The 52007-nt window shown below is 48.6% G+C and carries 34 protein-coding genes, 1 pseudogene and 1 riboswitch; of the genes and pseudogenes, 26 read left to right on the top strand and 9 right to left on the bottom strand.

The features are described from left to right. Window positions 1-6: 6 nt before the first annotated feature. Entirely contained in the window at window positions 7-384 is a 378-nt protein-coding gene (locus CF651_RS30360) for an S-layer homology domain-containing protein (protein ID WP_245856217.1), read from the top strand. A gap of 547 nt (window positions 385-931) precedes the next feature. Here the strand turns inward: CF651_RS30360 and CF651_RS30355 are convergent. Then, window positions 932-1987: a Vps62-related protein gene (locus tag CF651_RS30355; RefSeq protein ID WP_179233073.1), complete on the bottom strand. Its 1056-nt coding sequence runs from the start codon at window positions 1985-1987 to the stop codon at window positions 932-934. Between the two features lie 242 nt (window positions 1988-2229). Between CF651_RS30355 and CF651_RS30350 the strand changes: the two genes are divergently transcribed. The 6 genes from CF651_RS30350 to CF651_RS30325 all read left to right on the top strand — a co-directional run bounded on the left by CF651_RS30350 (window position 2230) and on the right by CF651_RS30325 (window position 7875). Then, entirely contained in the window at window positions 2230-2958 is a 729-nt protein-coding gene (locus CF651_RS30350) for a GntR family transcriptional regulator (protein WP_094018607.1), read from the top strand. 123 nt (window positions 2959-3081) lie between these two features. Beyond that, entirely contained in the window at window positions 3082-4284 is a 1203-nt protein-coding gene (locus tag CF651_RS30345) for an extracellular solute-binding protein (protein ID WP_179233072.1), read from the top strand. Further along, window positions 4271-5113, top strand: a complete 843-nt coding sequence (locus CF651_RS30340; protein ID WP_094018605.1) for an ABC transporter permease — start codon at window positions 4271-4273, stop codon at window positions 5111-5113. Before CF651_RS30345 ends, CF651_RS30340 begins: the two co-directional genes overlap by 14 nt. Beyond that, window positions 5110-5970 carry an ABC transporter permease gene (locus tag CF651_RS30335; protein WP_094018604.1) on the top strand — a complete coding sequence of 287 codons (861 nt, stop codon included), beginning with the start codon at window positions 5110-5112 and terminating at the stop codon, window positions 5968-5970. Before CF651_RS30340 ends, CF651_RS30335 begins: the two co-directional genes overlap by 4 nt. A gap of 1 nt (window position 5971) precedes the next feature. After that, entirely contained in the window at window positions 5972-7018 is a 1047-nt protein-coding gene (locus tag CF651_RS30330) for an ABC transporter ATP-binding protein (RefSeq protein ID WP_094018603.1), read from the top strand. Window positions 7019-7053: 35 nt separating this feature from the next. Next, window positions 7054-7875 carry a metallophosphoesterase family protein gene (locus CF651_RS30325; protein WP_094018602.1) on the top strand — a complete coding sequence of 274 codons (822 nt, stop codon included), beginning with the start codon at window positions 7054-7056 and terminating at the stop codon, window positions 7873-7875. 4 nt (window positions 7876-7879) lie between these two features. Here the strand turns inward: CF651_RS30325 and CF651_RS30320 are convergent, their stop codons facing one another. Next, window positions 7880-8212: a hypothetical protein gene (locus CF651_RS30320; RefSeq protein ID WP_094018601.1), complete on the bottom strand. Its 333-nt coding sequence runs from the start codon at window positions 8210-8212 to the stop codon at window positions 7880-7882. A gap of 207 nt (window positions 8213-8419) precedes the next feature. Here CF651_RS30320 and CF651_RS30315 point away from each other — a divergent pair, with 207 nt between their 5' ends. The 5 genes from CF651_RS30315 (at window position 8420) to CF651_RS30295 (ending at window position 15734) form a co-directional block, all read left to right on the top strand. After that, the gene (locus tag CF651_RS30315) at window positions 8420-9652 is read left to right on the top strand and encodes a sensor histidine kinase (RefSeq protein WP_144029134.1); all 1233 of its coding nucleotides are present in this window, start codon (window positions 8420-8422) and stop codon (window positions 9650-9652) included. Window positions 9653-9655: 3 nt separating this feature from the next. Further along, the gene (locus tag CF651_RS30310) at window positions 9656-10282 is read left to right on the top strand and encodes a response regulator transcription factor (RefSeq protein ID WP_094018599.1); all 627 of its coding nucleotides are present in this window, start codon (window positions 9656-9658) and stop codon (window positions 10280-10282) included. A gap of 242 nt (window positions 10283-10524) precedes the next feature. Beyond that, window positions 10525-13143 carry an Ig-like domain-containing domain gene (locus CF651_RS30305; RefSeq protein ID WP_094018598.1) on the top strand — a complete coding sequence of 873 codons (2619 nt, stop codon included), beginning with the start codon at window positions 10525-10527 and terminating at the stop codon, window positions 13141-13143. Window positions 13144-13174: 31 nt separating this feature from the next. After that, window positions 13175-15079 (top strand): S-layer homology domain-containing protein, encoded by a 1905-nt coding sequence (locus CF651_RS30300; RefSeq protein ID WP_179233071.1) that lies wholly within the window; start codon window positions 13175-13177, stop codon window positions 15077-15079. Window positions 15080-15152: 73 nt separating this feature from the next. After that, entirely contained in the window at window positions 15153-15734 is a 582-nt protein-coding gene (locus CF651_RS30295; protein WP_245856216.1) for an S-layer homology domain-containing protein, read from the top strand. 96 nt (window positions 15735-15830) lie between these two features. On the opposite strand, the gene CF651_RS30290 is transcribed toward CF651_RS30295, so the two are convergent. The 5 genes from CF651_RS30290 to CF651_RS30270 all read right to left on the bottom strand — a co-directional run bounded on the left by CF651_RS30290 (window position 15831) and on the right by CF651_RS30270 (window position 21045). Continuing rightward, window positions 15831-16679: a sugar phosphate isomerase/epimerase family protein gene (locus CF651_RS30290; RefSeq protein ID WP_094018596.1), complete on the bottom strand. Its 849-nt coding sequence runs from the start codon at window positions 16677-16679 to the stop codon at window positions 15831-15833. A 36-nt stretch (window positions 16680-16715) separates the two neighbouring features. Then, on the bottom strand, window positions 16716-17816 hold the full coding sequence (locus tag CF651_RS30285; RefSeq protein WP_094018595.1) for a Gfo/Idh/MocA family protein: 1101 nt from the start codon (window positions 17814-17816) through the stop codon (window positions 16716-16718). 69 nt (window positions 17817-17885) lie between these two features. Then, window positions 17886-19187, bottom strand: a complete 1302-nt coding sequence (locus CF651_RS30280; RefSeq protein ID WP_094018594.1) for an ABC transporter substrate-binding protein — start codon at window positions 19185-19187, stop codon at window positions 17886-17888. 143 nt (window positions 19188-19330) lie between these two features. Continuing rightward, a complete protein-coding gene (locus tag CF651_RS30275) occupies window positions 19331-20167 on the bottom strand; it encodes a carbohydrate ABC transporter permease (RefSeq protein ID WP_425436371.1) in 837 nt (278 codons plus the stop codon). Further along, window positions 20164-21045 (bottom strand): carbohydrate ABC transporter permease, encoded by an 882-nt coding sequence (locus CF651_RS30270; protein ID WP_094018593.1) that lies wholly within the window; start codon window positions 21043-21045, stop codon window positions 20164-20166. The genes CF651_RS30275 and CF651_RS30270 overlap by 4 nt, the downstream gene beginning before the upstream one ends. A 175-nt stretch (window positions 21046-21220) precedes the next feature. Between CF651_RS30270 and CF651_RS30265 the strand changes: the two genes are divergently transcribed. The 3 genes from CF651_RS30265 (at window position 21221) to CF651_RS32580 (ending at window position 25243) form a co-directional block, all read left to right on the top strand. Beyond that, window positions 21221-23032, top strand: coding sequence for a sensor histidine kinase (locus tag CF651_RS30265; protein ID WP_094018592.1), 1812 nt, complete (start codon window positions 21221-21223; stop codon window positions 23030-23032). Next, on the top strand, window positions 23013-24656 hold the full coding sequence (locus tag CF651_RS30260; RefSeq protein WP_094018591.1) for a response regulator: 1644 nt from the start codon (window positions 23013-23015) through the stop codon (window positions 24654-24656). The genes CF651_RS30265 and CF651_RS30260 overlap by 20 nt, the downstream gene beginning before the upstream one ends. A 133-nt stretch (window positions 24657-24789) precedes the next feature. Further along, window positions 24790-24971: riboswitch (cyclic di-AMP (ydaO/yuaA leader) on the top strand. A 119-nt stretch (window positions 24972-25090) separates the two neighbouring features. Next, complete coding sequence (locus tag CF651_RS32580) at window positions 25091-25243, top strand: hypothetical protein (RefSeq protein ID WP_179233070.1); 153 nt, start codon at window positions 25091-25093, stop codon at window positions 25241-25243. Window positions 25244-25414: 171 nt separating this feature from the next. Here the strand turns inward: CF651_RS32580 and CF651_RS30255 are convergent, their stop codons facing one another. Then, window positions 25415-25762 (bottom strand): winged helix-turn-helix transcriptional regulator, encoded by a 348-nt coding sequence (locus tag CF651_RS30255; protein ID WP_094018590.1) that lies wholly within the window; start codon window positions 25760-25762, stop codon window positions 25415-25417. 175 nt (window positions 25763-25937) lie between these two features. Between CF651_RS30255 and CF651_RS30250 the strand changes: the two genes are divergently transcribed. Beyond that, entirely contained in the window at window positions 25938-26666 is a 729-nt protein-coding gene (locus CF651_RS30250) for an SDR family oxidoreductase (RefSeq protein WP_094018589.1), read from the top strand. A 78-nt stretch (window positions 26667-26744) separates the two neighbouring features. Further along, window positions 26745-27053, top strand: a pseudogene (locus tag CF651_RS33485) (transposase); the annotation flags it as partial. Window positions 27054-27122: 69 nt separating this feature from the next. Here CF651_RS33485 and CF651_RS30240 read toward each other — a convergent pair. Then, a complete protein-coding gene (locus CF651_RS30240) occupies window positions 27123-29036 on the bottom strand; it encodes a DUF2334 domain-containing protein (protein WP_094018588.1) in 1914 nt (637 codons plus the stop codon). 153 nt (window positions 29037-29189) lie between these two features. Between CF651_RS30240 and CF651_RS30235 the strand changes: the two genes are divergently transcribed. From CF651_RS30235 to pelA, 9 genes are all read left to right on the top strand, one after another. After that, entirely contained in the window at window positions 29190-31631 is a 2442-nt protein-coding gene (locus CF651_RS30235) for an ABC transporter permease (protein WP_094018587.1), read from the top strand. A gap of 36 nt (window positions 31632-31667) precedes the next feature. Then, complete coding sequence (locus tag CF651_RS30230) at window positions 31668-32903, top strand: glycosyltransferase family 2 protein (RefSeq protein WP_245856215.1); 1236 nt, start codon at window positions 31668-31670, stop codon at window positions 32901-32903. Window positions 32904-32913: 10 nt separating this feature from the next. Then, window positions 32914-33990: an ABC transporter ATP-binding protein gene (locus CF651_RS30225; protein ID WP_218827892.1), complete on the top strand. Its 1077-nt coding sequence runs from the start codon at window positions 32914-32916 to the stop codon at window positions 33988-33990. Between the two features lie 58 nt (window positions 33991-34048). Continuing rightward, window positions 34049-35281: an efflux RND transporter periplasmic adaptor subunit gene (locus tag CF651_RS30220; RefSeq protein ID WP_094018584.1), complete on the top strand. Its 1233-nt coding sequence runs from the start codon at window positions 34049-34051 to the stop codon at window positions 35279-35281. 592 nt (window positions 35282-35873) lie between these two features. Further along, window positions 35874-40124, top strand: coding sequence for a helix-turn-helix transcriptional regulator (locus CF651_RS30215; RefSeq protein WP_179233069.1), 4251 nt, complete (start codon window positions 35874-35876; stop codon window positions 40122-40124). 204 nt (window positions 40125-40328) lie between these two features. Beyond that, a complete protein-coding gene (locus tag CF651_RS30210) occupies window positions 40329-40604 on the top strand; it encodes a response regulator transcription factor (RefSeq protein WP_094018582.1) in 276 nt (91 codons plus the stop codon). A gap of 139 nt (window positions 40605-40743) precedes the next feature. Next, entirely contained in the window at window positions 40744-44304 is a 3561-nt protein-coding gene (locus tag CF651_RS33075) for an S-layer homology domain-containing protein (RefSeq protein ID WP_245856214.1), read from the top strand. Between the two features lie 912 nt (window positions 44305-45216). Further along, a complete protein-coding gene (locus tag CF651_RS30195) occupies window positions 45217-49626 on the top strand; it encodes a cadherin-like beta sandwich domain-containing protein (protein ID WP_094018580.1) in 4410 nt (1469 codons plus the stop codon). Window positions 49627-49854: 228 nt separating this feature from the next. Then, window positions 49855-51741, top strand: coding sequence for a pectate lyase (gene pelA, locus CF651_RS30190; RefSeq protein ID WP_094018579.1), 1887 nt, complete (start codon window positions 49855-49857; stop codon window positions 51739-51741). The last annotated feature ends 266 nt before the right edge of the window (window positions 51742-52007 follow it).

The following is a 52007-nucleotide window of genomic DNA, read 5'->3' as shown; positions in this document are numbered from 1 at the left end:
TTTTGATTGAAGGACATTGGTGACAACTGGGCTAAAGGAGCTATTGAGAACCTTGTAGCGGCAGGGGTAATCAAAGGCTACGATGACAGTACCTTCAAGCCGGATAAAACGATTACGCGTGAAGAAATGGTTGTCATGCTGTCCCGCATAGTAAACCTTAACGACTTGGCGAAGGACACTACAAAGGGCAATTTCAATGATCTGAATGGTTCTTATGCAGCTGGTGATATCAAAGCAGTAGCGCAGGCAGGTATCGTTAGCGGTAAAGGGGATGGAAGATTCGAACCCAAGAGCAATGCCACACGTGCAGAAGCATTGCAGATCATCTTGAATGTGCTGGAGCTTAATCCACAGTTGAAGACGTTGTTGGATTCACTTAGCTAGTATATGTGAAGGACGCCCGATCGGGGCGTCCTTCATTTCGTTATAAACGCCCCCGCCCAGTTCGACTGGGAGTTCAAAAACCAATGATTCGTAATAGGTAGATCGAACGCACCTTGTCGGGGGCCTTACGCTGAGCGGTACCATATTGGTGGTTGGGGTCGGGGTAACAGAAGCAAATGCAGGGGCCCTTCCATATATCAATGCTGCTTTTGCAGTTGGCCTGATTGAAGGAATAGGTGACCATGTATTTGACCCGCAGAATCTGATGACGCTTCTAAAAGACCTAACAGAACGGAATGCAACGCCGAGAGGGGGTTACCCCCTAGGTTATGGTTAAAGAGTAACCTACCCAACTAAATATTGCGTATTTTTCCGGCACCTTTTATCTGAATTTTACTGACAGGGTTTTTAACAGTGTAAGCTCGTCTCCACATGCTAAATCCACAAAAGCGAAAAGGAGCTTTGCCACTGAAGTACGGTGGCAGGCTCCTTTTCAATTTGAGTAGTGCTCAAAATCAAATAGGGAATAATTTAAAATTTATAATGGCTATTTGGTATTCCAGGCACTTTGAAATGCAGGACCTACAGGGCCTGTGGAAATATCCGTTTCTCCAATCTCTCCCCACAAGCCTGCGTAATTAATAAACGATTGACTGTTTAGGGGATATGATAATTCCCCCATATTGACTACATGGTAGTACGTATTGGAGCTGCTTCCGGCACCTGTATAATCACTTGGAAGCAGGCCGCGGGATTGTTGACCAGCGCTCGGATAGCTTGCATGAGTACCTAAAGCCGAGTATACAACGGGATGTGTGTAATCATTGGTTAATTTCTGGCTATCGCTTGCTAGTGTGCCATCCTTAGTGGCAAACTGCAGCTGAGCAGCTGAATAATCCTTGCCTTCGCCATTATGGGCTGCGAAATATGCGGAAACGAATTGCTGACTGCTGTTCAAGGTCACTGTGATATGCTCCCAGTCACCCTCATGGTTAAAATCCACGCCGGCAACAGACGGGGAATCGTTATAAGGATAGAAGAACCAATATTGCAGATCGTAGCCTCCGGACTGCACACTGCTGGATTTTACATGTGCGTATGCTTTCCATTCAGCACTGTCCGTTGATCCCAAATGTACGGTATTATCCATTCCGTTGTCGTTAGGCGGCTGCAGGAAAAAACCTTCGTCAGCCCGGGTGTTGCGTGATTGGCTGGAAAGGATGTTGCTGCCTGAATGTGAGCAAAGCCAATTTTTCGTTTGGTGAGCTTGTTCCGATAGATTGACTTGCGTCACGGAGCCGAGAGCCAGGATTTGATCGTCACTGCAGCCACCGTCATGATGAAACCGCATCGCTACACGCTGCAAATACCAATCAACGCTTGAAGGTTTGTTGTCCTCATCCGGATGAAGGTAGAGCTTGGGGGCGTATTTCGTAAGAAGTGTCTGCTCCACACTATCGTCGATTCCGTCTTGATCAGCGTCTGTAATGGCATAGGATGTGGCGGAGCCAAAAAGCGATCCGATAACGACAGCAGCGAGGGCAGCAGTCACCATGACATGGTGGCGCCATTTCTTTGTCCATTTCGACGTTGCAGTTTTCATTTGATTATTAACCTCCATAGAGTTTTCGTAGAAAACTTGCTTTATAAACATTTGCTAAAATTAAGATGTCTAGACAGCATCTTATTACATAATAGGGTTTATATGTATACTCGGTGTTATCCTCATATTAAGATTTTGTAAGAGGGTCATTCAATATGCTGCTCTTTTACACTTCTCGAGGAGTCTGATAGGATATAAGCAAGAATAGGTCTAATCCATAGCAAAGATAGGATGAAGCAGTTATGGCAAAACAGATGAAAGTCAGTCAATATGTAATAATCAAGGAAAGCATCGATGGGATGATGAAGAGCGGAGAGCTTAAGGTAGGCGATCGTCTGCCAGCTGAAATAGAGTTGGCCCACCATTTTCAAGTAAGCCGGGAAACGGTGCGTGCTGCGATGAAACAGCTGGAGCAGGAAGGAAAGCTGGACGTGAGAAAGGGGGTAGGGCGCTTTGTTAGGCTGCCTTTAAGCTCCATTCCAAGCAGTATCAACCAGTTAACTTCGACCGAAGATATTATCCGATCAGCGGGATTGGTGGAAGGCCAGCTGGAGCAATTTATTCGGACAGAGCCTTGCAAAGAGGAATGGGCTCAACATTTGAAAATTCCACTACATAGCCCCGTGATCATTAATGAGCGGACTCGAACTGCCAATGAGGAGCCGGTCGCCCATAATATTAATATTATGCCCCTCGCGTTAATCGAGCAGGCTTTTCAAAAAACACCTCTTACGGGCTCCTTGGCCCGATTCCTTGAAGTCGAATGCGGTATTAGGCTGACGGGTGCCAATACCGAGCTGATCGTTCCTCATCATACCGACCCTATATGCAGAAAGCTTCAAGTAAAGCAGAACACAACGGTGCTCATGATGAAGCAAATCCATTTTGACCAGCAGCATATGCCCGTTTTATTTTCGTATGACTATTATCGCAATGACGTGTTTCAGTTCTGGGTGAATCGTCGGAGATAGTCGATTCTTCGGCGGACTTCATAATCTCTTTATATATAGTTGACAGACCGTTAACAAAGCTCCTCCATAATGGGATTGAAGGTGTCTAGACAGCACTTCAATAATTCGCAAAGGGTGGAGAATATGAAGAAAATGATGAACGTGCTGTGCGCGATGACGCTTACGATGGTCGTATCCGCCGGTTGCGGTACGAATAATGCTGCGACAGAAGCCCCAGCTGTCACTAGCGGGACGAAGGCAGCAGCTCCTGCGGCCGCACCCAAGAAATATGAGTTGAATTTGGCAACAGCCGGAGATACGAACATGACCGATCTGCAGGAGAAAAATGTAGTTGGTGAGTTCCAAAAGCAGTATCCAGGGTCTCAAGTTCGCGTCGTCAATTCAGGCGCGGGAGATGGTGGGACGCAGAAAATATTCGAGAAATTAAAGGCGCAGAAGGATGCCGGCAAGACGGAATGGGATATCGATCTCGCGATTGTGCATCAAAGCGGTATGCAGCAGCTGATTGATAATAATCTTTTGGACAAATGGGTGCCGCAATCAGCCAACAAGCAGTACGTCGTTTCCCCCGACAGCAAAAACAGCTTGGGGACCAATGTGGAAGGCTATGTCATTCCGCTGTTCCACAGTCAGGTCGCCTTGGCGTATAACCCCGATAAAGTAAAGAAATTTCCTGCTAATTTTGAAGAGCTAACGGCTTGGATCAAAGCGAATCCCAATCGTTTTGGATATAATGGCATCAAAAATGGTGCAAGTGGAGTAGCTTTTGCCACCGCCTATACATATTGGAAATCAGGCGATTACAAAACGTTGAGTGAAGGCCCATTTGATGCGGCAACGGAGCAAAAATGGCCGGCAATTATGAAAGAGCTCAAAGCACTGCCTGTTACTTACACGAATGGAAATAATGGTACGTTGGATATGCTGAACCGCGGCGAAATCGACATGGGACCTGTATGGGTTGACATGTTTAATTTATGGGTAGATGAAGGTCGCATGAATCCTAACTATGGTCTGAAAGTCATCGATCCCGGCTTGCCTGGTCAACCTATGTACGTGGTCATTCCCAAAAATGCAAAAAATAAAGAAGCTGCTCTACAATATGCTGATCTGCTGACCTCTCCAGAAATTCAAGCTAAAGTGATCGTGGAGAAAAACAGCTGGTACCCGGGTATAGATGCAACTGTCGTTCTTCCAAAGGTTAGTGAAGCAGGCAAGAAAAAATTGTTCAAGGATATTACAGCAGACGATCTGAACAAGCGGGGCCAGTCATTCCCGATCAACACCTATTTTGATCATCTGAAAACGGCATATGAGAAAAATTAACTCACCTTCCATCCTCTTCTGGAACAAAGCAGCAGGAGTGGGACCTGCCACTCCTGCTATTGCCGTTGTCGGGCTGCTGTTTGTGTATCCGTTTGTTCTCTCCTTCATTTCCAGCCTTCGTTCACAGGAGGGGGTCTGGACGTTTGCCAATTATGCTGAAGCCTTCTCTTTATATGGCGGCGATTTGGTTTTTACACTGTGGGTTTGTTTAGCCAGTCTTGCCCTGCTTGTCGTATTCACTGTGATGATCGGCGGCTTTCTTCGTCTTGGCGCTTATCCAGTGCTGGAATTTATATTTAAAATCCCGTTGTTTGTCCCGTTCGTCGTTGTTGGACATGCCATGCGGGTATTTCTTGCGCCACATGGCACGCTCAATTCGGCTATTGCTATAACAGGCTTTTTCGATCCGGATCTGATGCCTTCCTTTGCATTCACCACGTTCGGTCTCATTGCCGCATTGGTTTGGAAAAATCTCGGTTTGGCACTGCTTTTGGTGCTCGGCGGCTTTCGGTCAGTAAATGAAGGCATGCTGGAAGCAGCGCGAGGGATGGGGGCGGGGAAGCTAAGGCTGATCTGGCATTTTCTCGTTCCTATGAACAAAAGCAGCATTGGTGTTATGGCGGTACTGACCTTCACTTCTATGCTGGGTTGCTTTTCCATACCTTCCATGCTGGGCAATGCAAGCGGTCCACAAATGCTGATGATGGATTTGTACCATCAAAGCGTCTATCAGCATAATTACGGATTAGCCAATACGATTGGTGTCATAACCTATATAGCTTCTATGGGAGCTGCCATCTATTACTTGAAGGGGTTGGCGAAGAAATGAACAAATCCATTTCGGTAGCTGCTGCTAACCGTCCGCTGGATCTGACAAATAGAAAGGCACCCTTCGCTCGCATGACGCGCCGTCTGCTGATTTATGCGGTATCCATATTTTTTATTTTTGGCCCGCTTTCCAGCCTTGTCTTATGGTCAGTAGCAGAAAAATGGTTCTGGCCTAGCCCGTTTCCAAGCGACTGGGGATTCAAATATTGGCATCTCGTATTCGAAGGCAAGATGCTCACATCTCTTGGGCTGAGCTTTGTTATTGCGATAACGGTCACGCTGATATGCCTGGTAATAACCGTTCCCTTATCTTATTTAATTGCTCGTAATCGGCTACCTTTAAAGCATTTTATACTGCTGCTGTTTTTACTGCCTCAGGCATTTCCTCAGCTTCCGGTATTCACGAATGCGATGGTTTTACTCTATCGCTTTGATCTCGTAGGTACGTTGCCCGGTCTGATTTTGATTCATTTGGTGGGTGCCATCGTATTTTCCGTATGGACGTTGGTGTCTGTATTTCAATCTGTCGCAGAGTCAATGGAAGAGGCCTCTTATATGTTGGGCGGCGGCAAATTGTACACATTTTTTCATGTGGTGCTGCCGATGGCCACTCCAGGAATTATCGCGGGCTCCTTATTAGTTTTTTTATATTCGTTGGATGAATTCACGGGAAGCTTATTAATTGGAGCCCCTTTTCATATTACGATGCCGGTTTTTATGTATAATGCTGCAAATGGCTATGAGATGCAGGTCGCGTCGGTAACGTCCGTGTTGTTGATGATACCGGGAATCTTGTTGCTGGTTTTCCTGCAGCGATTTATGCGTTCAGAATATTTGGCTGCATTCGGGAGGGGATAAGATGGGTATTACCATTCAAGGTTTGAATAAGCGTTACGGTAAAAAAAGGGGAATCACGGACATCAACTTAAAACTGCCCGTAGGGGGGTTAACGGCTATTGTTGGGCCGAGCGGATGCGGGAAAACAACTCTTCTAAGGACACTTGCAGGATTTTTAACGGCAGATGAGGGTTCCATCTTTTTCGGCGATCGCAATGTTACCTATACATCCTCCCAACAGCGGAAGGCTGCTATGGTATTCCAGCATTATGCGCTCTGGCCGCATATGAGTGTGTTTGATAATGTTGCTTATGGTCTTAAGCTGCAAAAAGTGGCTAAGCAGGAGCGCGAAACCCGGGTGCTTGAAGTGCTGGAGAGGGTGGAGATCGATACGTCGGATGTGACCACTCGTTTTCCGCAGCAATATTCTGGTGGACAGCAGCAGCGCATTGCTCTAGCTCGGGCTTTAGTCGTACAGCCTGAGGTGCTTTTGCTAGATGAGCCGTTATCTAACCTGGATGCGAAGGTACGTCAGAGACTTCGGGTTGGTATTCGGAGTATTCAGCAATCTTTTGGAATTACAGCCGTCTATGTTACCCATGATCAAGAAGAGGCATTATCGATGGCTGATTATGTGATTGTTATGAATGAAGGTCGAGTCGAGCAAGCCGGAACACCGGAAGAGATTTATCGGCAGCCTTCCACCTATTTTACTGCTCATTTTCTTGGCGAAAGTCATACACTCTCACTTTATCGGGATGATAGGCTGCAAAGACTCGTCATTCGTTCAGGTGACTCCAAGATTGAGCCTGTTGTTGAAGATGGGCTACATAGTCACCAAGCCCGAAAAGTAAAACAGGCTGGAGAAGGTAAGCAACAGGTTTGGGAAGAGGAAGGACATTTTGTGCTGGAAGGTTCCATATGCCATCACTTGTTTATGGGATCTTATTACCGCTATATGGTAGAAATCGAAGGCCAACAAATATTTGTTGACGATGACGCGCTTCTCGAAATCGGCCCTTGTCACGTGAAGATACCTCAAACCAGAGCTTTTTGGTTCGACTTATAGCCTGTATACCCTGCACTAGTGGAGGTCTTATATTAATGCGAATTATTGTAATGGGCGATTTGCATTATTCGTTGATGGAGAATGGTACCACCGAAATGTTGGAGGCCAGAGATAAGGTCTACGCGGATATGCTTGAGCATTTTGTGGGATTGGATGCAGAGTTCCATATCTCCATTGGGGACCTTGTGCACGAAGGGTTGCCCGAAGAGTTTAATTATGTATTAAACCGGATCGACAGCAGCGAACGCAGCTTCATTCATGTGCTGGGCAACCATGATACCTATGCGCTTCCAAAATCCGACGTTGTGGCGATTACCCGCCAACAGCGATATCATGCTATTGAGGGTGAAGAAGCCATGCTGATCTTCCTCGATACGACCAAAGAAATGAACCGGGACGATTGGGGTGGAGAGATGGATGCGAAACAGTTAGAATGGCTGCAAGCCCAGCTCGAAAAGTCGGGGAATAAGCCTGTCCTTGTGTTCGCCCATCATCCGATATACGGCACAACTGCGCGATCAACTGAGGAGAAAATGTCAATTGATCCGCAAATGGATATGTTGGATGTTCTAAATAGGAAGAAAGGTCATGGATTCTACTTCTGCGGCCATAACCACATGAATTCGATCGTTAAGAAGGATGGCTGGCATTATATACAGACCGCCGCCTGTCTTGATGTCCCTGCTTTTCGCAGGGTTGAACTTAATGAACAAGGGGTTCAAATTGATCTTGTAGCTGTAGATAAGGCAGATTTAGCGGATTATATTGCGCTTTTTAATACGGAGGTAACGGGCTTGACTCCTGTTTTAGAAGCATGGGGTGAGGATGCGGATAAGAGTTTACGAGTTCTTTTCTGAAAGGTTAAAAGCGGCTGTTGTCCGCAAGAAGCTGCTGCAGTGTCCCCGTCGAGTAGGGGGCGGGAGCAGGGAGATGGAAGATTCCGATACTCCCCTCCTCTCCATATGTTAAATCCACAACAAGGAGCTTAAAGATAATCTCTACATGCTTTTCGTAGACAATTACCTTTTCCAAATAGCCGCCGATGAACTTCTTGAATTCAGGAAGATCACGGTTTGCTATGGGGCTTCCGGACTGAGAAAGCAGTTGTCGCAGGGTTTCCTCTGTGATGGCTGCTTTTTCTTTTACGCTTTGATGCTCCAGCCGAACGGGGTAGTTTATTAATAAATTAATCACCCCGTAAGGCGTAGGTGCTTTAACAAAAGCATTTAAATATTTTAAATCAAATCATCAAGTATTTTTCATAATTCCAAATAACTACTTTTTCTGCCCTCAACCATAAATTGCTTGGCTAATACTGGAATATCTACGGGGGATTTATTTTATGTTGAAATCGTCCTATAATAGAAGAAATACACACATGTGAAGTTCAGAGGCGATAACGTGAACACGACCATTATCAAGGACTTTTTGCTGCAGCTGGCGTTTATCGCCGTTCTTATCCTCTCTATGCAAATATTTTTTGCTGAACGGTCCAATGGCGAGAACAATCGTCGCGTAAAGATTATCCTTTCAGTCATCTTTGGAGTATGCATCCTCTTTTGCATGTCTTTCCCGGTTTATACGAACTCCGATTTCCACATCGACATCAGAATCGTACCCTTAATGTTAGGAACGTTATACCTCGGCTCAAGAACAGGGATCATCCTGTCTGCCATTATTATTCTGTACAGGCTGTATCTTGGGGGCGTTGCAGAATTGCTAACGACCACTTTGGTCCTTGTATGCAGCATGCCGGTGTTCCTGTACGCTCTGGAGTATTTCGATAAAGGCAATAAGTACAAGCGGATCCAAATTTCGCTGCTCCTAACCGTCTGCTATTGTCTTATCGGCATGCTGACAGTGTTTGTCCTCAGAGGATTTACGCTACAGGCTCTTCAGGTGCAGCTCCTTCATTTCACGATTTCGATTGCGGTTGTGTTATTTTTCACGGCTTTAAACGAGACGATACAGGACATAATCAGAAAAAATCGGCAGCTGCAATCGGACGTCAAAGAAGCGGAAATCGCCTTTTTACGTTCCCAGATCAAACCGCATTTTCTTTATAACGCCCTGAATTCCATTGCCGCTCTGTGTCTCGATGAACCTCGCAAAGCGAAGGAATTAACATATGATCTGTCTCAATATTTGAGAAGCGGGTTCAACTTCAAACAATTGGGGTCGCTAACAACGATAGAAAATGAACTGGAACTCGTCAAAGCGTATATCAACATCGAAAAAGCGCGTTTTGGTCCCAGATTGGGTGTGGAATACGACGTTGAGGCAAACATGGATATCCTGATTCCTCCGTTGATTTTACAGCCGCTAGTGGAAAATGCCATCCGTCACGGTCTGATGTCCAACCTGCGGGGAGGAACCGTAAAAATATCCGTCAAACAGGAAGAGGACGCTGTGATCCATATTACCATAGAAGACAACGGATGCGGCATGAGCGAGAGGCAGCGAGATGAAATCCTTAAGCTGAATGCGGATAAGACGGGCATTGGGCTGTGGAACATCAGCGAGCGCATCCGTCTTCTTTATGGCAATAGCATTCGTATTGAAAGTGCAGAAGGCATGGGCACAAAGGTCATTTTCGACATTCCCGCACAAACGGTTCGGCAGATTGGAGGTTGAAGCATGCTGCAAGCAATGATCGTGGATGATGAAGAACTATCGGTGAAGCTGTTGCGCGAGCTATTGTCTGAAAGCGACGATATCGACATATGTCACACGTTTCTGAACCCCTGGAATGCTTATGAATATGTGAAGGAGAACCCGATCGATGTTGCATTTTTGGATATTTCCATGCCGGAAATGAACGGAATGAAGCTTTCCGGCCTGCTGCATGAGCTCGATGCCTCCATCCATGTGGTGTTTATCACTGCCTATGACGATTATGCGGTTCAGGCTTTCGATATGAGCGCATTGGATTATTTAATGAAGCCTGTCACCCCCCAGCGTATGGGGAAAACGTTGGACAAGATCAGAAAACGGCTTCGGAGTGATACAGGAGGGCCCTCATTGAAGCTGAGTAGTCTTGCAACAAAGGAAGAGGGGTATTCGAGTAAAGAAAATCTGACAGGGCAAGAAAAGAGAATCGTGCAATTGGTCGCAGGCGGATTCTCGAACAAGGAAATCGCTATTCACCTGAACATTGGGGCTGGAACCGTGAAGTTCCACATGAAAAATGTGTACCAAAAGCTTGGAGTGAGTAACAGGGTACAGGTACTGCAGCGGGCCATGGAATTAAAGATCTTGGATTGAGAATACCCGAAAAATTTGTCGAACCCTCCCATTTGGGAGGGTCTTTTTTTTGAAAATTATCTTATAGTAGGACGATAGTGCTAATAATCGACAAGCGCGGTTAGGTGTAACGCATCACAGGCTGCAAAATTCGACAAAAAGGAGTGGGATCATTAAGTTTCTCTCTATCTGTGTACATAGTCGCCTCATCAGTTTCTAGACAAAGAATTGCCCATACTGCCAGAAGGAGTGAAAAAAGAACTATGTTTTCAACAAGTATAAAGGAATTTCTGAAAAAGGTTTCTATTCATTTATTAGTGGTATTTACAGTAGCATCTTCTTTTGCGTTTTCCGCACCAGTCTCGGCAGCTTTAGCGCCAGTAGTTTCGATCGACGCTTCGGCAGCTCCTACCTACAATCCCAATGGTTTTACAACACTATGTGCTTCTGAAGGGCAACCTTGCACATTTACGGGTACGAAGGTAGTGCGCTACGGAGCGAATGGAAGCTATCTCTATAAGATGCTTACCAATAGTGCGACTTGCAATACTACTACGTTCGGTGGAGATCCTGCATATATGGTTGCAAAATCGTGTTATTACCGCGACGTACAGTTTGACGATGGTATAATTACTGATGTTAGCGGACGCAATAAGACCGTGACCGTTTCATTTAACGTGTATTCAACGCAGGTCGGCACTTTAACCGATTTGAAAAATAACATTACGGTCGAAAAAACGGGTGATACTGCTTTTTCAGCGCTTGGAGCAAATGACACAATTACATTATCCAATACGGGCACGAGCAGTACGCTAGTGTTTAACTTTGATACTGCTTTGGTTGGGTCCACCAACGCTATCAACATTGCTTCCGGGGCATTGATGGACCAGAACGGCAACCCGTACAATATGGGGATCCGAATTGATAATATCGCTGCTTCAGGTGCTTATACTGGCTCCAGCTCCAGCGATGGAAATAACGTATATTTGAACTTTAGCAAATCAATTACCACTAATAATGATGCCACTGTCACTGCAGATACTTACTTGCGAAGTCACATGAGCATAGCGACAGACGGAGTGAACTTTGTTCCGCTTACGAATCAGATTACCGTGTATTCACCCGGCGAAAACGGAATCGGTTCAAATCAAATTTATTTGTCAGCCCAAAATGGTATGAAAGTCATATTGGGTACGAATACGCTGATTAAAATCACCAGCGGTACGCTGAAGGATGCAGCTGGTGATCTCAATGACGAGATGATTTTGCATGTCACTCCTCCGGTTGTTCAAAGTGCAACAATTAGTAGCGACTACCACGATGTGACGATTTCCTTCCAGGAAGATGTTGTGGATAATGGAGTTTCTAATTTAAGTAGTTCCATTTATCTATTGCCGAACGGCGCCAATAACTCGAATCGGATAGCTTTGACGTCAGGTGATACGGCATCTATTGTTTCCGGCAAGCTTGTTATCCATTTTGCAACGGCCCTCTCAGGAGCGAACAACCAGATCATTATCAATGCCGGCGCACTTAAAGACAGCTATGGAAATGTTCTGGGTAACCAAACTTTAACTCCTTTGATTCAAGGAGGGGCAGTAACCGGGGATACGACGGCGCTTCAATATGTAAATGGCTATTTATCCAATGGTTATCAGGATTTAACACTGGTTTTCAGCAAAGATGTGCTAAATGCCAAAAGTGACCCTGCGAGTTTTATATCGGGAGTACAGTATTATAGCAATGCTACTAGCTGGCAGTGGAGAAGTATTCCTTCCACAGCAACTGTGACATTCTCGGGTAAAACAGCAATCATTCATTTTGCAGCACCATTGACGACTGGGTATCAATATTATTTTCAATTTAATCCGGGGTCTTTTAAAGATACATCCGGTAACATTTACAATCAAAATTTTAATGCGGGGTGGTTTTACCCCGGTCAACCATTAGCATTACAAGGTGGAGGCATTTCGCATAACGGCCGCTGGTTGAGCCTGAATTTTAACACGAATATTGCTGATCTAACTATTGTTAACGGGATATCGCAGTTAAAAGATCAGATTACGATTTCAACGGATAACGGATCTACTTTCAAACCTCTGGATACTCAGGATGTTGTCGTTATTCAAGGATCTAGTCTCGTCGTTTTCTTTCATAATGCGATACAAAGCGGCTCAGTTGAGGTTAAAACTGCAGCAAATGCAATAAGCGATTTGGGCAATAATGTACAGTATCAGGCTATTGACCAAGTGATCGCATACAACTACCCCGACATTACAGGGTTTTTCTTAAGCGATACGGCAAGCGGGTTTGTATTCGCAGACAATGCGGAATGGAGAAGCAAAGTACGAGATATCACGATATCCGATGCTAACAACGGAGTTGTTAGACAATTAAATTCTTCGGAATATACGCTTTCTGCAGGCATGCTTACGATCAACAAAGGCGTATTTCAAGAAGGAGATTACTATTATATTTCGGTCAATGCGGATGGTTACAGCAGTCAAGAATTCGAAGGTCATACTTATGTATCGACTGAACTGTTTTATATGACTACGCCGGTGGTAACAACGGATAACGGAATTTCTGCTACGGTAAACATCTTCAAGAACAACAATTCTTCGGGCACGCAAGCAGTGGTCTTCGAGTTGATGAATGGAACGACACCAGTAAGTATTGTGGCATCCAATTTAAGCATTAGTACAGGTTCGTATTCAGCTAATTTCAATGTGGCAGACGCTGCAACGAATCCCAATTATACGGTTAAAGTATTTGTGGTCAATCAATATAACAATGACCCTACGAATGTTGGTTTGAATTTGGCTTCAATCAAGACGCAAAGCGAATTGGACCAGCTTGAATACTCCAACAACAATGACTAATTCATATTTTACGAAGGAGAGGGGTGTAAAGGTGATAATACGCAAGTTAAGTATGTTGGTCATTATAGCGCTTTGCCTGTCGATAGTACCGATTGCCGCTGCTGCTAGCAGTGCGGTCACATTGAATGCAATATCGTCAGTTCAATCCGGTGGCGTCGTGGCGGTAGCCGGAGCATCCACGTTGGACGAAGTGACGATTAAAGTGCTTCGCCCCAGCAACAGCACGGTATTTTACGATATCGTCAAGGTAACGAACGGGCAATTTGCGGACTCTTTTACACTGGGAAGCAATGAGTCTGCAGGAACTTACACGGTGGTTGTCGGACAAGCCAATCAAGTCGCAACTACGACATTTGTTGTGGTTGCGCCATCGCTGCCACCGACGCCAACGCCATTAAGCAGCAATGCAGATTTGAGCGATTTGACGCTGTCGAGCGGCACGCTAAGTCCCGCATTCACTTCCGGGGGAACTTCATACAGTACAAATGTAGCAAATGACGTATCCAGCATAACTGTAACGGCAACGGCGTCCGATAGTAATGCAACACTGAAGGTGAATGGAACGGCAATTGCAAGCGGGCAAGTAAGCGGTGCGATCAGCCTGAACGTAGGCAGTAACCTCATTAACATCGAAGTTACGGCGCAGAACGGCACACCGAACACATACACGATTGTCGTCAGCCGTGCAAAACAGACCTACACCGTTACCTTCAACAGTAACGGCGGTTCGGCAGTGAGCAGCCAGCCAGTGAATTATAACAGCACGGCCACGAAGCCATCTGATCCTACAAGAAACGGGTATACGTTTGGCGGATGGTACAAGGACAGTGGCTTGGTGACGGTATTCGATTTCACCACTCCGATCACAGCGGATACAACTCTGTACGCTAAGTGGGCGGTCAATAACACGAGCGGCCCTTCTGGCGGAGGCGGAGCACCGGCAACGTCCTCAAGCAATACGGTTATCTCTACCGACGGTATACTAACGCTACCTGTCGGTAAATCGGGTGAAGTTAGCTTGGACGACGAGGTCAAGATCGTGATTCCCGCCGACGCTATCGTCAAAGATTTGCAATTAACCATAACCAAATTGACGGATACGCAAAAGCTGCTCACAAGTAAAGATGTTCCAGCTAGCCCGGTATTCGAAATTTTGAAAAACTTCTCGGAGAGCTTCAGCAACGAAATCACGCTGATCTTTGCCTTCGATCCGAAAAGTGTGAAGGAAAACCAGAAGCCATCCGTGTTCTATTATGACGAAGCGAAGAAAGCTTGGGTGGAAGTCGGCGGTACTGTAGACGGCAATCATATTACTGTTAAGGTCAATCACTTTACGAAATATGCGGTGTTCGCTGTCGACCAGACGGCAGATTCCAAGGCAGGCACGCTTCAGCCAGTCAACTTCAGCGATATTTCCGGACACTGGGCGGAGGCGAACATCAAGCAAGCAGTAAGCGCCGGAATCGTCAGCGGCTATCCGGACGGCACGTTTAAGCCGGACCGTACCGTAACCCGCGCGGAGTTTGCGGTCATGCTGATGAATGCTCTGAAGCCGCAGGGAGATGGCGCAGCGCTGACGTTCACTGATAAGGAGAAGATCGGCGCCTGGGCTCAGAAATCGGTCGCACAGGCGGTGTATGCAGGTATTATCAGCGGTTATGAGGATAGCTCTTTCCGTCCGGATGCCGAAATCACTCGCCCCGAGATGGCCGTGATGATCGCGAAAGCGACGGGACAGTCCATCGAAGCGAATGCGGCAACGGGTTTCGCGGACGATCAGGACATTCCGGAATGGGCGAAGGGCGCAGTAGCGACGATGAAAAAGCTCGGCATTATCGAAGGCAAAGGCGCAAATGAATTTGCTCCTGGCGATAAAACAACAAGAGCAGAGGCGGTTACGGTGCTTCTGAAAATGCTGGCGCAAAAGGGCAAGTAAATGGACCTCTTGCAAGGCTGCTTTGAAGTCAAATTCAAGGCAGCCTTGTTTTTGAATAAAAGGTGCTGGTGGTTTGGACAACACGCATATCAACATTGAAAAGCTGCGTTTTGGCACAAGATTGGTGAGAGTGTGGTGCGGCTGCCAATCCGTATCGAATCGTTTTGAAGTAACGATCTTTGTGAAAGGGGCCTCCCGTTGCAGAATGCTGCATAAGGGTAGACCCTTTTTGCTTCCACTTCTCGGCATTCATTCGATGCTCTGGTGGCGGGCTCTTTTTGGTGTCTTTACAATCGTTTACAGCCTCAACAAACTAGCGGCAGCCTATGAAGCAGGTCTTGTAGACGGCGTCGATGCGGAGGGCTTTGCTCCTCAGGCTAACATTAGCCGCCAAGACTTGACGGTTATGCTGGCAAGAGCCGTCGATCTACTTCATATCGCGAAGAAGTCCGGTTCGGTCCATGTGCCTTATACGGATGCAACGGGCTTTGCGCCTTACGCAGCGGATAGTATTCAAAAGGTCACTGAGAGCGGATTGATGTCCGGAGTTGAGCTTAAAGGCTCCACCTATTTCCTTCCGACGGACCCGACAACGCGTGAGGCTGCAGCTATGGTTTTATACTCCTTATTACAAAACGGTAAACTGATCAATTAGCATACCGGATCGCAACAAAAAGTGCCGTCTCCAAGTGTACTGTTGGAGATGAAAAAGCGACAAGGATTCGTTCCTTGTCGCTTTTTCATACTAGGTTTATTTAGAGAAATGCTTGGAGAAATTCTGATAGCTGATAGTAACGCTCTCCAGTTGATTTTTGGTCGTAAGGTCCTGCTCCACAAAAATGTACTTGGCATAGCCAAGCTTCCGCACTTCCTCCACGATACGAGATACATCAAAGATCCCTTCGCCGATTTCGGAGAAGTTCTCCGGCTTCTTGAACTCCAAGAAGCGGTTATAGTCGATTTCCGCGTCCGGCCCCATGACCTCGAATGTATTCAGAGGTTCTTCGCTGCCTTTGGGGAAATCCTTGAGATGAACGAGGTCGCAGCGCCCGCCCATTTGTTTGAGCCAATTTATCGGATCGACACCACCGCGCAGCGCCCAGTAGATGTCGAGCTCGATTTTGACCAATTCCGAATCCGTATTGTCCAGCAGAATATCAAGCACGTACTGGTCATCAAACTTTTGAAACTCCTGAAAATGATTATGATAATAGAACTGCATGCCGTTCTTCTTGCAAATTTCGCCGTACCGGTTCAGGTTAGAGCAGATGTCGAGCACATCCTGCTTATTGCGGTAGAAGGCGATGCCTTTGCCGATAGAGGTGTTGCCCAGTTCTTTATTGAAGGCAATGACCTTGTCCCAGTCGAATTTGTCCATCGGGTCCATATGCGCCGATACGACCCTCAAGCCGAGTCTGTCCATCGTTTCTCTTAATTGCGCCGGCGTCATCCCGCCAACGTTTAAAGTCTGATCGGCTTGATGAAAGGCCAGCTCGACGTTGCGATATCCGATGCTGGCTACCTTTTCAAGCGTGCCGACGTAATCCTTTGCCAGTTCATCCCGTACGGAATACAGTTGAAGTCCAAAATCCAAACTCATGTTTTGTTTCCCCCTTAAGTTCAATCTCGTGAAAATCTATCCATTCAGTGCATGTGCAGGCAGATCGGTCGGAAGTGCCTCCGGCTGCTCACAAGTGCTTTCCAGCAAGTAATGTTTGCCTTCCCGTGAAGCGTGCAGCAGCCCGTGCATGGTTTCAAGCACATGGTAGCAGAGCTCGCCGTTTGCCCGATGCGGTCTGCCATTGCGGATGGCATAGGCCATATCCATGACGCCAAGCCCTCTGCTGTTCTCCGTAAAACCGTGCGTCAACGGGACTTCCATAAACTCGGACTGGTTATACCGCTTCACCTTCACGCTTCCGCCAAAAAAATTCGGATGCGGCACGGACAACGTGCCCAACGTCCCATAGATTTCAATATTCGGCAGCTCCGAGCCCCAGACGTCGAAGCTGGTGATCAGCGTGCCGACGGCGCCGGACTCGAAGTCTAACACACCTGCGATATGGGTAGGCGTCTCGACCGGAATTTTTGCGCCGTAGTTAGCAGGATTCGTGACGATCCTCTCGGGCCGCGTAATCCGCGCCGATCCCGTCACACGGTGAATCGGACCGAGCAAGTTTACAAGTGCTGTCAAGTAATAGGGGCCCATGTCGAACAGGGGACCGGCGCCCTCTTCGTAAAGGAAGCCTGGATTAGGATGCCAGCTTTCAGGACCTGGACTAACCAGGAATGCCGTCGCGCCTACCGGGCTGCCAATCCATCCGTCATCAATCAATTTGCGAGCCGTCTGAATGCCTCCACCCAGGAACGTATCCGGCGCCCCTCCGACGCGTAGCTGTTTCTCCTTCGCCAAGGAAAGGACCTTGCGCCCATCCTCCAGGCTCACCGCAAGCGGCTTCTCCCCATACGAATGCTTGCCGGCTTGCAGCACTTTCTGGTGAATGTCTGCGTGCGCCTTCGGAATCGTCAGGTTGATGACTATTTCAATCTCCTTGTCAGCGAGCAGCTCGTCTACCGTGCAGGCTTTGACACCGTATTGCTCCGCCCTTTCCTGCGCTCTCGCAAAATCGAGATCCGCGCACGCCACAATGTCCAGAATGTCGAACTTTTGTCCCGCTTCAAAATAGATCGGGCTAATCGTACCGCAACCAATTATGCCCACTTTTACTTTGTCCACTTCGCGTTCCTCCCCGTACACCTGCGTGTACCCCGATTGCGTCAGGATACACGCTCTGTGCTTTGATCTTTATTTCGCTTTGGTACTGTTCCATGCCGCTTGAATTTCCTCCAGCATCTGCTTGCCGTCAATATTGCCGGCGATATGCTTTTGCATCGCTGAACCGAATTGCTGTCCGGCTCCGGCAGGGAATTTGGAGAAATACCAGCCAAGCACTTTTCCTTGCTTTACATACGATAAGGTATCCTGGCTAAGCGGCCCCATCACGCCGTCGCTGACCTTGATCGATTGGAACGCCGGAATGAACTGGAACTCCTCGGTAATGTAATGCTGACCTGTTTTGCTCGTTACCAGCCAGTTCAAAAATTCTTTTGCTTGTTCTTTCACCGGAGAATCTTTGTAAACGACCCAATTCGTCGGCGGGCTGACAAAAATCTTGTCGTTAAGTGCCGCATCATCGTTTAGCGGAATCGGCATAACCCCCGCATTCACCGTCGACTTCATCTGCTTAAGCGGTGCTTCCAGATAGTTACCGCTCATAATCATCGCCGCTTTGCCCGCACCGAATTCACTAAATCCGGTATCCCGGTCAACCGACAACGGTTTAGGATCCCCATTTTGAACGAACAAATCAAACAGCTTGACCCAATCCTCGAAAATCTTGTTGGTTGTGATGGTTTCCGTTCCTTTATTCAATCCGTCGATAAATGCATTTGGATCCGGCTGCTTCGCAAACGCATTATTCATGAAATGATAGCCCAGTCCAAACCAGGTTTGATAACTGGTAACAAAAGGCTGAATTTTAGCGGCATTCAGCTTATCAACGACTGTTTTCAATTCCGTGTATGTTTTCGGGATATCGGTAATACCAGCCTTGGTAAAGAGATCTTTATTGTAGATAATGCCCAGACTTTCAAGATTCATCGGCATGCCGTAGATTTTGCCGTCCTTGGTCATCGGGTCCTTCGCAATCGGAAGCTCATCCTTCACCCACGGCTGATCCGACAAATCCTCCATGTGCTCAAGCCACACATCCTTTTGGCTAAAGCCTACGTTATTGAAAATATCCGGCATTTCTCCAGAAGCGAACTTAGCCTTTAATTGGGTATCGTAATTTTCGCTCGTGATCCATTCGATCTGAAGCTTGACCCCCGGGTGCTCTTTTTCGTAATCCGTTTTCAGACGGTTGAATTGTTCAGACAACTCAACTTTGGAGGTGAAGATTTTGAGCGTTGCATTCTTCGAAGATGAGCCTCCGGACGCAGCGCCTGAAGAACTTCCGGACTTGTCCGACTCTTTGCCTCCCCCGCAACCAGCCAGTACCGAAGCAAACATAGCGAGCGTTACTACCATAGGTAAATACCGTTTCATAAGTCATCCTCCCATTAATGTTATGTATCCTCACACAATTAATAGTAAACCTTGTCGTTTTAGGCCAACACTCATTGTTACGACTATTTAGGAGGACAAATCCGCCATTTTCGCCGCGATATTTAACATGAACATGACGTGACCTACCCTTTCACCGCTCCGGCCGCGACTCCATCGATGACATGCTTCTGTAAAGCAAGGAACAATGCCATAGATGGTATGATGGTAATGACCAGCGCAGGCAGAGCCAGATCCCATTGTTTCACATACTGGCCGAATAAGGAATTGATCGCCAGCTGAATCGTTTGGAGATCAGGCTTTTGCAGAACGAGCATCGGCAGCAAAAAGTCATTCCAGATCCACAGGCACTGCAGAACGATAATCGTTACCGTCATCGGCTTCAGCAGCGGGAAAACAATTCTCCAGAACAGGCTGTAAGGATTGCATCCGTCTACGGCAGCCGCTTCCTCGATTCCCTGCGGAATCGATTTGATAAACCCATGATACAGGAAAATACATAAAGAAACCCCCAGTCCGGAATATAGGACAACAATGCCCAGCAAATGATTCAAGAGACCGGCCCATCTTCCTACCTTGACAAGCGGAATCATGAGGGTTTGAAACGGAATGATCATTGCGGTAACAAACAAAAGAAAGATAAATTTGTTGCCTCTAGTTGGACGGCGGACGAGACGATAGGCTGCCATGGAGGACAGGATGACCATGGACGTTACGGAAAGAACCGTGATCAGAAATGAATTGCTGAGCGCCCGGGAAAAATGAAGGACGTCCCAGGCCCGGCCGTAGTTGACCCACTCGAGCTTGGTCGGCAGGCTTGCCGTATGGAGCTGGATGTCCTCGATGCTTTTCACGGAATTGGCAAATACGAAATAAAAAGGGGATAAAAACAAGAGTGCGAGAACGATGAGGCCCGCTCCCAACACAACCATTTGGAATGAATACGCTTTGCCCGTTCTCACATTTCCACCTCCCGTTTCTTGGTCAATATCACTTGCGTAAGGGTAACGACGCTGATCACAACAAAGAAGAGAAATGATTTTGCCGCCCCTAACCCATAATGGTTATTCTGGAATGCTTCGAAATAAATATCCATTGCCGCCGATTCGCTGGACCGGAAGGGCCCCCCGTGCGTCAGGGATATATTGAGATCAAACGATTTCAGATTCCACGAAATGCTCAAAAACAAGCAGATCACCACAGAAGGCATAACGAGCGGAACAATGATGCGCCAAAGCGTCTGCCAGGCCGTTGCCCCGTCTATCGCCGCTGCCTCCAGCAGCTCGCTTGGCATATTGGTCAGCCCGGCAATGTAAATGACCATGAGATACCCCGCGCTATGCCATACGCTGACGATAACAAGCGCCCAAAACGACGTAGTCGGAGTCCCAAGCCAGGAGTATTTGAAAAAATCGATGGGGATTACTTCTCCGATTGCCGAGAAACCTTGCATAAAAACGAATTGCCAGACGAATCCGAGCAGCACCCCACCCATAACATGGGGCATAAAAAACACCGTGCGCAGCCAATTTTTTGCTTTTAGCGGTTTGGTTAAAAAATAGGCCAGCATAAAGCCAAGCACATTGCTGATGATAACGACAACGATCGCATATCGGCACGTAAACCAGAACGACTGCACGAAATGGGGGTCGTGAAAGAGTATTTCGCTGAAATTACGGAGGCCTACCCATTGGATGTGGTTGGAGATTCCGTTCCAATCCGTAAAGGAATACATGATACCAAGCACGAACGGAATAATCGTCACACCCAAATAAACAAACAGTGCCGGGCCCACGAAAATCCCTTGCTGCAACCACTCCTTAAACAGCCATTTTCTCATGTAAGATTTTCTCCCCTTTCCCTTCTGATCTTCAGTATAGAGGTAAATCAGGCTTGTAAAAATGGATAGACTCGACCGGGACAGTGGACAATTATGATCTTTTTCGATAATATTCAGGTGTGATGTGTCACGTAATCTCACATAATAGTCATCTTTGTGCAAGGAGGTGTAATTGATGCGGTTTATCAAAGTAAGCATTCGCAGGCAGTTAATCGCGCTGATGTCTGCAGCCGTCATTTTGCCTATTTCCATATCGATTTTGCTGACGAATTTTTTCACGACAAAAATGATTGACGAGCAGACGATGGAGGAAAACATCCGACTTCTGTCGGAAGGGAAACAGAATATTGCCACTTATTTGGACTCAATTAATCATGCTTCACTGTCTGTTTATTACCAAACCAAAATGAACGATATTCTGACAAACGGAACGGCTTCGGAGGATGACAAACCGTATATATACACCACCTTGCAGGAGATTTCCCAGTCGGTTAAACACGTATACCAAGTACTGCTTTCTCTAAACGGAGACAACCGCGCGTATTTATATGCAGAGCAGAAATATTATTATGGGACATCAGCGATCACACGGCCAACCGCCTCATTCGTCAAACCCTATTCGGCCATTCTTTTTTCCACGCACCCGTCAAGCAATTATGGGATTGCCCCGTTCCCCTCTACCTCCTACCCGGTGTTCTCCCTATATCGACCTTTGTTTAATGTCCCGAGCCAGGAAGCGACCGGTTTTCTGGCCATCGATGTTAAATTGGACGCATTGCAGCAATTAAGCTCCGATTTGTACGATAAGGACCGTGACCATTTTTTTATTCTCGACAAAGCCGGCGTGGTGGTATTCGCCTCGAACGACGAGCTAATCGGCCGGCCGCTGAATGAATCGTGGGTCGCACTACTGACGCAAGGCAACGAGGCCGGCAGCTTCAAGTGGGATGACCTTCATTTTCAAGGAGTCATCGTCTACACAAAGCTATCAGAGTCCTATCTGGATTGGACCATCGTCAAGCAAGTTCCGGCACACTACATGTATGAGCGGAGAAGGGAGCTAACGTTCACAAACGCCACCGTATCGGCAGTTTTACTTATGCTGGTGATGATAGCCGTTGTGATTGTTTCCTTTCGATTGACGTCTCCGCTAAAAAACCTGATCCGAAGCATGAACAAAATTCAGGCCGGTCAGTTGAACGAGCCCATATTGGTCGAAAGAAGCGATGAATTCGGGATATTAGCCCACCGCTTTCAAGAGATGATGTATACGATCAACGACTTGATTGTCAACAAATATAAGCTCGATCTGGCGACCAAAACGTATCAATTGAAAATGCTTCAAGCGCAAATGAATCCGCACTTCTTGCATAATGCGCTTCAATCCATCGGGGCCTCCGCGCTGGACCATAACGCTCCCGAGGTCTATACACTGGTATCCTCTCTTGGACAAATGCTGCATTACAGCATGGATACGAAGCATACGATTGTTCCGCTCTCGGCGGAAATCAATTATGTCACGGGGTATTTGCAGCTTCAGCAGCAGCGTTTTGAGGAGAAGCTTCAGATCGAGCTGGAGCTGGAGCCGGATACAACCTCTCTGCCGATACCCAAAATGATCATTCAGCCGCTCGTCGAAAACTTCTTCAAGCACGGTTTTCACCATACCCAGGGCGCCGCAAAGCTGCGGATTCAAACTCGGCTCCAGGACGGGCTGCTGTATATATTAGTCGAGGACAATGGAAAAGGGGTCGCAGAGGAGCAGCTTCTCAAGCTTCGACAGCAATTGGCAAAACCCGACTCCCCTGCGGTCGACGAGGCGGAAGGAATTGGACTGACCAACGTGCAGCTTCGCCTGATGCTTTATTACGGAGTTCAGGGATGTATGCTGCTCGACACCATGAGCCCGCATGGCTTTCAAGTAACCATCATTCTTCCTATACTTCAACAAGAAGGGGACACCATCCATGAAAATGCTGATCGTTGACGACGAGAGCCCTGTTCGAAGAACCGTCCGCAAGCTCATCCATTGGAGGGAGTTGGGGATCGAAACCATCCTTGAGGCGGATAATGGAACTGAGGCAATGAAGCTGATCCAAACGGAAAGGCCGCAAATTGTAATCATGGATATCATGATGCCGGTCACAACCGGGCTCGACCTCATGAAATGGATGGATACGCATGCGCCCGCCTGCAAAAAAATCATCATCAGCGGCTATAGTGATTTCGAATATGCTCGTACAACGGTGAAGTATGGCGGAATCGATTACCTGCTCAAGCCCATTGACCGGCTGCAGCTGCAGGCTGCGGCGGAAAAGGCGATCCGCTCCGCAGAAGAAACCAGCCACAGACAAACCATGCAGCTTGAGGCCCATCCGGCCAGCCAGGAGGTCAAACGGCTCGTACAAGAGAAACTGCTGTCCAAGCTGCTTTCGGATGCTGAGAAGGATTTTTTCAACACGGTTTGGGGACCATTGATGCAGGAATTTCCGCAGTTCGTTGGCATCAAAAACGTTCGTGTCGGCGTTCTCGACTTGAAGCTGTCGGCAGCATCCGACACGTTCCATGTGCCAGTCGATACGGATTCATTTTTGAATCTATTCGCAGATGCCTGCAACGCCGTTTTGCACGACTCGGACAACGGAATCGCATTCCGCAGCGTCAGTCGCAGAGAAGAAGTGATTCTGCTGTTATGGAATAGCACGGTCGCCTCGTCCTCATTGGTCAAGCAAATATCGGCGCGTATGGAGCCTCAATATTCCATGCGAATGAACGTTGGCATCAGCGAAGAGCATTCATTCCCTTCTACGCTTCAAAAAGCCTATACGCAGGCCCAAATCGCGCTGCGCTGCCGCAATCTGCTGGATACCGCCACTTCGATTCACGAATTTCGTGAGTGTGATGTTCTTCCGCTGGTTACCACCTTAGGATTTGGCAACTTTGGCGAGGAAATCCGATTCGCCCTGCTTAGCGGAAGTGCGGTCCAGATCCGGAATGTGATCCAGACGTGGTTTGCCTCTCTTTCCACACTGGATAGCATTACGGCCGAGCAATTCGACATGTGGCGCGACGAATACCGGATTCTGAGAACCCGTTGGATGGAAACCGCCGATCCGTCGGTCAGCAACGAGGGACAGCTCATGCATCCGGAACTAGGCCTCCCGCTTGACGGCAAAGGCGAATTTTCGTTCCACATTTGGCAAAAAGAGCTGTTGAACGACCTGCTCCGCTTGTCTCAATACCTGAAGGCCCCGCACAGCAAGAGTCGTAACGTCATACACGAAATCGTACGCTATTTGAAGCTTCACTATACGCAGGATATCTCGCTTCAGGAGCTGTCCGATATGTTCCATCTCAACCGTGATTATATTTCCCGCAAATTTAAACAGGAGTTCCATGAGACCATCATTGACTATGTCATTCGGCTCCGCATGGAAAAGGCCAAGGTGCTGTTAATGAATCCCCACCTCAAGATCGTGCAGGTTGCCGAAATGGTCGGCTATGAAGACGAAAAATATTTCAGCCGGGTCTTCAAAAAATGCATGGGACAATCGCCCAACCACTACCGGCTTCACACCTTGCCCGAACCGCCAAAAAGCGGAGAGGATTAAAAAAATACTGAAGACAGCCAAGGGTCACAGTTCAGGAGTCCGTTATTCTACATTTTGCGTTAATTAGTAGAAATATGAAGAGAACATTAGCTGTATGTAGTAAATCGAAGATAATCAATGAATTTGTCCTTCAAATTATCGATTACTTAAACACTGTTTGTTCAAGTAAAACGGTAGCTCAGGTGGAGAGAGGATGATGAAGCTTGTGATCAAAGCCATGGGGTGAATCTTGGGGCAGATTAACTGATCCCGAGTAGGGCGACTCTCACGCCCGAATCCGGCAGCTAACCTCGCAAGCGTATCGAGAGAGGCAACGATTGTCGTGTGCAAGACACGGTTAGTTTACTGTGCCTAAGAAGCCGCGGGACGAATTACTAAGACGGCAGATTCCATTTGCGGCAATCACGAACAATAATGCGGAGCAGGAGCGGCTCATGAAACTTGGAGTGAAAAAGTTCTATATGGTGGCTACTACCAGCGAGGCTACATGGATTATGCCGGAGTACCCCATAGGGAAGGTGTTTTTGTTCGAAAGCAGTTTGAATCTGACCTGCCGCTATCTTCAAATATGCCGCAAATGGATGTAAAAACACTCCCCATATAGCAGCAGGATTTAAGTTGTCTGATTTACTGTTGACAGTCCACGGTGAACCGTACCATAAATAGGGCGAATTCATAGTGGACGGTTTGCAGGAGCCGAGCAGGATATTTTCTGACGGAGTTATTTTTAAATACAAAAAGAACATTCCGGAGCAGACTTAGGATAGAAATTCTTTTCCCCATACTCTTAAAGAATCGATGATACCCGATAAGTTATTTCCTTGTTCAGTTAGGGAGTATTCTACTTTGGGTGGCACGATATTATCATCTACTACCCTTTTCACAATTCCATCCTCCTCGAGATCTCTGAGCTGTAAAGTCAACATTCGTTGCGAAATTCCCGGTATCAGCCGTCTCATCTCATTAAATCTAACCGGTTTTTTGGATAAAATGTCGATAATGATCCCCTTCCATTTTCCCCCTATTACATGTAAGGCCATTTCAACAGGGCAGGCCCTTATAACATCTTCGCTGCAATCTCCATATTGGTTTAATCCATATCCCATATTGCCACTCCATTCATTAAGTTACAAAAATGTGCGTACTTACAATTATTAATCCTTTTCACTATACTAACTATATCAGAAATGAAAGGAGTTGATAATCAGTAGCTGTAAAAAATATAGTAATTAAATACTTTTTAGTAGCATGTTTTAGAGAATAGATTAGGGAGGCAATTTTATGAATAAATCCGAGATCGTATTAATCACAGGTGGAAACAAAGGTATTGGTTTTGAGACAGCAAGACAATTGGGAAAAATGGGTTATGAGATTTTAATAGGAGCAAGAAGCGGAGATAAAGGACAAGAAGCCGTAAAGTTATTGGAAACGGAGAACATTAAAGCTAAAACAGTTGTTCTTGATGTCACAAACCCCAGCTCCGTTCTATCCGCAGAAGAATGGATTGAACAAGAATATGGATACCTTGATATCTTGATTAATAATGCAGGCGTATTTTTTGAAGGCAACACACCTCCAAGTGAACTGGAACTGTCCGTTCTGAAAAGTACATTTGAGACGAACGTTTTCGGCGTATTTTCTGTCACTAAAGCAATGCTCCCATTGCTCAAAAAGTCTTCTGCCGGGAAAATCATTAATCTTTCCAGCGGATTGGGTTCTTTAAATTTGAATTCAGACCCAACATCTGAATTTTATAGTGTGAATTCGCTTGCCTACAATAGCTCCAAAACAGCTGTAAATGCTATAACCGTTTTCTTTGCTAAAGAACTAAGAGATACTCCTATTAAGGTCAACTCGGTTTGTCCTGGCTTTACAGCTACCGATTTAAATGGTAATAGTGGCTATCGTTCAGTTGAACAAGCTGCTTCCATTGTAGTGAAGCTTGCCACAGTAAATAGTGATGGCCCAACGGGTGGCTTTTTTGATGATCATGGAGTTGTAGCTTGGTAAAGCTATACATCAGTACCATTTTAACCGAGCAGTTTCTGAGTATTCCGTAAAGCTAGTGCTGGATTCCGAAACGATTTTGCCGCCTATATCGCGCAGTTGATCACAACCGATCCGCAAGCCGAATGGATATTTATCGTCGATGGACTAAACACATTTTTGGCCGATCCGTCGCATCGCATCCGATTCGTTTATACGCCCAAGCACTGTTCCTGGCTAAACATGATCGAGTTATGGTTCAGCATTTTGGTTCGTCGGCTGCTCAAGCGCGGAAATTTCAAAAGCACCTTGCACTTGCAGAAGCAAATCTTTCAGTTTATCGAATATTTTAATGCAATTATGGCTAAGCTTTTCAAATGGGCATACAAGGGTAAAGCATTGAGCGTTTAAATGTAGGTGTATTTGCGGAAAGAAGCACTAGAACTGGCAAAAATAATGGAGGTATCCCTCCGTGCAAATTTAAGGGGCGGAGGGCTGAAAGGACAGAGACAGATCCAGAGCAGCTCTGTCCGGATTGAAAGAGCCGATATCCTCTTTCCCGTTGCCATCGAAGTCCCCGGAAACCGCAATTCGTCCCTCTCCTCGAGCCCAAGGTCCATAGGCGTTGTCCATAGGTTCAAAGTGCAGCTCCCCTTTGTTGAGATACACCTGCCAAACCCCTCTATAGGGTTCATAGAAGACGAGATCGCTTTTACCATCACCATTCGAATCCATAATCAGCATCTGTGTATCTTTTTCCTGCCGTTTGACCGATAAGGTTACCGGCGAACGGAAGCCGAGAGGTTCACTTTCATGATTCGGATAAATCGTGACGGTTCCGTCCCGCCCGTACACAGCGGTATCGTTCTGCCATCTGCTTTGAAAATGCCCGATTCCCCATTTTGCGCCCGTAGGGAGCTTAATCATGGTTGAATCCGGGCCGTTCAGTTTGGTTAAACCGGAGACCAGCATCAGCTGGTCTCCTTTTTGCGCGATAAAGACAGGCGGCTTTGCAGCATCTGCACGGTATAACTGTACGTTCTCCAGCCCTATAGGAAGCTGTCCATAAGGAGCAGGCAGTCTCCATGACTGACCGGTGGAGTAATAGACCAGCACCTCGCCGGTTTCATAACGGTATTGGACCAGATCATCCTTGCCATCGTGGTTCAAGTCGGATACCCACAGCCGATCCTCCGGCTTAAAGTCTTGGGTAAGCCAGACCTGAGCAGGAGCCTGCGGCCGGTTACGGGGCCATTGATAATCGCCGGGAATCCTTTCAATCCGGTCCGTATATCGAATAGCCAGATCGGCATGCCCTTTTCCGGTAAAATTGCCGATGAGCAGTTGGCTGGTTTGAGTCCCGGGCGGCACAACAACCCGATGCGCAGGAGAAAATGGGACCGTTTCCGAGAGCGCAACCCAGCGGTAGCCCTCTTTGGCCATACCGGCGGTCAACCGTTGTAACGGTGAGGAAGCATCGGCTTTATAACGGTATTCCGGAAGACCGTCACGTCGTTGTGTATGGCCGTCGGAGTCTTGTACAGGCTCTAGGTAAGAAAACTCGAGCAGCGGGTGGAAATATAAAGAGGCTAGACCGGTATAGTCTGCGGCTTTTGTCAACACTTGCTCGACCGAGTTGCCGTCGTGAATATATTTCAGAGGCGCTGGCACATAGACCGAACCGAGGGTTTCCTTTCCTAAAGCATTCTCGTTCTCGTACATGTTGAGGTCATGAAACGATCTCAGGGAATAAAAATCCGGTTGATAAAGAATCCCTACGTAAGAACGGAAAACTTTTTCCTGTTCACGGGTACTCTTGTAATGGGGAGATTCCCAAAAGGCAGGGTGAAGTCCGGCCCGTTCAAACGCGGTTAAGCTTTGCTCGATATGTTCGGCGGCGAAAGAGGCTTCATCGGTTTCCGGCGCATCGGGGACTGCAAATTCCCGGCCGATGGCGCTGTTTTGATATCCGTCCCCGCGGGCCTCCGTTCCGTATTGGTGGGTATACCCGTGCATGCCGATGAGAGCCCCTTGCTTTTCCGCAGTTTGAAGAAGATGAATGAACTTATTCAAGTAGGGGTCATCGCCCGGCTGGTCCAATCCCTTCTCGTACCAGGAATGATCGCTTCGCATGCTTTTCCAATGGGGAATGAGAGCAATTTGAAACGGGATATGCTGTTGATGCAATTCGTCGAGCACTGCGCGTAATTGGCCTAAGCTTTCTTCACTGGAGTAATAGCCGCCGGGTCCGATGTCTTCCAACCGCAGCATAGCGTGTTTTTTGTTGACGTTCGGATAGGTGTTTGTACCCCTAATGGTATAAAGGGTAGCGCTGATTCCCGCCAAAAGGATGATGCCTGTAGTTATTATGATCCATCGTATACTCAATCGCACGAAATCGAAGCCCTCCCAAGTGCACCCTTTTATCCAACGAAATCGATAATATGCCTAAAGTATAAAGCATTAGGGTTCTGACTGAAACGACCTGTAGTGTAATAATTGCGAAATCTGTCGAAAAAATGAATTTGATTGCTTATAATGTAGAATATGGGCAACAGGGGACGTGCGAAAGAGGAGGGACAATCGCTGCATTGTATTCGTTGGCGTAAAGTATGGCGGGATTTGTGGATTCAGAAGCCACGCACGCTATTGGTGGTACTGTCCATTGCATTAGGTGTAATCGGCGTTGGAATGATCGGGCAATCCAAGTCCGTTTTTATACAGGGAATGGAGAATAGCTATGAGGAATCTAACCCTTCCCATATTACGATTCTCTCCGAATCGTTTGGCCGTGATATTGTACAAATCGTGAGCAACCAGCCAGACATTAAAGCTGTAGAGGCGAAAAAAACCATATATGGGCGAATCAATGCTGCGAGCGGCGGAGAGAACCGCCCGGTTGATACGGAATGGAAGGAATTTCAGCTCTTTGCTGCGAAAGATTTTCCGGGTATGAATATGGACAAAGTTTATCCTAGGCAAGGTCAGTGGCCCCCTGCTGACGGTGAACTGTTTTTGGACGAAACGAGTATGCAGTATCTCAATCTCATGGTGGGCGATTCAGTATGGATGGATTTGGGGAACGGGCTCGTTCCCAAGCTGCGAATCACGGGTGTGGTTACCGATCCTTTGAGGGATTCAGCATACATCACGGGAAGATGCTATGGGTATGTCACCCTGGAAACGCTGAATCAATTCGATCTATCTCCGACCTTTAATACGCTTGCTCTTAAGGTGGAGACGAACGAATCGGACGTCAAGCATTTGAATGATGTGGCCATAAAAGTTCGGGATCTGTTAAATGATAATGATATTAACGTGTTTACCATCACCATTCCGCCTCCCGGGAAGCATTGGGCGTATGATCTCGTGGTCTCGATTTCCTATATTCTTCAAGTCTTCGGGCTGCTCATTATGGTTTTGGGTTCCACTTTGATTATCAATACGATCTTCGCGATTATTATCGGCCAACTGCGCCAAATCGGCGTAATGAAGGTAACAGGGGCAAGTACGGGAACGCTGATCGGCATGTATATGGGGAGCATTGCGATTCTCGGATTGCTGGCATTAGTTGTCGGTGTCCCCTTGGGCTTGGGGGCGGCTGAATGGATTACACGGCGGTCCTTGCAGCTTTTGCATTTTCAATCAATAAAGGATGGAAGCTCCGCTCTTGTGATCGTTCAGCAGATCGGGGTTGGACTGGTTCTCCCCCTGCTGGTCTCGTGCATTCCGGTTGTTATGGGAACCCGGATCCCTGAACGCGTTGCGATCGGAGGGCTGTTGGATCAAACCCGGTTCGGACAGTCAAGGTTTGAGAACGCTTTGAAAATGTTCCGTTTCGTATCTCGACCGCTGGCGTTATCCCTTCGCAATACGTTTCGTCGAAAAGGCAGACTGCTTCTCACCTTATTTACGCTCAGCCTGGGAGGAGCCGTCGTCATTTCCGTATTTAGCGTGCAGGAATCGATTCAGCAAACGATCGAAAATGTTTTGAAGTATTCGAACTATGATTTTCGGATCGGCTTCAGCTCCCCTCAGCCTAAGCAAGAATCGGAACGGCTTGCTTCGGAGGTACCGGGGGTCGCTAGAGTGGAAAGCTGGTATCAGCATATGGCCACTCGCCTACGCACGGACGGGTCGAAAAGCCAGGATTGGTCGATTGTGGCTCCACCGGCTGATTCGACTTTTATTTTACCGAAGATTGTCCAAGGACGATGGTTCCGTTCCGGGGATGAAAATGAAATTGTGCTGAATACCTACCTGCTTAGGCAGGAAACGGATATCCGCATCGGCGATGAGCTTGAGCTGCGGTTTAAAGGTTCGCAGTATCGCTTTCGTGTGGTTGGTTTTGCCGCAGCTCCTGCCGAGGTCGACGGTTATGCCGATTATTCGACGCTTACCCGCCTCAACGATGCTGATCAAATGGCTTCGATGATCCAGGTCAAGACGAATGAGCAGGATCGCGATCAACAGGCAACCATTGCTGCCGCAACCGCGAAATATCTAGAGGAGCGTGGGATTAAGGTCAATTCTCCGATGCTTTCGGCGGATATCCGCAAGGTGCAGGAAACCAAATACAGCATTATTACGGTCTTGTTGACCATCATGTCTCTTGTGCTTGTTCTGGTTGCAGCCTTGAGTTTGACGGGTACGATGGGGTTGAACATGCTGGAGCGAACCCGGGAGATCGGGATCATGAGCAGTATTGGCGCGACCGATTATGCGATTTGGAGAATCGTTATTTTTGAGGGTGCTTTTATCGGACTGATGAGTTGGGCTGGTGCTGTTCTTTTTGCCATTCCGATCAGCCAAATGATTTGCTATGAAGTAGGCATGTCCCTTTTTCAAGCACCGCTCGATTATATTTATTCTTACAAGGGTGTTTTCGTTTGGCTTTCGGTGGTCCTCTTGGTATCCGCATCGGCGAGCTTTGCACCTGCATGGAGGGCATCTAAATTACCCGTTAAGGATGTTTTGAACTATGAATAGCAGCGGCTTAAGACTTTCAATAGGGTGGTTATGCAGATGGGCAGCGTCTTGAATGCTTTGTTTACTTTTATGCAGATGATTGTTGGCGGAATCGGGGTCTATCAAGTCATTATTGGATTTGCAGGATTTACAAGAAAAAAGGAGTCCCGCACAAAGCCCGTTGAGAAATCCTTTGCTATCTTGATTGCTGCGCATAATGAAGAAGCGGTCATCGGTTCCTTACTGGAAAACTTGCAAAAGCTTGATTATCCGAAGTCGCTATACGAGACGTTTGTCATCTGCGATCATTGTACGGATCGTACCGTGGAAATCGCCCAATCGCTTCACGTTCATACGCTGGAGCGAAACCGACAGGCGAAGCGGGGAAAGGGCCATGCGATCGAATGGGCGCTTAATCAGCAGCTATGGAAGCTCGACCGTGAGTTTGACGCGGTGATTATCTTGGACGCGGATAATTTGATCAGCTCCAATTTTTTGCTGGAAATGAACGAAAAACTATCAAACGGCTACAAGGTGGTTCAGGGTTATTTAGAAACGAAAAATCCTTACGACTCTTGGGTGACTTTATCTTATGCCTTGATGTATTGGTACATGAATCGGATCTGGCAGCTCGCTCGTTATAATCTCGGGCTTCCGAACGTCCTCGGAGGAACAGGGATTTGTGTGGAGACCGGTCTACTAAAAGAAATCGGCTGGGGCGCGCAATCACTTACCGAGGATGTGGAATTTACCGCACGCTGTGTCGAGCGCGGAGTTTACCCGACTTGGGCTCACGATGCAATTGTATACGATGAAAAGCCGGTCGGGCTAAGAAGCTCTTTACGTCAGCGTTTAAGATGGATGCAGGGACATTTTTATTGTGCAAGACAGTATTTTTGGAAGCTTATCAAAGTATCGGTGATTAACAGAAGCCTGGCCCAGCTGGATGCGGCGATTTACTTGTTTCAGCCTTTTCGGTTCTTGATCTATATGGCTTACAGCTTTATGCTGTACTTCCAAGTGGCGACCTCGGCCATCGACCGTTGGGGCATAATGCAAATTCTCCCTGACTGGTTTTGGGTTTTGGTGAGCGCTGTGCTGTATCTGCAAACGCCGGTCGTTCTTATGATAGAGAAAAAGCCGTTCAAAGCTTTTTTAGGGTATATCCCGTATTTTCTCTTTTTGCTGACATGGATGCCAGTAACGATATGGGCTTTTTTCACCAGCAATAATCAAAATTGGAGCCATACCCAGCATACAAGAGCTATTAAAATCGAAGAGGTTTCGAAGTGAGGGCATGGCGATGATTCAGCTCAACCAGATCGTGAAAACCTTTTATCATTCAGGTGGCGCATTCACGGCATTAAAAGGCATTGATTTAACGATCGATGAGGGTCAATTCGTGGCAATCATCGGCAAATCGGGCTCCGGCAAGTCGACTTTGCTCAATATGATCACGGGCATTGACCATCCGACTTCAGGGGAGGTCATTGCTGCCGGGCAACCGATTCATAGCCTGCGTAAAAATCAATTTGTGCAATGGAGAGGGCGGACGATCGGTATTGTTTTTCAGTTTTTTCAACTGATTCCGACACTGACCTTGCTGGAAAACGTGATGCTGCCCATGGATTTTTGCCGTATGTTTACATCCCGGGAACGGGTCAAAAGGGCGAAGGCGCTGCTAGAGGAAGTGGACATGCTTGAGCAGGCCAACAAATATCCGTCTGCCGTATCCGGGGGGCAGCAGCAGAGGGTGGCGATCGCGAGGGCGCTTGCTAATGATCCGCCAATTATTGTGGCTGATGAACCGACAGGAAGTCTGGATTCCCAAACGGCGGATTCGGTATTTAGTCTGTTTCAAAAGCTTTCCGCTCAGGGAAAGACAATTGTGATGGTCACACATGATCAAACATTAGCCTCTAAAGTGCATCGTTCCATTATTGTAGCTGACGGTCAAATTGTTAATCAATATATGGTTGAAGCTTTTTCCGGTCTGGACCTGGATCAATACTCTTTGCTTCAGTCTCAACTTCAAACAATTCATTATCCCGCCGGCTCGGTCATTATCCATGAAGGAGACGAGGCGGATTGCGCCTATGTGATCCTGAGCGGTGAAGTGGAAATTTCGGTGAAGCAGCCGAATGGTCAAAAAGTGATTGTGAGCATTCTGGGGAAAGGGCAGTATTTTGGCGAAATTGCCCTTGTTCAGGGGGGGAGAAGAACAGCTACCGTTCGCTGCTCCATTCATTCGGATGTGGTGGTTGCTGTCCTTCAGCGTGATACTTTTGTTGGATTGGTCAAGAATTCAGAGATGACTAAACAGGAGATCGATCTTATGATCAGACAGCGATTGGGCCAGTTATCCGGTATTCGGGTATGAACAGCAGCAGTTGAATGAATTTCGGTCTTTAGGAACGAAAAAGGGGGACGACATCAACATGCAAAAGCGATGGTGGCTGCTGATTCTGGCATTTATTGCACTTGGCGCCAGCAGCTTCGTTTACTTTCAAGATCAACAGGTCCTCAAGGTCAATGCGGTTCGTACCCTGGAGGGGGAATTGGTCAACTATATTCAGACCACAGGTAAGGTAAGGGTACAACAGGAACATAAGGTTTTTGCGCATACCGAGGGTAAGATTCAGCAGTTATCTTTGAAGCTGGGGGATCGTGTCAACGAGGGGCAAGTGCTTGCGAGAGTGGACAACTCGGACTTTTCTTATAAGATCAGACAATTGGAAGCGCAAATGGAGCAGTCGCAGGCGAGCTTGGCAAAGCTTCAAGAAGGTGTTAAGACAGAAATGATCCGGCAGTTAGAGGAGGCTGCAAGGAGGGAAAGCATTCAATATGAAGCGGCCAAGCGGGCGTGGATTAAAACCCAAAATCTCTATGATGAGGGACAAGCCTCCAAAGACGATTTATATCGAACGAAGGATGAATTTCAATTGGCAGAATCCCGACTGCAGGAGGCCCAAAGCAATCTTCAGCTAAAACAAAAGGGGCCGGATCAACCCGATCTTGATGCGGTTTTTGCCAAATTGAAGGAGCTGCAGCTTCAAAAGGAAGAAATGGAAGCCGAGATGCAGAAGGATTTGATCATTTCTCCGGTTAACGGGACCGTTATTGGACTGGGTTTGCAAGCGGGCCAGTATGTGCAAAAAGGGGCGGAGCTTTTGACGATAGCCGATTTGTCTCAAGTAGAGATCATTTCCAATGTCAAGGAGTCGTTGGTAGGCGACGTCTATGTCGGACAAGCTGCGCTGATTCAAGGCGGAATACTGGGAAAGGCTCAATTGGAAGCCCATGTCGTGAGAATGGATCCGGTGGCCCAAAATGCCAAGGACGCTCCGGATAAGGCGGCAACGGTAGCGGTTGCGTTGCAGCTGAATCAGCCTTCGGACAAGCTGGTGCCCGGTTATAATCTGGATATCAATTTTGTTCATCAGCGGGTATCCTCGGTCATACAAGTGCCTTATGATGCGATAAAGCGAAATCAAGATGGAAGCAGCTTGGTTTGGACGGTTATCGAAGGGAAGGCTGTTCTCACGAAGGTGGATGTCGGGATCAAGAATGAAAGGTTTGTCGAAATCAAGAACGGATTAAAAAAAGATGATTGGGTCATCTTAAATCCGTCGGATGCAATGAGGGAAGGTCAAAAAGTGAGTATCAGGTAATGAAGATGGGCATGAGAATGTGATAAAAATAAACTTGTGTATTGAAGTTAAGTTAATCAATTGAGAGAATCGCCGACAGGATGAACGGCTCGTTGTGCGAGACGGTTACCGAACAAGGGACCTAAGCGGTTGGCGGTTTTCCCCTTATGGAGCCCTTGAGGGGAGGCGAAGCCCTGTGAGGGATTAAGTCCCGCGCGGACCGGAGCGAGGAGGGGAAGCCCGGCATCGAAATCTACCGCAGAGGTTGTCCTCGTTGAGTAGGCATCAGGAGCACGGAGAAAGTAGTTGTAGCAGAGCCCCTCTGTGATGGCTGCTTTTTCTGTTATAGCATATATTGGATTCTAGTATCCATATTGTGCTTCTTCGTATTGGTACAGTAATGGTAGTATTAGATGGAGCACTGGCCTTCTATTAACTAGATGGTTAACAAGGTTAAGCGGAGGGATAGGACAGCATGTCACGAACAGAGGGTATCAAGCTAAAGGAATTACTGAATGGGATTTCGATGCCGCCCCCCACCTTTTTACATATAGCTATAGCCCTGACGAAGCTGGTTCAAAATGCTCATAATCGAAATAGGATCATAGGTGATTTGAATCCAACATGTGTCCGAATCCAGGAAGGCATGAATCCAGCCGTTCTCGCAGAATATCGTGAGCCGGATTACGCTTATGTGGCTCCTGAACAAACAGGAAGGATTCATCGTGAACCTGATGAGCGCAGTGATTTGTATGCGTTAGGCATGATGTTTTACGAGATGCTTGCAGGGTGTTTGCCTTTTCAAGCACAGAGTACGGAAGAGTGGGTGCATACTCATCTTGCAGTGTTGCCCAATCCTCTGCGTGAGATGCGTCCAGAGATGGCAGGTCCATTGGAAGACATCATTATGAAGCTGTTGTCAAAGTCACCTGAGGAGCGCTATCAGAGTGCGTATGGGTTATTGTCCGATTTAAAACGCTGCGCTTCCTCTTTGGAGCAAAGGGGAGAGATCGTCTCCTTCGAGATTGCTCAAGCCGATGAGGCCAGCCGGTTTCAGCTTCCGCGGACCCTCTTCGGCCGTGAAATAGAACAAGAAAAGCTTCGTGAAGCTTTCGAACAGACTCGTACCGGTGCATCAGCGGTCGTATTCGTTAGCGGCAAGGCAGGCAGCGGTAAAACCGCATTGATCCGGGAGCTTCAGCCCTCTGTGATAAGGGTTGGAGGCCAGTTCCTTGCAGGTAAATGCGATCTAATGAACCGGGATATTCCTTTTGAACCGATTCTTCAAATGCTGCGTGGATTGATTCAACAAATCTGGAGTGCATCGCCCGAAAAGGTGGCAAGGCTGAAGGCCCGGTTAGCGAAGTCTTTAGGCACGGGAGCGGGCGTGATTGCTCAGCTTCTGCCTGAAGCGGCAACGCTTCTTGGCGACTTGCCTGCTTTGGAACAGCTGCCTCCTGCGGAAGCGGCAATCCGGTTTCGTCTGATGCTGCCTATTTTTATAAAAAGTTTTACCGGAAAGGAACATCCGCTCGTTCTATTTCTGGACGATCTCCAATGGGCTGATCCGGCTACGCTGGATGTTCTTAGCACAATTTCACACGATTCAGCCTTGCAGGGGTTATTAGTGATAGGCGTATATCGAGAGGAATCGACAAGCCGGACGGAAAGCGAGGAGACACAAGCTGCAGCAGCTCTGTGGATCGAGCAGGCACTTTCCCTGAGCAAGGCTGAAATCCAGCTGCAGGTGCAGCATTTCGCGCTCGCCCCTCTGTCTTATCTCGATGTAAGACAATTCGTCTCGCATGTTCTGAACGAAAATACGGCCCGCATCCGACTGCTTGCGGAGTCGATTTACCATCGAACGGGGGGGAATCCGCTTTATTTACACCGTCTTCTGGATAGTCTGTATCGCGAGAAAAGGCTGTATTTCAATGAGGAACAAGCTATTTGGACATGGGACGCAGATACCGTTGCACGAATACCCGAAGACCCGGACATCCTTCATTTAATCGGAAAGCGTATCCGTATGCTGCCGCAGGAAACGATGGAACTGCTTACTATAGCGGCAGCCATCGGGCACCGTTTCCGCCTTGGGACGATAGCACTCGTAAGTAACTACACCTTGCCCTATACACGTACGCTTTTAGGTTCAGCCGAGGAAGAAGCTTTCATTTGCCGGGAGAACGACGCTGATCAAGCGGAAGGGGACGACGGTTATTATACTTTTTTACATGACCGTGTGCAGCAAGCCGCCTATCAAATTGTCCCCAAATCGGAACAAGCAGCTTTGCATCTGAAGATCGGACGCGCGATGCGCAGCCAAGGGTTCAATCAGAAGGAAGAATTCATATTTGATATGGTTTTTCACTTGAATCTGGGCTGCCATGAGATGACAGATGAGGCGGAGAAAAGAGAGCTGGCTGCCTATAATCTTAAGGCAGCTTTGAAATCGAAAGCATCTACGGCTTTTGCGTCAGCGCAGCGTTTTCTGGAAACCGGTTTGCATCTTGCGCGGGGTGAGGAGAAGGGAACGGATTCTCTTGCCTACCGTATCATGCTGGAGATGCCTGAATGCGAATATATGTGCGGTCGAGTACATCGTGCGGAAGAACTGCTCGATCAGTTGATGACCCTTACCACGGACTTGGTCCAGCGTTCCCGCATTTACATGATTCGGATCGCAATGAATGCTTATTTAAAAAGAGATGGTATAGCCGTAAATATCGGACGACAGGCTCTGGAGGAATTCGGCTGGAAACTGCCAATGAAGCCTTCTAAAGCAGCTATCGTGAAAGAAGTAGTCATGACGCGAATCGCCCTATACAGAATGCGTTATAAGTTGCCGCTTTTACCGTTAAACCGCGATCCCCATTATAAAGCTTTGTCGGATCTGGTCATGGCGATATCGGCTTCGGTATTTAGCTTAAGTTTGGAACTGTATGCCGTACTGCTTTCTAGGTTCGTTCGCTATGGTTTGAAGCGTGGAAACGGTGAAGCTTTCGCGTTGATGCTTTGCATATACGGCAGCATTTTTGTTAAAGGATTTCCAAGCTTTGTTCCAGGCTACAATGGCCGGTTCCGTCTTACGGAAACTTCCTATACGGAGGCCGCTTATCTTCTTTCGGCTTCTTTTGAAAGCAGATCTTTTCAATGCCATCTTCACTTATATAGGGGCCTCATCACACAGCATCGGAATCCGATAAAGGCGGTGGAGCATTTCGAGCAATCTGTACGCTATGGACTGGAAGCTGGTGATTTGACCTTCGTCGGCCATTCGATGCATTCGCACATTACCACGCATATTGGTGATTTGCACACGTTGTCTGAACGTATTACTTATTATGAAGAAGTTTCAAAGCTGCTTGTTGATGAAGATACGTTACAATTATTTCGTATCGCGAGACGGTATATAGCGGAATTGAATGGGCTAGCCAGCGAAATTGATGAAATTTCAGTTCCGATGGAAGGTAATCCACGTAACCAAACACAGAACAACCAGGCTTTCTATACCTGCACCTGCAAAATCGAGATCGCCTATCTGATTGGACAGTACCGTGAAGCCCTAAAATGGGCGGAGCTAGGCAGCTACAACTCTAATCAGCAGAATCCGCTGCAAATCCGCAAACAGCATGTCTATAAGTCGCTAACACTGGCTGCTCTGTATTCGGTCGCATCGCTCGAAGAGTGTAAAAGCATTCGCCATTTGCTTAACAAACAATTACGCTCCATGACACAAGAAGCTGGCTTTTACGGACAGGAGTCTTCCGCTTATCTGCTCATCACGGCTGAACTGCAACGGATTGACGGCAACCGAGTGGCTGCCATACAAGGTTTCGAGGATGCTATCCGTGCAGCGCGAAGTGAAGGATACGGGATGATGGAAGCGATCGCATGCGAACGGGCTTCGATTTATTACAGAGTATCGGGTATGACTACGGCGGCGGATGCGCTCATGACGGATGCCTGTGCTGCTTATTCAAGGTGGGGGGCAGCTGCTAAAGTAAGACAACTGAGAGAGACCTATCCCGAACTGCCACTATTTATTACACAGCGGCAAGTTTCGGCGGTTGATGAGGAAGTAGGACAAGATGAAGCTGTGCGGAATATGGCGCTCGATATCGTTGACACAAAGGCGCTCATCCAGCAAATTTCGAGCTGGTCGAGCACGGCTGACAACCAGGATGTGATGAATCAATTTCTTGATTCGGCGCTCCGTTATTCGGGTGCAGAGAAGGGATACGTGCTGAACAGCCATGAACAAGGCTTCTCTATAGAAGCGCAAGCAGGAAGAAAGGAGCATACCCCGGAAGCTCCTTCGTACGCAGAAGCTATCGTTCGCTATGTCGTCAACAGGGGCGAACCGGTCGTGCTTGCGGATGCTTCACACAGCTCTTATGCGGCTGATGCTTATATCCGTCGTTGCCAGCCGTATTCGGTTCTGTGTATGCCTGTTCTGTTTCCGGGGAAATCGCAGCCGTCCGTCCTGTATTTGGAGAATAACTTGATCTCCGGTGTTTTTACAGAGGAGAGGCTGGAGGTTCTGGATCTCATGATTACCCGAATGGTCTATCTGAAATCGTTGAAAGATTCCCGCGAACAGATCAGCGTATCCAATGATTCGAGCCGCAGCGCAGGGGGTATTTCCGAACAAGCTTCACAGCCGCTAGTTGATCCTTTGACGAGCCGTGAAAAGGAAATTTTGTACGCACTGTCGGATGGTTTATCCAATAAAGAAATCGCCTACCGTTTTGGGATAACGGAAGCTACGGTCAAGAGCCATGTTTTCCACTTATACGGAAAACTCGGCGTGAAGCGGCGAGGACAGGCGATTGCACAGGCAAGAGAGCTGCAATTAATTTGATTCATTTGTATATAGCAAGATGTACGACAAGCCAATAATCGGAGCCGTGAGACGCTCGGTTATTGGCTTTTTTCGACATTTTTTTCTGAATTACAACTTTAGTTTGACGCTTTTTTCGTGCATACGAGCTATGCTGAGTCCCTGAGCAGGGAAGATTTGATTCTAATCGCCATACAAACTGTCACAAAGAAAGGAGAGGATCCTATGGATGCCCAAGGTACGGTTTCTGGCGAGCCGCATGTTCATGCGGAGAATGCTTCCTACGCTAAAGGTTTGCCGCTGGTCGTATCCTTGACGAACCGTGAAACGGAAGTTTTGCATCTGCTTGCGGACGGCTTATCTAATATGGAAATTGCCAACCGCTTCGGACTCGCGGAAGCAACGGTTAAAAGCCATCTGGTTCACTTGTATAAAAAGCTAGGGATCAAAAGGCGTACACAGGCAATCGCATGGGCAAGAGCATGCAAGATATTAGATTAGCCTTCGAGCAATGGCGAGTTCCGACTAAATTGCTGTACCGCTAGTCACAACCATACTAATGAATTTAGAGGTGTAAATGTAAATGAATCCATGTAAATCCCAACTTAGGTTTTGGTCATGCCGATCAGGAAGTGTATTCTTGGTATTTCTGTTCGCTATGATGTTCATCCCCTTCATGGGTACAGTAGAAGTGGCCCAAGCCGCCTCGCCAACTTGGACATCATCACCACCACCGCCACCGTATAATGTGACTTCCTTGGTTAATGTAAACGGCACGTTGTATGCGGGAACGCAGAGCCGCAGCAACGCCGTATGGTCGTACGATGGCACGACGTGGACGCAGATGAGTGGCTCGCCGAGCTATGTGACTTCCTTGGTCAATGTAAACGGCACGTTGTATGCGGGGACGAGCAACGGCGGCAACGCCGTATGGTCGTACGATGGCACGGCGTGGACGCAGATGAGTGGCTCGCCGAGCTATGTGTATTCCTTGGCTGATGTAAACGGCACGTTGTATGCGGGAACGCAGAGCAGCGTCGACTACGTATGGTCGTACAACGGCACGACGTGGACGCAGATGACCGGCTCCCCGGGCTATGTGTATTCCTTGGCTGATGTAAACGGCACGTTGTATGCGGGGACTCAGAATGGCAGCGACGACGTATGGTCGTACAGTAACGGCGCGTGGACGCAGATGACCGGCTCGCCGAGCAATGTGTATTCCTTGGTCAATGTAAACGGCACGCTGTATGCGGGGACTCAGAATGGCAGCGACGACGTATGGTCGTACAGTAACGGCGCGTGGACGCAGATGACCGGCTCGCCGAGCAATGTGGCTTCCTTGCAAAATGTCAATGGCACGCTGTATGCGGGGACTCAGAATGGCAGCAACGACGTATGGTCGTACAGTAACGGCGCGTGGACGCAGATGACCGGCTCGCCGAGCAATGTGGCTTCCTTGGCTGAAGTAAACAACACGCTGTATGCGGGAACGAATAACGGCAGCTGTGACGTATCGTCATACAGTAATGGTACGTGGAGCGGCACGCCGTGCAATGTGACTTCCTTGATCAATGTAAACGGCACGATGTATGCGGGGACGGGTAACGGGATCAACAACGAAGTATGGTCGTACAACGGCACGACGTGGATGCAGATGATCGGCTCACCGAGCAATGTGAATTCCTTGGTCAATGTAAACGGCACGTTGTATGCGGGGACGTACAACGGCGGCAACGGCGTATGGTCGTACAACGGCACGACGTGGACGCAGATGCCCGGCTCGCCGAGCAATGTGAATTCCTTGGTCAATGTAAACGGCACGCTGTATGCAGGGACGGACAGCGGCATATACGGCAGCAACGGCGTATGGTCGTACAACGGCACGACGTGGACGCAGATGCCAGGTTTTCCAAATACTGGTGTAGATTCCTTGTTCAATGTAAACGGCACGTTGTATGCGGGAACAAATTACAACAGCGTATGGTCGTACAACGGCACGACGTGGAAGCAGATGCCCGGCTCGCCGAACTATGTGTATTCCTTGGTCAATGTAAACGGCACGTTGTATGCGGGGACGAATAGACTCAACAACGGCGCATGGTCGTACAACGGCACGACGTGGACACAGATGAGTGGCTCGCCGAGCAATGTGTTTTCCTTGGTCAATGTAAACGGCACGCTGTATGCAGGGACGTTCAACGGCAGCAACGACGTATGGTCGTACAACGGCACGACGTGGACGCAGATGATCGGCTCGCCGAGCAAAATGAGAATCTTGTATGTAAACGGCACGCTGTATGCGATAGGAAGTTTGGGTATGGCACATGTATCGCTCATACCCGACGCTCCATCCGGAGTATCGGCGGCGGCAGGCGATGGACAAGCCACCATCAGCTTTACGGCTCCTGTTAATGAAGGAGGCACCGCGATTACGGGCTACACGGTAACCGCTAATCCGGGAGGCTTGACGGCTACCGGAGCAACAAGTCCGATCACGATCGCAGGCTTAACGAATGGAACCGCATATACGTTTACAGTCGTTGCGACGAATGCTGCCGGGAATAGCGCTGACTCCAGCGCAGTGAGCGTAACGCCGCAAGTTCCAATACCTGGGGCCCCAGTACTGCAGTCACCTGTTGCAGGCAATGCACAAGTAACGCTTACTTGGAATCCGGTAAACGGTTCGACTGGTTACAAAGTATTCCAAAGCGTGACCTCGGGAACCTATGGAAACGAAGTCGCCACAGTGAGCGGCTCGGTGTACAGCAGTACGGTGACAGGCTTGACCAACGGAGCGAACTATTATTTTGTCGTGAAGGCAGTTAACCCTGGAGGAGAAAGTGCGGCTTCCAATCAAGTGAGCGCAATGCCGATAGCAGTTCCGGGAGCGCCAACGGGCATTACCGCTGTCGCAGGTAACAGCCAAGCGACAATTACCTTTACGACTCCAACGGATAACGGAGGAAGACCAATCACGGGCTATGAGGTTACTTCTTCACCGGGTAATATCATTGTTACAGGGGCAGCAAGCCCGATTACGATAACTGGCCTAACGAATGGAACGGCCTATACCTTTACGGTAAAGGCGATTAATGGCGTGGGCAAAAGCGTGGCATCTGCTATTTCCAATACTGTAACACCGAGTGCACCAGTAGTTCTTGCAGCACCAACCAATCTTGCTGCCACTGCTGGAAATTCACAAATTAATTTAACTTGGTCGTCAGTTACAGGAGCAACTTATTATAATGTCTATCAATCACTAGACAATGTAACCTATCATTTAATTAGCACTCCTGCTGCAGTAACAGCACTTGCATATCAAGTGACTGGGTTAACGAATGGCAGCCTGTATTACTTCAAAATATCCGCAGCCAATACAGTTACGGAAAGTACGTATTCGAATGCTGCAAGTGCAACACCTACATCAACATCAACATCAAAATCAAAATCAACAAGAGGAGGAACGCCGTCACCGACTACAGCCCCACCTGTAACATCTGATCCAACACCTACTCCTGAACCTACGAATCCTACGGTTGATGCATTCAAGAGTAGCGTTGTTAATGTAGCAAACTTAATTAAAGCTATCGAGTCCAAGATAACGGAAGCTAAAAAAGCTAATGATAAGGTTGAATTAACTGACACTAAAGGGCACTGGGCTGAAAAGACGATCGATACGTTCGTGAAGCTGCACATTATCGATGGTTATGGGGATGGCAAGTTCCATCCTAACGGTAATATCACACGTGCGGAGTTCGCAACGCTCATTTCTCGCGTATTCGATATTAGCGGGGGGACTGGTCATTCCGTTGCTCTAAGTGATGTTAGCAGTCACTGGGCAAAAGATGCTATTGAAAAACTCGTTAGCGCAGGGGTACTTGATGGTTATAGCGACGGAACATTCAAGCCGGACCAAACGATCAGCCGCGAAGAAATCGTCATCATCCTATCTCGAATTGTAAACTTGGATCATATGAATAAAGATGCTTCCAAAGGCAATTTTACGGATATGTCTAGTGCAAGCCCCTATGCAGCGAACGCAATCAAGGATGCAGCAGAAGCGGGTGTTATCACTGGCAAGAGTGATGGCGTATTTGATCCGAAGGGCAAGGCCACCCGTGTGGAGGCTCTAACAGTAGTATTGAATGTACTGAACCTTAACCCTCAAATTAAGAATCTCTTGGATTCCTTGAACTAATGTCCGAAAGGGTCGGAAACGGCACTGACTTTCGGGATGAATTGTTTTTCCGTCCCGATCTGCAATTGTATAAAAGAAGCCTTTCCTTTCTGGAAAGCATGAACAAACACCGATCCGAAAGGGTCGGTGTTTATTATGAAGGCAACGGAGAGGACCTTTCGATTAGATCACATGTTCATAAATATTATGTATCATCTATTCTCTGAACAGCTTAGATCTCAGGTCGAGTGGGACCCTGATACTCAAACGGTCGTAATCAAAGATAACGGAACCGGGGCTTTAATAAATGTGACCATAGGCAGTGATGCTGCGATTGGAACGTTTTTAAATAAATATTGTTGTACTGATAGGCAGCAGTTATGCGAGGGAGACACTGAGGGGAGAGAGTCCCCCGGTCAAGGGTTCAGTCCCGCTCGGACCGGGGGACAGGGGGCCCGGCATCGAAATCTGCCGCTAAGGTTGTCCTCGTCGAGTAGATATCGGGAGCGGGAGATGAAGATTTCGCCACTTTCCCTCATCTCCATATATTATTAAATCCAGACAAACGAAAAGGAGCTTGGCCACTGAAGTACCGTGGCAGAGCTCCTTTTGCATATCTTTTTGCATATCAATAGAACTGTTTAATTTTTATCCGAAAAATTCCCAAAGCAGGAAAAGGGGCGCGACAGTCGAAGTGTAATATGATGTTTATTCAAGCTGATGATGGTTCAATTAATCCGATAAAGGTAGGAGCTGAGATGTGCTGCAGAACTCATGCGCAGTCGTAAATATCGGCGGGCGATACGTGAGAAACGATAAAGAGAAGTAGGGGGCTAGTGACAAAAGAGGCGGAATCAGGCTTGTTCCTGATAAGAATCAGGTGGCGAATAGGAAGATCGCTGGGAAAGAATATCGGAGAGAGGATGTTTCGAGTTGAATAGAAATCTGGGGAAAACGGCACGGATTGTGCTGGCCATTTTCTTGCTGTGGATGTGTGTCGTGACGGAGGATGGCTCCGTTCATGCGGCTGCAGGAGGAGATTGGGACAGGGGGAGTGCACGAATCGGTGCCATCGCTGCGGGGAGTTTCCATTCACTGGCACTCAAGCGGGATGGTACCGTACAGGCTTGGGGTAAAAACGATGATGGTCAGGCTATCGTGCCTTCCGATCTTAACGGCGTGAAGGCCGTTGCGGCAGGCAGTTCCCATTCTTTGGCGCTGAAGGCGAACGGGGAAGTGGTTGCATGGGGGAAGAATGATGTTGGGCAAATCAATGTGCCGATAGGGTTAAGCGGTGTTGTCGCCATCGCTGCAAACGGATCGTATTCGCTGGCATTGAAGTCGAATGGGGAAGTCGTTGCTTGGGGCAGTAACAGCTCCGGTCAAACGGCGGTGCCCGCGGGGTTAAACCATGTCATCGCCATTGCTGCAGGAAATGAGCATGCGCTGGCACTGAAATCGGACGGTACCCTGGTCAGCTGGGGAAGCAATACCTATGGTGAATCGGCTGTGCCTCCGGGTCTTGTTGATGTTGTCGCTATCGCAGCCGGAGACGCTTACTCGTTAGCGTTGAAATCGAACGGGGAAGTCGTCGCCTGGGGGAAAAGCAATGTTGCCCAAACGTCCGTCCCCTCCGGGCTCGACAAGGTGGTTGCCATCGCAGCGGGCGAAGCCCATGCACTGGCATTGAAGTCGGATGGCTCCGTTGTCATTTGGGGCAGTAACCAATCCGGTCAGGCAGCGATTCCCGCAGGCCTGAACCACGTTGTGGCTGTCGCGGCCGGCAAAGGACATTCAATGGCGTTGCAACTGGATGATACCATCATGGCTTGGGGAGATAATGGGGACGGTCAATCGACTGCCCCAGGGAATGTTTCCATCCCGGTCAAAGCGAAGGCGATCTCCGGTGGCGGATCGCATTCAATGGCATTAAGGTCGGATGGCATCATTGATGCCTGGGGAAGAAACGATTACGGTGAATCGACGGTAGCGGCGGGCCTCACAGGCGTAGCTGCCATTGCCGCAGGAAGGTATCATTCCGTGGCGCTGAAGTCAGACGGCACCGTCGTTGTCTGGGGGCATAACATCGCGAAGTCGAATATGCCGACAGATTTGGACGGGGTCGTCAAAGTCGATGCGAATGGCTGGTATTCGATGGCGCTGCAGTCGGATGGCACCGTTAGAGCCTGGGGCTCTAATTCATTGGGTCAAACCAACGTTCCCGCAGGTCTTAGCGGTGTGGTGGACATCGCCGCTGGAACGTACCATGCGTTGGCGCTGAAATCTGACGGCACCATCGCTGCCTGGGGAAACGATAGTGACGGTCAAGTGTCCGGAGTGACGGGGCTGAGCGACGTCGTCGCCGTGGCGGCAGGCGGCAATCATTCGCTTGCATTGAAATCGGACGGAACTGTTGTCGCTTGGGGAAGCAACAGCACCTATAATTATGGCCAAACGGCAATACCGGCGGGTTTAAGCAACGCAATCGCTGTTGCAGCGGGCGAATGGCATTCGCTGGCGCTGAAGTCAGATGGCACTGTCGTTGCTTGGGGCAACAATGATTTCGGTCAATCGACGGTGCCCGCGGGGTTAAACCATGTTGTTGCCATTGCAGCGGGATACGGCCATTCTATGGCTCTCAAGGCCGACGGTACGGTAGTTGCCTGGGGAGATAATGCAGATGGTGAGACGAACGTGCCGGGCAATGCCAATCTCAGTGATTTATCCATCAGCACTGGAGCGCTGAGTCCGTCATTCGCCCCCTCGGTTACCTCCTATACCTACCAGTATGTAGGCGCATCAACCGCCACAATCGCTGTAACCGCCATGCTAACCGATTCGGCGCATGCTGCCCTGCTGATTGACGGTCAGGTGCAGCCGAGCGGGACAGCTGTTCCCGTCAGCCTATCGGCAGGGTCAACAACGACGGTCCCTGTCCGTGTTGAACCCTACATCAAGCCGGGCAAGACCTATGCAGTTACGGTGCGGCGCGATTCGACGCCGCCTTTGATTCTCTTCGGCACGGACGGAAACGAAAGCCATACACAATCGGCATCGACAACGGTGGCGGTAACCGATACCGAAAGCGGGTTGGATACGGCTACGCTGGAATACGCGTGGTCTGCAGATACAACAGAGCCGACAGGGGGCTGGTCGCATTTTGCGAGCGGAGATACACTCACGGCAGGTGGGACGAACGGAGATACATATCTGCATATCCGGGCGCGGGATCGGGTTGGCAATGTGGCCCATACCGTGTCGAACCGGTTCCGGTTGGACAACGCAGCGCCGAACGTTATCATCACGATGGTGACAGCGGACGGAAATGCGTATATGGATAACACATGGACCAGTCAGGAGGTAACGGTGAGGGTGAACGCTGCGGATGCCGGCGGCATCACCGACCTTACCTATTCGGCGGACGGCGGTACGACATGGCACGGGTACACATCGGAGGTTCAGCTGCAAAATGAAGGGGAATTCCCTTTTTTCGTCCGGGCAGTTGATTCAGCAGGAAATGTAGCGTTGGAACAACGCACTGTGAAAATCAGTAAAACCGGGCTCAAGCTGACGCCGACGCTTGTGAAGGCCGACGGAAGCTCCTACACAAGCGGGACTTGGACGAATGCCGGGGTCACAGCGAGTGTCTACGCAGAAGCCGGTGCGAGCGGCATCGCGAGCCTCACCTATATGCTGGATGGCGGCGTACCTCAATCCTACGTGAACAATGCGCCGATTCGGCTTCAGCAGGAAGGTAAACATGCGCTCCTCTTTCGGATAACCGATACAGCAGGGAATACAGCTTCACTTCCGCTGGCAGTGCATATTGACGAGACGCCATCAACGGTTGCTTTTGGCACAGACGGAAGCGAGAGCTGGGCGGTGACTGCTTCGACGTCAGTGACAGTTTCCGATGCAGGCAGCGGAGTGAGCTCCCCAGCGTTGGCCTATGCGTGGGCGGCCGATACGACCGAGCCGTCGGCGGGGTGGAAACCTTTCGCGAACGGCAGTGAAATCTCGTTCGGGGGAGTGGACGGAGACCGGTATCTGCACGTCCGGGCTCAGGATGCGGCGGGCAATGCAGTGCATGCAGTCTCGAATCGGTTCCGGCTGGATCAATCCACCGCCGAGCTGGGCAATATGATGATATCGGCCGGAACACTGAATCCCGTCTTTGCACCCGGGACGATTCAATATGCAGCCAATGTGGCGAATGAGGTAAGCAGCATAAGAGTGACCCCTGCCGTTATAGATGAGACGGATACGGTTTCGGTTAGCTTGCAGGGCGGTTTGCCACAGATTGTACCTGGCGGTCAAGCAAGCCCGCCGTTAAGCTTGGACGTAGGCGCCAACACGATGGAAGTTCGCGTGACAGCACTGAACGGCGCGGCAAAAACATACACGGTAACAGTGACCCGTGCCGCTGCCTCCGGCACTACCAGTGGCGGTGATAGTGACAGCAGTAGCAGTAGCGGAAGCGAATTATCCGATGATGCCCAGCTTCAATCACTGCAGGTATTGGAGCATGGAATGGAGCTTGTATTTACACCGGCATTCCGGAAGGACCTTCTGGACTATCAAGTGCAAACCACAGCTGCACAGGTGGAAATCCGGGGACAAGCCGAGAATAGCCAGTCGACCGTGTCCATTAACGGCAGGATCGTAACCGGCGGGGTAACCGTTCCGCTGGACGTCGGCGATAATCGAAACGAGATTGTCGTGAAGTCGGTCAACGGGATTTCGAAAACGTACGTTCTGACCATTCATCGGACCAAAGCGGAAGCCGGCTATACTTGTCCGTTTATCGACCTGAAGGGTCACTGGGCGGAGAAGGAAGTGTGCGAGGCCTCGAAGATGGGAATCGTTATGGGGATATCGGACATTTCTTACGAACCGGATCGGTACATTACGAGGGCTGAGTTCACGGTTATGCTGGTGCGGGCTATGAAAATCCCAACCGGTGGGGACACGTCTTCATCCTCCTTCACAGATGCCAGGGATATTCCCAAGTGGGCGAAGAGTGCAGTTGCAGCTGCAGCGGCGAGGGGGATTAGCGAGGGGTACCCTGATGGCAAGTATTATCCGCAAAAGTCGATAGACCGAACTGAGCTGTCGGCCATGCTGGCAAGAGCGATCAGGCTCGAAACCGAGGGCAGCCCTGCAATCTATGCAGACGATGCAGACATTCCTCTGTGGGGAAAGCCTCATGTCTATAAGCTCAAGCAGCTTGGCATTTTGTCCGGTTACGGGGACAATCGTTTCTGGACCAAGGACTATACGACGCGCGCTCAAGCGGGGGTTGCTCTGCTGCGCCTGCTGAAGCTGGAAAAGCCTGCCCAATGAATATTCATCATTAGCGCGAAAGTTGAACCCCCGGCCCCTACGGTCGGGGGTTCGTCGTAAGTAAAGAGGAATATATGCCGGAGGCTGCCGTCTCCCTCGCCATTCACGATGGATTCGATTAAATCGGGCATATTTTGGTATAAGTTGTCTGGCGCATATATACTGTGATGTTCACTTCACCTATAATGGGGTTGAATTTCAGACTGCCCCCACAAGGAGTGTTTAAAAATGCCCAGAAGAAAGCACCGTTTACCCAAAACTGGAACGTACATCCTCTCTGCAGCCTTGTCACTGGCTTTAACGGCAAGTCCAATCTCCGCTTTTGCATTGGATAGCACAGGACCTGTGACCCGGGGGGATTTCCTCCAAGCAATAACGCAAGCCATCGGGGTGAAGGAGCAATCGCCGTACACCTTTCATTTTACAGATGTCAAACCGAATTCCCCGGATAGCGTTCTTTTGGAAAAAGCACGTTTTGCCGGAATGATCGCCGGCTTCCCGGATCAAACCGCCAAGCTTCAGGATGCCGTAACCCGCGAGCAAGCTGCGGTCATGATTGCCAAAGCGAAGAAGCTTCCCTTGAAAGCATCCTCTGCAAACGGTTACAAGGATGCAGATAAAATTTCGAACTGGAGCAAAGGGTACGTCGGTGCCGTAACGGAAGCCGGCTATATGTCCGCGCTATCCGACGGCGGCTTTGGTCCTCAAACCAAGCTGGCTGCGGACGAACTGAAAAGGCTGGCCGAAGCACTGCGGCAAGTGCGTTATATGGACGTGGTCAGCGCTAAAGCCGTATCCTCCCATATTGTTGAAGTCGTTCTTAACGGCAAGGTATCCGCCTTCGACGGCAGTGATATCCGATTGACCGCCGCTACCGGCAGCTGGTCCGATCTTGATCCTAAGCTGGAGAGGCCGCTGACGGTCAAAAATATCACATCCGTTATTACCGAAGATCATCGAACCGTCCTGCGTGTGGAAATCGAAGAGAGCCTGGAAGCGGACGGGACAATTTTGCCGGCTGCCAAGGGAGAGGAGATTCCGTACCTGAAAGCGGAATATTATACCGGGGACATGGAGAAAGATACTGTCACAGCCGATCATATTTTGACCTATCAAATCAACGGCGGCTGGAGCAAAGAAACGCCCAATTTCGTTAAGGAAAAAGGCCCCTGGGATGGTCAATTCAAGCGAGCCAGCTGGATCAATGGAGAAGGGGTTGAACTCGCGACCATTGATAACAATGCGACAACGGATGAAATCCTATTCCTCTCCTATATGTACGGCAAGACCAAGGATGAACGCTACAAACAAGCGGTACAGGACGGGTTGGGTATGCTCCTGAAAATGCAGTATCCAAGCGGCGGCTGGCCGCAAACGTACCCTGCAAGAGGCAACTACTCTGACTATGTCACCTTCAACGATAATGCGATGATTCGCGTCATGAACATCCTGACCCTGGTGAAAGACAAGAAATTCCCGTTTGATAGCGATGTGGTGGATGACGGTGTTGCCAGCAGCATCCAAACAGCATTGGATACGGGTCTGGATTACATACTGAAATCGCAAATTGTAGCCAACGGACAGCTGACCGCGTGGTGCGCCCAGAGCGATCCTGTCACCTACGAGCCTAAAGAGGCGCGCGCTTATGAGCATCCTTCCATTTCGGGCTCCGAATCGGTTGGGATTATCGCGTATTTAATGTCGCTGCCGAACCCGACTCCTGATGTAAAGAAGGCGATAGATAGCGCCCTTCGTTATTTCCAGGAGGTTCGCGTGGACGGGATGAAATTCGATAAAAAAGACCCGAATGGAATCTATATCCTCCCGGATCCGGAGAAAACGATCTGGTACCGCTTCTATGAAATAGGGACCAACAAGCCGATTTTTTCCGGCCGCGACGGCATCATTAAGCATAACGTCAACGAAATTGAACTGGAACGTATTCAAGGCTATAGCTGGACCGGAGAATGGCCGTCCAAGATTTTGAACATTGCCGCAACTACCGGATACTATGAGAACAAAGTCTATGTTCAACTCATAGGCAATGCCTCCAAAAGCGATGCGGGCCTGACTCTTGAGAAGGGCAAGCTTACTCTGGTTACAGGTTCCAAGTAAGAAGAATGGTAACTGACCTTCCGTTCTAGAAATTCTTTCAGACCCAAATAGCCAGAAACCACCATCCGAGGCGGAAGCCTACTGAAAAACAAGCGGAGTGGACGGAAGCGTTCTGTAGCGTAAGCGTTCGCCTTTGTCCCCGGATTTTGACCGCTATAAGCGGGTTGAAATGGATAAAATCCGGGGACAACAGCGATCGGAAGAATGATCCGTCCATGCAGCCGTAACGTTTTCAGTGGCCTCGCTTCTTTAGCCCATGCTTTTTT

This window comes from Paenibacillus rigui (assembly GCF_002234615.1).
Classification (GTDB): domain Bacteria; phylum Bacillota; class Bacilli; order Paenibacillales; family NBRC-103111; genus Paenibacillus_S; species Paenibacillus_S rigui.
This window is presented reverse-complemented; position numbering and strand designations above follow the sequence as displayed.

Bases quoted from the DNA above. Each gene is read 5' to 3' on its own strand.
- CF651_RS30355 (WP_179233073.1), bottom strand. From the start codon at position 1,987: ATGAAAACTGCAACGTCGAAATGGACAAAGAAATGGCGCCACCATGTC.
- CF651_RS30350 (WP_094018607.1), top strand. From the start codon at position 2,230: ATGGCAAAACAGATGAAAGTCAGTCAATATGTAATAATCAAGGAAAGC.
- CF651_RS30345 (WP_179233072.1), top strand. From the start codon at position 3,082: ATGAAGAAAATGATGAACGTGCTGTGCGCGATGACGCTTACGATGGTC.
- CF651_RS30340 (WP_094018605.1), top strand. From the start codon at position 4,271: ATGAGAAAAATTAACTCACCTTCCATCCTCTTCTGGAACAAAGCAGCA.
- CF651_RS30335 (WP_094018604.1), top strand. From the start codon at position 5,110: ATGAACAAATCCATTTCGGTAGCTGCTGCTAACCGTCCGCTGGATCTG.
- CF651_RS30330 (WP_094018603.1), top strand. From the start codon at position 5,972: ATGGGTATTACCATTCAAGGTTTGAATAAGCGTTACGGTAAAAAAAGG.
- CF651_RS30325 (WP_094018602.1), top strand. From the start codon at position 7,054: ATGCGAATTATTGTAATGGGCGATTTGCATTATTCGTTGATGGAGAAT.
- CF651_RS30310 (WP_094018599.1), top strand. From the start codon at position 9,656: ATGCTGCAAGCAATGATCGTGGATGATGAAGAACTATCGGTGAAGCTG.
- CF651_RS30305 (WP_094018598.1), top strand. From the start codon at position 10,525: ATGTTTTCAACAAGTATAAAGGAATTTCTGAAAAAGGTTTCTATTCAT.
- CF651_RS30290 (WP_094018596.1), bottom strand. From the start codon at position 16,679: ATGAGTTTGGATTTTGGACTTCAACTGTATTCCGTACGGGATGAACTG.
- CF651_RS30280 (WP_094018594.1), bottom strand. From the start codon at position 19,187: ATGAAACGGTATTTACCTATGGTAGTAACGCTCGCTATGTTTGCTTCG.
- CF651_RS30270 (WP_094018593.1), bottom strand. From the start codon at position 21,045: ATGAGAAAATGGCTGTTTAAGGAGTGGTTGCAGCAAGGGATTTTCGTG.
- CF651_RS30265 (WP_094018592.1), top strand. From the start codon at position 21,221: ATGCGGTTTATCAAAGTAAGCATTCGCAGGCAGTTAATCGCGCTGATG.
- CF651_RS30260 (WP_094018591.1), top strand. From the start codon at position 23,013: ATGAAAATGCTGATCGTTGACGACGAGAGCCCTGTTCGAAGAACCGTC.
- CF651_RS32580 (WP_179233070.1), top strand. From the start codon at position 25,091: ATGAAACTTGGAGTGAAAAAGTTCTATATGGTGGCTACTACCAGCGAG.
- CF651_RS30255 (WP_094018590.1), bottom strand. From the start codon at position 25,762: ATGGGATATGGATTAAACCAATATGGAGATTGCAGCGAAGATGTTATA.
- CF651_RS30250 (WP_094018589.1), top strand. From the start codon at position 25,938: ATGAATAAATCCGAGATCGTATTAATCACAGGTGGAAACAAAGGTATT.
- CF651_RS30235 (WP_094018587.1), top strand. From the start codon at position 29,190: ATGGGCAACAGGGGACGTGCGAAAGAGGAGGGACAATCGCTGCATTGT.
- CF651_RS30230 (WP_245856215.1), top strand. From the start codon at position 31,668: ATGGGCAGCGTCTTGAATGCTTTGTTTACTTTTATGCAGATGATTGTT.
- CF651_RS30225 (WP_218827892.1), top strand. From the start codon at position 32,914: ATGATTCAGCTCAACCAGATCGTGAAAACCTTTTATCATTCAGGTGGC.
- CF651_RS30220 (WP_094018584.1), top strand. From the start codon at position 34,049: ATGCAAAAGCGATGGTGGCTGCTGATTCTGGCATTTATTGCACTTGGC.
- CF651_RS30210 (WP_094018582.1), top strand. From the start codon at position 40,329: ATGGATGCCCAAGGTACGGTTTCTGGCGAGCCGCATGTTCATGCGGAG.
- pelA (WP_094018579.1), top strand. From the start codon at position 49,855: ATGCCCAGAAGAAAGCACCGTTTACCCAAAACTGGAACGTACATCCTC.